Raw genomic sequence first — 57,186 nt, forward strand, 5'->3', positions numbered from 1 at the left:
CCGTCGTGCTGCTTCCGCCGCGTCCATCTGTCCGCGGATCGGCGGCACCCGGCGGCTGGCGATGGGAGCATCGGCGATGACGATGCTGGTCCCGGTCTGGCGCGCAATCGCAATCGCCGCGCGGCCCGCCGTACCCGCCGCGCTGTCGACCATCACCGGGTGCGCCAGCAGCGGTCCGGCCATCGCCAGCGCCATCACGGCAACACTTGTGGTGAGCAGCCGCATGCCTAGCGCGCCTCGATCAACCAACCGTCGCCCTGCGGACGCACGCTCAGCCCCAGCAGCGGCCCGAGCGAAGCCGGGTCGGCGCGGATCGGCGCGATCAGCACGCTGCCCGAAACCTCATCGCCCGCACTCGCCGCAGCGGCGCGGAAGGTCAGGCCCGACATGCTGGTCAGCTCATCCGCCAGTTCGGCGATAGAGATGCGCTCGAAGGTGATCCGTCCCTCGCGCCATTCGCCGACCTGTTCGAGCGCAATGGAGTGGACGCTGACCTCGCTGGAGCCGAGCGGACTTTCGAGCAATTGTCCCGGCTCGACCCGCACGTTCTGCCCCGCCGGATTGAAGATCACCAGCCCTTCCGAAACGCCGACGGCAAGCGCCTTGCGGCCAAGCCGCACCTCGAACACCGTGCCCGCATCGACCACCCGATCCGCGCCCACATCGAGCACGAACGGGTTGCTGTCGTCATGCACGATCGTGAACAGCGCCCGCCCCTTTTCGAGCGTGGCAAGGCGCGGCCTATCAGGATCGAGCGCGATGCGGCTGTCAGCGGCAAGGTCGATCGTGCTGCCATCGTCGAGCGCGATCAGGCGGGTTTCGCCCGGCGCGGTCTCGTAGGTCTGCACGCCCTGATCGCCCCACCACAGCCCGACCGCCACCACCATGAGCACCGCCGCCGCCACCGCCGCCGACATCCAGCGGCGCATAACCGGCTGCGCGGCGGGCGCTTCGTCGTTGGCGGGCAGCACGACATCGCGCTGCGCCTCAGCTTCGGCTGCATCGGCCACCGCAGCGGCAACCCGGTCATAGGCCTCGGCGTGAGCCGGATCCTGTTCGAGCCAGTCGGTGAAGGCGTCCCAGTCGGCAAAGCCGGGGTCGCCCACGCGCACCGCCCATTCGGCAGCCTGGTCAAGGATCGGATCGTCATGCTGCATGGTGCAGTCCTCCTGATCCCAAGACGGAATCGATTGCCTCAGACCTCATCGAGCTGCTCCCGCAAGCTGGCCAGCGCCTTGTAGGCCCGGCGCAGATCGCTCTCCACCGTGCTGAGGCTGACGCCGAATTCCTCGGCGATCTGGCGCTGGGTCAGCCCGTCGATCCGGTGGCGACGGAACACTTCGCCCACGCGCGGCGGCTCCAGATCGTCGAGCAGCTTCTGCACCAGCAAGGCCAGCTGGCGTGAGGCGAGCTGACGGTCGGCCGAAGGCGCATCGGAGACGCCGGGGGTCGCGCCCGAATGCACATCGCTCCAGGCCCGGTCGCGCCGGTCTGCCTGCCTGCGGGCGCGGTAGCGGTCGATCAGCAGCAGGTCGGCGGTGCGAAACAGATAGGACAGCGGCGAGGCGACCGGCCCGGTGCGCCGCGCGGTAATCTTCAGCCAGATCTCCTGCAACACGTCTTCCGCATCCTCCCCCGCCCCGCGTGCGGCAAGGAATCGCAGCAGGCGCTCCCGATTCTCCAGGAACGCCGCTTCAAGTCCGGTGGGGGAGGCCTGTGCTGTCATGACCCTGTGAGCGATACCGTGCGCGGTGGTGTAGGTGCATTCGGCCCGGTTGGCGAGAGGCCTTGGGCGTGCTTCATGGTTCGGTCGAGGCCGCCATCAGGTCCATCAGGTTGCGCGCCGCCTCGCGGTCGGCCTCGTCCTCGAAGGCGACATCGAGATCGGGCGCCGCGCCCAGCATGAAGAGCATCGACCACAAGGCGAACCGCCTGCCCCGGTCCTGTTCGAGGCCGAAATCGACCAGCATCCGGTCCACCCCCGCATCAATCGAGCGCGGGTCGACCTCGGCCAGATCGAAGGTGCCGAAATAGCGGTGCAGCAGGTCGTTCATGTCCATGCGCGGTGTTTAGCGCGCTTCGCGCATTCTGACCATTGGGCCGCGCCCACTGTGCTGCTATGGGCCCCGCCATGCTTACCATCGACGGCATCACCGTCCGGCTTGGCGGCCGGCCCATTCTCGAGCGCGCCAGCGCGACGATTCCGCAGGGCGCACGCGTCGGCCTGATCGGCCGCAACGGCGCGGGCAAGTCCACGCTGATGAAGGCGCTGATCGGCCAGATCGAGCCCGACGAAGGCCAGATCGGCAAGCCCTCGCGCGCGCGCCTCGGCTATATCGCACAGGAAGCGCCCAGCGGGTTGACCACGCCGGAAGAGGCCGTGCTCGCCGCCGATGTCGAACGCGCCAACCTGCTCGAAGAGGCCGAGACCTGCACCGATGTCGACCGGCTCGGCGAGGTCCACGAACGCCTGCTCGCCATCGACGCCTATAGCGCGCCTGCTCGCGCGGCGAAGATCCTCGTCGGGCTCGGCTTCGACGAGGAGATGCAGCGCCGCCCGCTCGACAGTTTTTCGGGCGGCTGGAAGATGCGCGTGGCGCTGGGCGCGCTGCTGTTTTCCGAGCCCGACGTGCTGCTGCTCGACGAGCCGTCGAACCACCTCGACCTCGAAGCGACCCTGTGGCTGGAGAACTTCCTCAAGTCCTATCCGGCCACGCTGCTGGTGATCAGCCACGAGCGCGACCTCCTGAACAACGTGGTCGACCATATCCTGCACCTGCAGGGTGGCAAGCTCGCGCTCTATTCGGGCGGCTACGACGCCTTCGAGAAGCAGCGCGCCGAACGGGCTGCGCAGCTCGCCTCGGCCAAGGCGGCGCAGGATGCGCAACGCGCGCGGTTGCAGGACTACGTCGCGCGCAACAGCGCCCGCGCCTCGACCGCCAAGCAGGCGCAGGCCCGCGCCAAGATGCTCGCCAAGATGCAGCCCATTGCCGCCTTGATGGAAGATCCGTCGCTGAGCTTCGAGTTCCCCTCGCCCGAGGAGCTGCGCTCGCCGATGATCACGCTCGATGGGGCGGCGGTCGGCTATGGCGAGGCCCCGCCGATCCTCCAGCGGCTGAACCTGCGGATCGATGCCGACGACCGGCTCGCGCTGCTGGGTCGCAACGGCAACGGCAAGACCACGCTCGCCCGCCTGCTCGCCGCGCAGCTTCAGCCCGCCGAGGGCGACATGGCCGCGCCGGGCAAGCTCAAGGTCGGCTATTTCACGCAGTATCAGGTCGAGGAACTGGCGAGCGATGCCACCCCGGTCGAGCTGATGACGCGGGCGATGGACGGCAAGACCCCCGGCGCGGTGCGGGCGCAACTGGGCCGGTTCGGCTTTTCCGGCCCGCGCGCGACCACCAATGTCGAGCAGCTTTCGGGCGGCGAACGCGCGCGGCTGGCCCTGGCGCTGATCACGCGCGATGCCCCGCACCTCCTCATCCTCGACGAGCCGACCAACCACCTCGACGTCGACGCGCGCGAGGCGCTGGTGCAGGCGCTCAACGACTATGCGGGCGCGGTGATCCTGATCAGCCACGACCGCCACATGGTCGAGCTGACGGCGGACCGGCTGGTGCTGGTCGATGGCGGCACGGCGAAGGACTATGCCGGTTCGATGGACGACTACATCGACTTCGTGCTGGGCCGCAACCAGCCGAAGAAGGAGGCCAAGCCCGGACAGGCCAAGACCTCCTCAGGCAACTCTGCCAAGTCGCGCGCCAAGGCCCGCTTCATCAAGTCCGAGCTGGCGACTGCCGAAAAGGCCATGGCCAAGCTGCAAGCGAGCCTCAGCGAAATCGATCAGGCGATGTACGAGCCGGCCAACGCCGTGCCCCATCTCGCCGACCGCACGATGAGCGATCTGCTCACCCAGCGCGCCAAGGTCAGCGACAAGCTGGAAAAGGCCGAGGCCGAATGGCTGGCACTGGGCGAACAGCTCGAAGCGCTGGAGCAGGCATAGAGGTTCGGATGGATAGGCACGGCGTGCAGATCCGCCCCTTCGACGCGGCGGAGGATCTGGCGAAGCTCTCGGCCATCTGGTTCGCCGCTTCGCTCAAGGCGCATTCGTTCATTGGCGAAGCGAGGCTGATTGAACAGCGTCGGCTGATCGAAGAGGAATACCTGCCGAAGGCGGTGACTTTCGTGGCTTGCCTCGACGGCCAACCGGTGGGTTTCATCAGCCTCCTCGGCAGCTTTGTCGGCGGGATCTTCGTCGCACCGGACCGGCAGGGCGCGGGCATCGGGCGCAAGCTCATCGCCCATGCGCTCGATCAGACCGGCGAGCTGACGCTTGAGGTCTATATCGCAAACACACAGGCCATGGCCTTCTACCGCAAGCTGGGCTTCCGCGAGCTTTCGCGGCGCGACATCGACGACTCCGGTCTCCCCTTCCCCAACGCCACGCTCCGCCTCGATCAGCCGATCTTCGCGCTCACACCGAGGCTCACGGTGCGGGGCACCGAGTAGCTGTCCTTGAGCCATGTCTGAGCGGGTCCGGTCACGCTTTCCAGCCGCTCTTCGGTGAGGTTCGCCACTTCCAGCACCAGGCTGACACCATCGGCCAGCCGGTAACGCGCCTGCATGTCAATCTGGCGCCGCGGAGCCCAGTACACGTCCTCCATCGGATTATCCACTTGCAGGCGGCGCAAGGCGCGGCCGGTCCAGTTCATCGCCGCGCGCAGTTCCAGCCTCGCGCGTGTGTAATAGACCGAAAGGTTGCGGATCTGCGAAGGCTGCCCCACCAGCCGATCCAGCTCGCGCACCGGCCCACCGGGCACCGGCACCTCCAGCGCCCCGCGCAGCAAGGTCCAGTTGGCGCTCAGCCCGAACGGCTCCAGCGGCGCGGCGAGCAATTCGAGCGAGGCAACGCTCACCCCCAGCTCCAGGCCGGAGACACTGGCCTTGCTGGCATTTTCGGGCCGCGTAACCGTGGCCTTGCGATAGAACACCCCGCCAAAGGCATATCCGCTCGTCACCGCATCGAAAATCTCGTCGGCGATGTTCTTGCGGAAGAGCGCCAGTGACACGAGCCCGCCCGCCGCACGCGGCAATTCCCATTCCAGCGACAGATCGAAGTTGTCGGAAATGCGCGGCCTGATCTCGGGATTGCCAAGCATCACGGTGACACCCAGCGCATCGGGATCGCCTTCGTCATCGCCGACCGCAAACCTCACCGACTGACGCGGCGCATAGGCTTCGAACCCGGGGCGGCCCATCGTCCGGCTATAGGCGGCGCGCAGCTTGAGCGCCTCGGCAAGTTGCACATTCGCCAGCAGCGAGGGCAGCAGTTCGAGATAGTCCGAGCGCGTATCCAGCGGCTCCCACCGGGACAGCAGCTTGCGATTGGCAAGCGTCTGCGCCCAGGTCTGCTCGGCGCGCACACCTCCAATCAGTTCCAGACCCTCGTGCTGGTAACGCGCCATGGCATAGCCTGCGAGCGTACGCTCTCGATGGCTGAAATTGTCCCTCACGCGATCGTCGGTCGGGTCCGTGCGGATGGCGCTGGCGAAGTTGTCTTCGAGCATCTGCCAGGCGGCAGCCGGGTCGATCACGATCAGCGGCAGAGCGCTCCGGTTCCAGCGCCGCAGCACGTCGCGTACAGCGCCCGCAGTGCCCAGCGATGCAGAGGTTCCCGGCAGGCGATACTCGTCGTTCTCAAAGGCATAGGTGTAGCGGGTCGCCTTCCAGGCAAGCCCTGCGGCAAACCCAAGCGAACCTTCCATATTGTGCTGCCAGTCGGCACGGGCCGCATCGGCGCGCGAGCGCGCCATGCGCGAGCGGTTGCGCCAATAGGTCGGCGCATAGGCCGCAAGGTCGCTGTAGGCTTCAGGCGCGACCGCAAAGCTGTGGTGAAAACCGCTGGTATCGTAGGCAAAGCCAAAGGCAGGCGAGCCGACCACCTCGCCCTCCCCGTCAGTTCCCGCGGTATATTTTGCCATCCGGTAAGGCTCATCGAGGCTGGCCTGCGAGAGGCTGCCCGACAGGCTGATCCGGTCGCGCGGCGATGGCTCCCACTCTGCGCTGACTTGCAGCAGGCGGACCGCACTGCGGGTGACGCCGTCGCGATAGCCGACCTGCACCGAACCGCGTTCGAACCGGCCCGAGGTCGCGGTCTGTTCCGCCACCGCAGCATCGTTGGCGCTGATGACGATCTCGTTGCGGGTGAAGCCATCGTCGAAACGATAGAGCCCGGCCAACGCCGCAAGGCTGAGGCGGTCGCTCGGCCTTGCCTCGACAGCGGCGCGCAGCCCCCAGCGTCGGCGCGTGCTTTCGTTGTACCAGGACTTGTCCTCGCGCGGCACGAGGATACCGTTGGACCGCGCGAAATCGCTGACCCGCTGGCCGTCGGCAGTGTAGTAGGTGAAGAAATTGCCATCGGCATTGCCATGCACGTCGCTGCTGTTGTCGAGCTTCTGCACATCCGCGGCGAGAAGCACGCCGAACCTGCGGTCTGGCCCGAACACATGCCCGGCAGTGATCGAAGCGTTGCCGCCAAACGGCGATTGCGGGCTGATGGCGCTGCGCTGACTGGCCTCGGACAGCCGGGCCTCGGCGACAAGGAAGCTGTCACCGCTGCCGGAGAACGGCATCAGCGTCTCCATGTCGATGGCGCCGCCGATGGCATTGGCGTCAAGCTCGGGCGTAAAGGTCTTGATGACCGTGAGCCGCGAGATCGCCGAAGCGGGCAGAAGATCCATGCGCCCGCCGCGACTGGCGCTGTTCGAGATCGCGTCGGGCACCCCGATCGAGGCAATCGGCAGGCCGTTCAGCGTGATATTGTTATAAGCCTGGGTCAGCCCCCGCACCACCGGCGCGATGGGCACATCGCGCGGATGCTCGTCATCGGCAATGGCAACCACCGAAATACCCGGAATGCGGCGCAATGCGTCGACCACCGTGCTGTCGGGCAGCCGCCGCATGTCGTCACCGGTGACGGCATCGACGATCCCGACGGCAGACACCTTGGTCTCGACCGAGAACTGGTTGGCCATGCGCTGGCCGGTCACGATCAGCGGGCGGGTGTCCTGCACCGGCGCAATGCGTGCTGCGGGCGGCGGCGCAGGCGGCTGGCTCCGGCGAACGGGGGCAGTGCTCTCGACGATGAGGATGACCACCCCGCGCCGCTGGCTTTCGAGCCCGGTGCCGCGCAGCAGCAGTTGCAGCGCGCGCTCGACCGACATGCGCCCGCTGAGCCCGCGCGTCCGCTTGCCGCGCAGCACTTCGGGCCGGGCGATGATCTGCATGCCGCTGTCGCGCGAAAAGGCGGCAATCGCCCCGGATAATGGCCCGGCTGGCACTGCGAAGGAAACATCGCGCGCCTGTGCCGGCGCTGCCGCCGCCGCCGCCATCGCTCCGGCAACCAGCACCATGCCGGGCCGCGTGGCGGAAGAGCGGAGCTGCCCGAGCATCCGTCCCAGGGTCCGCTGTGACATGCGATCAGCGCGGCTTAGCCATGCCATCGCATAATTCCCGGATCAGATCCGCTCGATCACGAAAGCGCTGTCGGTCTCCCGAACCCGGAAGTCGTACATTGCGCCAAGGCCCGAAAGCACCGCCCCCGGCTCCGACAGCATGAAGCGCCCCGCCACGCGCTGTTCGAGCAGCGCCGGGTCTTTCAGCTCGATTGTCTTGGTGGTCCATCGTTCAAGCCGGGGGAGCAACTGCGCCAGGGGCATATCGGTCACTTCCACCCAGCCGCTGCGCCATTCAGGCTCGCTGGGCCCGGCGTAGGCCACCGGCATCGTCGGAGTGCCGCCCTGCAACGTGGAACGCTGCGCCTGCCGCACCAGCACCGCTTCGTCCTCATCGGCCCCGACAGCGCCAAACCGCACCAGCCCGCGCGAGACTTCCAGCTCGACCTGGTCGTCATTGAGAGCGAGATCGAAGCGGGTTCCCAGCACTGTGACCTCGCCCGCGCCAGCCTCCACGGTGAAAGGCCGGTCGGCATCGTGGGCGACATCGAACAGCGCCTCGCCTGCGTTGAGTGTCACATGGCGAACATCGCCATCGAGCTGCACCTTGATCGCGCTCGCCCCGTTGAGCAGCACACTGCTGCCATCCGCCAACGCCACTTCGCGTACTTCACCGGCAGCAGTTCGGTAGATTTCGCCATGCGCCTGCGCCTCGCTTCTCGGCAGCCAGACAAAGGTCCCGACAACCACCGCCACCGCCGCCGCCGCGGCACCCAGCGCCAGCAGGCCGCGGCACCCAGCGCCAGCAGGCCGCGGAAAGCGCGACGCTCAGGCTCGGTATCGTTCGCCGCCACAGGCGCGACACCCTGCGCTGCGCTGTACTCTTCCAGGGCCGTGGTTACGCTTTGATCCGCGCAGTTGACCCACATGGCATCGAACAGCTCGCGTCGTCCTGGCTTGTCGCCCATCCACTGCGCGAAGGCCATGACATCGACCGGGCCGCCCAAATGCCGAGCCACCCATAGGGCTGCATCCACTTCATCTTCTTCGGTAATGTCGTCGTTCATCGAGAATTCGTATGCTCTTCCGCTGCTGCAAAGCCCCGGTGCAGGGCCAGCACGGCACGGGCAACGTGGGTGTCGACAGCCGCCGGGCTGATCGACATGGCTGCCCCCACCTCTTTCGCCGACATGCCATGCAGACGGCGCATAATAAAGACTTTGCGCCGCAGAGGCGGCATTTCGTCGATTATCCTCGCGGCCCGGTCCATGCGTTCCCTGTCGATCAGCGCCTGTTCCTGCGAGGGCTCCCCGTTCGCCGGCGCGCCCCCCTCGTCATCGGGCAGGACCTCCTCGGCCCGGCGCCTGCGGCTTCGGGCGCGGTCGATGATGAGATTGCTGGCAATCCGGTGCAGCATCCCGCCGACGTTGCCCACCGCCTCCTTGCGGTATTGGGAAAGGCGCAGGAAACTGTCCTGCACGATATCTTCGCTGGCCGAATGATCGCCCAACTTGCGGTAGGCCAACCGATAGACGTCGCCGCGAAACAGGCGGTATGCCGCTTCGTCCAGTTCCATGCCGCGCCCCTCTTCTTTGCAAGCGGGGCGGGCCTAGGTGAGGTTAGTGACACCTTCATTGCTGTAAGCGCGAGAAATGGCAGTTTTCGGCAGGTTCGCGGTTACTGCACCTGCCCTTCGACCGCCCTTGCGCGGCAGGTGGCAATGCGCGCGCGAAGCAGACGCGGATAGTCGGTCTGGATCACCGAGACACCGCGTTTGGCCAGATCGTCCAGCGCCGAACAGGCCGCCCAGGCATCGGGCAGGAGTGTGTCGATATCGCCCAGCGCATTGGCCCAGATCCGCGCCGGGATTGCGGCGATGGCCTCGCTGGCATCGTGGTCGAGCGTCTCGGTATCGCCGTGCACGATAGCCACCGGAAACAGCCCCCGGTTCTTCTCCGCCAAGGTGGCGTCGGGGCGCAGGCGGGTCATCACCGCGATGGCCGGGAGCAGCCTGCGGGCTTCGCGCAAGGTCTCGCTGTCGCTGTCGAACACGATAACCTGATCGGCCATGCCCAGCCCCTCGACCACGGCCATCACCGGGGCGACCCGGTCGGTCTTCATATCGAGATCGACCAGAATGCGCCCGCAACTGCGCCGCAGCATCTCGACAAGGCTCGGCGGCGGGGTGTCGCCACCCTTCAGCCGCAGCGCGCGCAGTTCGGCATAGGTCATGTCTTCGGCCAGGCCCGTGCCATTGGTGGTGCGATCCACCGTGCTGTCGTGCATGATGAACGGCACCCCGTCGCGCGACACGCGCACGTCGATTTCGAGCACGTCGGCCCCGTTCGCCACCGCTTCGTCAACCGCCGCGAGCGCGTTTTCGGGCGCGTTGAGATGTCCGCCGCGATGCGATGCGATCAGCACCGGGCCGGTGGAGTCGTGCAAATCGGCCTGCAATTGCGCGATGCGTGCGGTGTCGCCGCAAACCGGGGTGGCCAGCACAGGCGTTGCGGTTACCGCCAGCAGCATCGTGACGGCGAAGGTCAGAGGGGTCTTGATCATGTCGATGTCCTTCCCAAACGGGCGAGGAGGCGGACGCACGCAGCACCCGCCTCCCGCCACCAGTGCCCGATCAGAAGCGGCCCGAAACGCCGAGCCAGAGCACCCGGCCCTTCTGGCTGCGTTCGGCCACCAGCTGGCCGGTCGGCATTTCGCGGTAGTATTCGATCTCGGACCTGGTGAGGTTCTGGCCTTCCGCGATCAGCGTGAAATTGTCGCTTACACTGTAGCGGACCTGCGCCGAGACCTCGCCGCGACGGCGGCTGAAGATGTCGAACACCTCGGCATCCTCGTTGATCGACTTCAGGTAGTTGCCGACATGGTTGTAGGCCACCGAGGCGCCGAAGCGGTCGGTCTCGTAGGACAGCGTCGCGTTGGCGAGGAACTTGGGCTGACCTTCGAGCCCGTTCACGTTGCGCAGCGTCTCATCTGCCTGCACCACGGTCTGCTCGCCGTCGATGAAGGTGGCATTGGCCGAAAGCACGAAGTTGCCGAGGAAGCTGTCAGTATAGTCCTGAAAGTCCTGCCGTGCCGACAGTTCAAGGCCCTTCAGCTTGGCCGCCTGCGAGTTCATCGGCGTGGTCACGCGTGCCGTGTAGGTTTCCCCTTCATAGACAAAGCCATCGAGCGTGATGTTCTGGGTGAATATCAGGTCCTTGATGTCCTTGTAGAAGGCCGCCACTGACAGCAGGCTGCCCCGCCCCGCATACCATTCCAGCGACAGATCGAAGTTGTTCGAGGTGCGCGGCTTCAGATCAGGATTGCCGCGCGTGATCGAGATGACGTTGTCTTCGCTATCCTCGGGCAGGCCGATGCTTTCGCCGATGGCATAGTAGTTGAAGTCGGGCCGGCCGATGGTCTTCGAGTACCCGGCGCGCAGCACGAACCCTTCACCGAACTGGTAGCTGGCGATCACCGAGGGCAGGAAATAGTCATAGGTCGCGCGGCGATGGCTACGCACATATTGCGCCGCATCGTTGGGCTCCTTCGGCAGGTTCTTGTCCTGCAACCACAGGTCAATGTTGTTGACCGTCTGGTCATAGCGCAGGCCCGCGCGCAGGTTGAAGGCGTCGGTGCGGTAGTTGGCCTCGACATAGGCGGCGAAGATCTGCTCGTTGATGTCGTAGTCGCTGGAAATGTCGGTGTCGCTGTCGTCCGAGGTGATCGGCGTGCCCGCCGCCTGCCATGCGGCGCGATAGGCATTGTCGTCGATGAACAGGAAGTCGACATCGCTGTCGGTGGTGGGCAGGCGCACGCCGCGCACGAAGTTCTCCATCGTCGCCCTATCGCTCGCGTTGAGCAGGCCGGAGAGACGGTTTTCGTCGAACAGCTGGTCGGTGCTGGAGTAGCTCACCCCGGCATTGAACCCGAGGCCGCGGTCGTCCCTGTCGAAGTTGTACGACAGGTCGGCCGAACCGAAAGTGAGGTTCTGCGCCGCGCGCTGGGTGATGTGCTGGATATAGCCTTCCTCGTAGTTCGCGGCATCGTTGACGTAGGCCGGGTCGTAGAAATCGAGCACCGGGAAGCCCGCGCCGAGATCGTAGGAGAAGGCGCTCTCGGGAAGGTTGTTGGCGGTGCTGAACTTCGAGCGGTCGCGGATGGTGTTGAGGCGTGCGCGCGAGTGGCTGCCACGCAGCTCAAGGCTCAGGGCATCGTTCAGCGTCTGGTCGACGAGGCCCGAGACCACGAAGGTCTCGCGCTTTTGCGGCTGGTGCGAATAGCCGAGCGAGGTGCGACCCTGCGCCCATTCGCCATAGGTCTCCGTCTGGTTCGCAGGCGCGATCTTGTCGTTGGCCGTGGCGAGATACTCGTTCCGGATCTCGTCCTCTTCCTGATAGAAGTAGCCGGTGTAGATCGAGGCATAGGTGCTCTCGGACGGATCGTATTCGAGCTTCATCACGCCCGAGGCGCGCGTGACCTTGTCGTCATAAACGAAGATCTGGTTGCGCGAGGCCGCCGAATAGCCGTTGGTGTCGGTGATGTCGGCATAGTCGACCTGCTGGTTCGAGCCGGTGCGATAGATGCGATAGCTGCTGTCGACCGCGCCCGGTTTCTGGTCGTAGTTGCTCGAATAGTAACGCGCAAAGGAGCCGGAGACCACGAGGCCCCAGTCGCGGTTGGCGCCAAAGGGGGTGGAGAAAGTGGCGTCGGCGCGCACGTTCTGGCCCTGATCCATATCGGCGGCGCCAGCGGTGGAGTTGTCGCCAATCGAGGCGCGCACCGCGAGCGAGGTGCGGTTGCTGTCGAAGGCGCTGGCTGTGATGAGGTCGAGCTGGCCGCTCAACGCATGCGGGTCGAGGTTCGCGGTGATGGTCTTGATCGCGTCGATCCGGCTGACGAACGAGGGCGGCAACAGCTCGATGCGCGCACCCCGGCTGGAACTGGAAGTGGTGGCGAGCGGCATGCCGTCGATGGTCACCTGGTTGTAGGCCGAGCCGATGCCGCGGATCATCACGCTTTCGGCAAGGTCGGGCGAGCGGTCGTCGGCGGTGCCGAAGTCGGGCACCAGCGCGAGGCCGGGAATGCGCTGGGCGACCTGCGCGATGGTGAGGTCGGGCAGCAGCCCTGCCTGATCCTGGGCGATGGAATCGGTAATGCCGGTGGCGTCGCGCTTGGCCTCCACCGCCGCGACGTTCGAAAGGCGATAGCCCTGCACGACCAGAACGCTGCGGTCTTCGTCCTGATCCGGCTCGCTCTGGGCCATGGCGGCGCTGTGGCCGAGGGCAAGCGCGAGCACCGAGGTGGCGGCGGCGCAGGAAAGGCGGGAAATACGGGTCATGGGTAACAAGTCCTATTGCTTGAGGTCATTCGAAGTCGGTGATTGTTGTGAATTGGCGGCCACGGCAGGCCGCCGGCTCAGCCGCCCAAAGGGCAGCGGAAAGTGGTTGGCTGCACCTTGTCGAGGTAGGTGCGCAGGAGCAGCGGATAGTCGGTCTGGATGGCATCGACGCCCTCGGCGACCAGCGCGCCCCAAACGTGATCGGGATCGGTCAGCGCCTGTTCGTCGTCGTAGATGCGGCCCGAAAGGCTGTTCACCCAGAAGCGCGCACAGCGCGCGCGGATCAGCGGCGCGACCACCGGCGTGAAGGCGCGCGTCTTGACGTCGATCTCGTAGCTGACGGGCCGGATCGGATCGTAGGCCGCGATATAGCCTTGCGGATCGCTGGCGAGATAAGGCTCGCGCAGGATTGGCTGAAAGTTCACCTCACCCACCCACGGCGCATGTTGCAGCACCTCGGCCAGCGGGGCTTCGGCCTTGAACAGGATCTGATCCATATCGCCATGCTTCGCGATCAGAGCGAGCACCTGATCGGTCAGGTCGACCTTGGCGTCGAGATTGATCAGGATGCGCCCCCTGGCGGTGGCGAGCGCCTGCTCCAGCGTGGGCACACGGCGGTCGGTCAGCGGCGTGCCCCGCCCCTGCCCTTTGCGCAGATGAAGCTTGCGCACCTCGGCCCAGTCCATCTGGTCAAGCGGGCCCGAGCCATCGGTCGTGCGGTCGAGCGTTGCATCGTGCAACAGCACCAGTTGCCCGTCGCGCGTTGCCCGCACGTCGAGTTCGACCATGTCGACCCCGGCGGCGATACAGGCCTCGATCGCGTCGAGACTGTTTTCGGACGTTTCGCGCCAGCAGCCGCGATGCGCCACCACCATTACGGAGCCGTCGGGCCCGGCAAGGCGGCGTTCAAGCTCAGCCGTACGCGAAGAGACTGTCGCAAACGGCTGAGCAGGCTGAACGCAGGCAGCCAGCAACAGGCACGGCACAAGCGCCAGTAATGCAGGCGTGCGGGTGCATGCGCGCACCATGCGCGCGCAAAAGCGCTGGAGCTTTGTCATCGGTGTCCCTCATTGCGAAGGCCAAGATCCCTGCGGCCTCACCCCCTTGACGAGGGACACCCGGAAATCTGACAGAGCCAGCGATCTATTTTTTCTGGAATCCCATATATTACTGATATTCCGCAGAAATATCTCACACCGCGCGGTTGCAAGCTATGGAGGAAGGCCGTCCGCCACGCCCTGGCGACCACAAGCGCCTTGTCGGTGCTCCCTTCACCTGAACGTGCCTGCAATCGACGACGAACCGCGCTCCGGGTTGCTCACCCGGATCGCGGTCCTGCCCGTCTCGTGGTGCCGGAGACTATCCCAGCAGCGATGCCACCGGCACATAGTCGTAGCCAAGGTCATGGGCCACAGCCTCGTAGGTGACCTGGCCCTCGTGCACGTTGAGGCCCGCTGCCAGATCGGCATCGGCCTTCAGCGCCGCCTTCCAGCCCTTGTTCGCAATGCGCAAAGCATGCGGCAAGGTCACGTTGTTGAGCGCATAGGTGCTGGTCCGCGCGACAGCGCCCGGCATGTTGGCCACGCAGTAGTGGACGATGTCGTCGACCACATAGGTCGGTTCGGCGTGGGTCGTCGCCTTCGATGTTTCGAAGCAGCCGCCCTGATCGATCGCCACGTCGACCAGCACGGACCCCGACTGCATGGTGGAGAGCATTTCGCGGGTGACCAGTTTCGGCGCTGCGGCACCGGGGATCAGCACCGCGCCCACCACCAGATCGGCCTCGGCCACCTGCGCGGCCAGCGCGGCATGGCTGGAGAACAGCGTGTGCGCACGGCCTTCGAAGTGGTTGTCGAGCCGTTCGAGCACGGTCGGATCGCGGTCGAGGATGGTGACGTCGGCGCCCATGCCGACCGCCATCTGCGCGGCATTGATGCCGACCACGCCGCCGCCGATAACCACGACCTTGCCCGGCAGCACGCCAGGCACGCCGCCCAGCAACACGCCGCGCCCGCCTTGCGCCTTCTGCAAGGCTGTCGCGCCGGCCTGGATCGACATGCGACCGGCGACCTGACTCATCGGCTTGAGCAGCGGCAGCGAATTGCCCGGCCCGGTGACGGTCTCGTAGGCAATAGCCGTCACACCCGACTTGACCAGATCGGCGGTCTGCTCCGCGTCGGGCGCAAGGTGCAGGTAGGTGTAAAGGATTTGCCCCTTGCGCAGCTGCGCGCGTTCGACGGCTTGCGGCTCCTTGACCTTCACCACCATTTCGCACTCGGCGAAGATTTCGGCTGCGGTGGCCTTGATCGTCGCACCAGCGGCGACATAGTGTTCGTCACTCGATCCGATGCCGTCGCCCGCGCCTGTCTCCACCCAGACCTCGTGGCCGTTCAAGACCAGTTCCTCTGCGCTTTCCGGTGTCAGGCCGACCCGGTATTCATGGTTCTTGATCTCTCTTACCGTGCCGACACGCATCGCTTTGCTCCTTCAGATTTGGAGCGGCGAAGGTATCTCAAGCGCCCTGCCATTTCTTTTCGTTTTTTGTACAATCATTACGATAATTGGGATATAGTCTCGTTTCATAAACAATCATCGGGAGAAATTTGTGGACCCCATCGACCGGTCGCTGCTGCGCGCATTGCAAACGGATTCGTCACGCTCGATCGCCGAGCTCGCGGACAGCGTCGGGGCATCCTCATCGAGCTGTCATCGGCGGATCAAATCACTCGAAGCAGCGCACATCATCACCGGATATTCGGCGCTGCTCGATCCGGTCCGGCTGGGACTGAAGCTCCACGCTTTCGTGGAGATAACGCTCGAAAGCCAGAGCCGAACCGCAATGGAGCGGTTCGAGGCGGCCGTTGCTCAGTTCGACGACATCCTCGAATGCCACCTCACCTCGGGCAATGCCGACTACATCGTGCGCATCGCCGCGCGTGACCTCGAACATTTCGACAAGATCCACCGCGAGTGCCTGTCGCTGCTGCCCGGCGTCAGCTCGATGCGATCCAGCTTCGCGATCCGCACGATCAAGCGGTGGAAGGGCTACCCGACCGGATAGCCCTCGCGGCCCTCAGCCAAGGCCACCGAGCAAGCAGTATTTGATGGTCATATAGTCGGCGAGGCCATGGCTCGACCCTTCGCGGCCGAACCCCGATTCCTTCACCCCGCCGAACGGGGCAACCTCGGTGGAGATAAGGCCGTCGTTCACACCGACCATGCCGCATTCGAGTGCCTCCATCACCCGCCACTGGCGAGCGGCGTCGGCGGTGTAGAAGTAGGCTGCGAGACCATAGGGCGTGTCGTTGGCGATCCGCAGCGCTTCGGCTTCGTCCGAAAAGCGGATGACGGGCGCAACGGGACCGAAGATTTCCTCATGCGCAATGTCCATGTCAGTGGTGACGTCGGCCAGCACCATGGGGGCATGGAAGGCCCCGCCTTGCGGCACGTCCGCAAGCTCTCCAACCGGACGCGCGCCCTGCGCCTGCGCCTGCGCGACCAGACCTGCGACCCGGGCCGCTTCCCTGTGGCTCACCAGCGGGCCCATGGCGGAGGGATTGGCCACGCCGTCGCCCACCGTCATCGCACCGACCCGCGCGGCCAGCTTTTCGACGAAGGCGTCGTAGATGCCGTCCTGAACCAGAAAGCGGTTGGCACAAACACAGGTCTGCCCGGCATTGCGATAGCGCGACGCGATGGCCCCTTCGACGGCGCGATCGAGATCGGCATCGTCGAACACGATGAAGGGCGCGTTGCCGCCCAGCTCAAGGCTGAGGCGCTTCACCTGCCCCGCCGCCTTGGCCATGATCACCTTGCCCACCGCCGTCGAGCCGGTGAAACTGATCTTGCGGACCGCGCGGTGGGTGCAGAACAGGTCACCGGCATCGGAGGATTTGACCGCAGGCGCGACGCGGAACAGGTCGTGCGGGATACCCGCCTCCTGCGCCAGCGCCTCCAGTGCGAGTGCGGAAAGCGGCGTCATTTCGGCAGGCTTGACGATGATCGAGCAGCCCGCGGCGAGCGCCGGGCCCACCTTGCGGGTGATCATCGCCAGCGGAAAATTCCACGGGGTGATGGCCGCGCAAGTGCCGACCGGCTGGCGCAGGGTGACGATCCGCTTGCCCTCGGCATGGGTGGGGATCACCTCGCCATAGGCCCGGCGCGCCTCTTCCGCGAACCATTCGATGAAGGCCGCCCCGTATTTCACTTCGCCGCGTGCTTCATCGAGCGGCTTGCCGCTCTCCAGGGTCATCAGCCGCGCGAGGTCTTCGGTATGCGCAATGATGAGGTCGTACCACGCGCGCAGGATATCGCTGCGCTGCTTTGCCGTGCGGGCCGCCCAGCCGTGGCGCGCGGCCTCGGCAGCGTCGATTATCCGGGTCAGCGCATCGGTATCGTAGCGGCGCACGGTGGCGACCTGCGATCCGTTCGCCGGATTGGTCACGACAAGCCCGTTTGCGTCAAGCTGTTCGGGCCGCAGAAGCTGCAGGGAAGGTTCGGTCATCGTCAGGGTCTTTCCGGGGAAATGGATCGGCTAGAGCATCCGCGGCAGGACGTCGGTCTCGCCGCCCTTGTCGTGCAGGCGATGCTTCACCGCTCCGGCCGCATGCAGGACAACCAGCGCCAGAAGGATGTAAGCACCGTATTCGTGAAGTTCGTGATAGACGGCAAAGGCATCGTCATTCTTCGGCAGCAGTTCGGGCACTTCCAGGCCGAAGAACGGCACGCCGTCGCTCTGCGTGAAGCTCGACGACATCGCGTAGCCGAACATCGGCGTCACGATTGTCAGCACCATGATCGCGCGGTGGACGACATGCGACAGCGTCTTCTCCCACGGCTTCAGACTGTCCGGCGTGGACGGCAGGATACGCCGGTTGTTCCAGCGGATAAACAGATGCGTGAGCGCCAGCAGCCAAACGACAAGGCCGAACTGCTTGTGGTTGGGATAGAACAGGTCGAAGGTCGCCATGGGCGTGGTTTCCGGCAGGCTGGTCATATACCAGCCGGACCAGATCAGCCCGAGGATCAACACGGCCCGCGTCCAGTGCAACAGCCGCATCGACAACGGGTACTTCGCTCTCGCCTCTTCAGTGTTTGCGTGCATGCTCATCCCCTCCCCCTCACAGGTAGACGCCGCGCGAATAGCCGCCGTCCACCGTCAACGACTGGCCGGTTATGGCGACATCGGGCGCGTCTGCCAGATGGGCGACAGTCCGGCCAACCTGTGCCACGGTCAGAAACTGTCCGGTGGGGATATCCTTGCGGAATTCGTCTTCCACCACATTCACCAAGGTGCCGCGTTCCTTGGCTATTTCGGCAAAAAGCTCTTCCAGATGCGGGGTCAGGACAATGCCCGGATGAACCGCATTGACCGTGATCCCGAACGGGCCGAGCTGGTCGGACAGCACCTTCGTAAGGTGCGAGACAGCGGCATTGCGCAGGCCGCTCAGCGTATCGCTCGACCGGCCGGTCAACCCGCCGATGTTGACGATATGGCCGCGCCCCGCGCTCTTCATCGCCGGTACGACCGCCCGGGTGTAGCGCAGATAGCCGCCGACCTTGACGTCGGCATCGGCGATCAGTGCATCGACATCGACCTCCTCGATCGCACCGCCGATGGGGGTGGAGCTTGCCGCAGCATTGACCAGCACATCGATCCGCCCGAAGCGCGTCATTACATCGCTGGCCAGCGCGTCGACCGATGCCTGGCTCCGCGCATCCGAGGCGATACCGGTGACGGGAACGGCAACCTTGTCCGCGAGGCGCTCGGCAGCCTGCGCAAGGCGCTCCTCGCCCCGCGCTGTCAGCACGATGGCGAAGCCGGCATCGGCCAGCGCCTCGGCGATACCCGGCACCAGTCCACCGCTGCCGCCGGTGAGGATGGCAAGGCGCTGCTCGCCGGTCATGGCAGCTCGGCCTGGATCAGCAGCGGGCCATCGAGCGACAGCCCCTCCCGCAGCGCCTCGGCCATCTCGCCATTGGTGCGCGCGTGCCGCGCTTCGACGCCATAACCGCGCGCCAAGGCAACCCAGTCCACCCGGGGATGATCGAGGTCGGTCAGCTTGGAGACCACCGGATCGTCGAGCGGAATATCGGCGCGCTTCAGCTCGGTCTGGAGGATCGCATAGCGGTGATTGGCCGCGATGATCACCGTGACCTTCAGCCCCTCGCGCGCCATGGTCCACAGCGATTGCAGCGTATATTGCGCGCTGCCGTCGGATTGCAGCGCAATCACGCGCGCTTCTGGAGCCGCAATGGCCGCCCCGACAGCGCAAGGCAGGCCCTGCCCGATCGCACCGCCGGTGTTGGTGATGACGCGGTGCTTCTTCGCCCGGTGCGCCTGCTTCAACCACGGCCCGCCCATGGTCGAGCCCTCCAGCGAGATCACTGCATCTTCGGGCAATTGCACCAGCAGTTCCTCGACCACCGACGCGGGAGAGAGGTTTTCGTCCGCAGCGGGGGAGGCAACCGGCTGGCGCGGGGCGACAACCGGAGCATCCTTGCCGGCCTGTCCAAGGCGGCTTGCGACGGCCTCGAGCGCAGCGACAGCGTCCTCCCCCGGTGCGGCGAGACGGACAAGCCGCTCTTCCGGCACGAGCTGGCTCGGCCAGTCTTCATAGCCGAAATAGCTGACCGGCATCCGCGCCCCGGCCAGCACCACCAGCGCCTCGCCCATCTGCGCGATCACGTCGTCAGGAAAATAGGCCTGCCGCTCCACCATCGGCAGATCGCCGCCAAGCGAGACGATGGCCGGATAGGGCTCCATCAGCAGCCTGCCGCCCAGCGCCTCGGCCAGCGCGCTGCCAGCGCGCACGCCAGCCTCGCTCAGCGCCGTGCCGCCGATCAGCACGATGACCTGCGCCGCATCGCGCAGCCGTTCCGCCGCCGTGTCCAGCGCGGCTTCCGCCACCGGGCTGGGCTGATAGGCCTGCTCCTCCACCAAGTCTCCGCCAGCCGCAGCGGGCGCATCGACCACATCGGTGGGGAAGATGATGGTTGCAGCGCCGCCTTCCTCCCGGTTGGTCGCCGCGAAGGCCGCCTTCACGCCGTCGGTGATGGTATCGGTCTTGTCGAGATAGACGACCTCGCGCGAAACCGGCCTGGCGAGCGAGTGAATATCCGAGGTGAGCGGCGCATCGTATTCCAGATGCCAGGTCGCATGATCGCCGATCAGGTTGACGATCCGCGATCCGGCCCGGCGGGCGTTGTGCAGGTTGGCGATGCCGTTGGCAAAGCCCGGCCCCAGATGCAGCAGCGTCATCGGCACCTTGCCCGACACGCGCGCATAGCCGTCGGCCGCGCCGGTGCAGACGCCTTCGAACAGGCTTAGCACGCAGCGGATCCGCCCGTCGCGCGCCAGCGAACTGACCATGCTGAGTTCCGTGGTGCCCGGATTGGCAAAGCAGATCCGCGCGCCGCCGCTGTAAAGATCGTCAAGCAGCCGGTCTGCGCCGAGGCGTGCCGGGGGCTGCCCGTTGGTGCTGGTCGTGTCGGTCATGATCAAGTGTCCTGTCGTGACGCCGCGCCGCGGCAGGTGCGGATGCCGGCCAGAAAGCCTTCCACCAGGCGGCGGTAGCTGTCCGGCGCATCGTCGTGAACGTAGTGCGATGCCCCATCGACGCTGGCATGCGAAAGGGCAGGATTGGCCGCTTCGAGTTCCTCGACTTTGGCGAGGTTGCAGAAATCGGACTTGCCGCCGCGGATCACCAGGGTCGGCGTGCGGATCGCGGCGATCACCGGATGCAGATCAACCACTCGCTCCGGATCCGGCTTGACCCGCGTGGCGGCAATGCCATCCGCGTCGTAGCGCCACATCACGCCGCCCTCGCCGTTCTCGCGCATGGATTCGAACAAGCGCTCCTCGATCGCCGCATCGGCCACGTTGGGCCGCAACTTGCGCCAATAGGCCCGCGCATGCGCCCAGCTTTCGAACAGCGTCGGCAGTGCGGCCATTTCGGCCACGATGCGTTCGAACCCCGCTCCGGCAACCGAAGACCCGGCGGTAATATCCTCGACGATCAGGGCATCGAGCCGGTCAGGGTGCCTGGCCGCATAGCAATAGGAGGTCGTTCCTCCCATCGAATGGCCGAGCAGGACGAAGCGCTTCAAACCAAGGCCATCGACCACCGCCTCAAGATCGGCGAGATAGGCGTCGGTGTAGTAGTTGCGCTCGAAGTCCCAGTCGCTGCTGCCCCGCCCCCGCGCATCGAAAGCGATCAGACGCCAGCGATCCTGCAAGGCGGCGGCCAGAGCGCGCCATGTGCCCGAATAGCCGCGCAGGCCATGCAGCAGCACGATGGCGGGCGCATCGGCATCCCCCCATTCGCGCACATGAATGCCGATGCCGCCGCTGTCGATGCGGCGGCACCGCTCGCCATCGAGCTCAGCAACCGGAACCGGCGCCCCGCCATGCGCGGTGTCGCTAGCCTCGGTCACCGTCAGGTCAGCCCGTTGCCTTCGGCTTCTTCGGCCCTGAGACCGCCAAGCCGCGCATTGAGCCTGCCCCGCGTGGCGAAGACCCAGCACACGATCACTTCGTCACGGTTGGGCGCATCGTCGAACGAGACGCTCATGGTGTCATAGTGCGAGCGGACATAGAGCGCGTCCTTGTGGCCGAAGGGGATGTCGAGGATCGTCCCGGGCACGCCGCGCTTGCCGGTCGAAGGCACCCACGAGGCACCGCCGCCGAGCGCATCGCGAATGGGGTTGGCAGCCGGGTTTGTCAGCAGGGCATTGCCGTGCTCGTATTCGCCGTCGATGCCGACCAGGATCGCCTTGCCGTAGCTCTCCATCCTGGCGCCGCCGGTCAGCGCGTTCAGCCGGCGGCCGATCTCGATGCCCAGTTCGGGCGACCCGTCGATCCAGGCGGACAGGTCCTCGACGAACTGGCCGGAATAGGGGTTCTTGATGCAGGCGCCGATCATGTACTTGAACAGCGGTTCGCCGTCAGCCGGAGCGCCGGTTTCGCCCGCCCAGATCTCCTCGACCTGGCTGAACCACTTCCTGATGTGAAAAACGCCGAAATTGGGTGCGTGAGTAGTCATGTACTGATCCTGCAGAATGTGTCGAAAGCGGGCGTCAGAGACGCTCGGGGCTGACCGGGTTGGCCTGGCCCTCGTTGCGGTTAAGCTCGGCCTGCGAGGCCCCGTCGTCGGTGCCGATGCGCTGGCAGAAGACTTCGAGCATGTGGCCGTCCGGGTCGTAGAAATAGATCCCGATCGACACGCCATGGTCGAGGATTTCGGCTATCTCCACGCCGCGCTCTTGAAAGAAAGCGTAGTTGCGGCGCAGATCGTCCATGTTCGTGCCCGCCATCATCAGGCCGATATGTTCGAACTCCTTGCCACGGCTGGCATCGGGCTCGCCCGGAAACAGCGCGATGTCGTGGTCGGAGACGCCGAAGCTCAGGAACACGCCGCCCTTGTAGGGACCGTCGCCCGCGCGGGCGACGATCTTCATGTTCAGCACGTCGCTGTACCATTTCGCCGACGCTTCGGGGTCCTTCACGAAGAGGACGATATGCGCGATGCGATCGACGCGGATCGGAGAGATATCAGTTTGTGACATGCGGTAGCCCCAAGTCTTCAGGTACGCCGGGAATCCAGGTGACATCGGTCACCTCGTTGAATTCCCGCCATTCCTTTTTCCAGGTCTTGCCAGCGTCGTCCGAGCGATAAAGATAGCCGAACTTGCTGGCGGCGAGCATGAGGTCGGGATCAGCAGGGTTGCCGCCGAATGCCCACATGCAAGAATTGGACGGCTTATCGAGTTCCGATTTCGTCCATGTCTCGCCCGCGTCGGACGAGGTCAGGATGGCAGCTTCGGTTCCCGGCGTTCCATCGCCGATGCCCACGGCAATATCGGTGTTGCTGCCCGGCTTGCGCATCAGCAGGCGCGAGTAGCGCAGGCCCCAGGTTTCCTTGGCCGGCTGGCGGGTCCAGGTCTTGCCATCGTCGGTCGAACGATAAAGCGCGATAACGGTCAGCGCCAGATGCACCTTCGACCCGTCCGCCTGCTTCAGAACCATGACATCGTGGATATCGGAGTTGCCGCCGAAGGCTGACCAGGTGGTGTCGATCCGCTCCCAGTTGTCGCCGCCATCACGGCTGCGATAAAGGCCACCTTCCTCGACACCTGCCCAGACATCGTTGGCATCGTCGGGATCGACGGCCAGCGCCAGCATCCGCGGACGGTTCACCCCGCCGCAGAACTCGGGCCGCTCAAGCGAGGTGCGCTCCCAGGTCTTGCCGCCATCGCGCGAGCGAAACAGGACGGCGCGCGTCGGCGCGCCCGTGCCAGCATACATCACCTTGGGATCGCTTTCGCTCACCACGAGCTTCCACACCGAATAGCCATTCAGCGCGCAGTCGACCCGCTTCCAGTGGACGCCGTGATCCTCGCTGTAGAACAGCCCCTTCTCGGCACCTGCGAACAGGGCTTTCGGGTCTGCCGGATCGACCAGCAGGCAGCGCACCCGGTCGTCGTACTCCAGGTCCTGCCGGATATCGATCCGATACCAGTTTTCCCCGTCGTCATGCGACCGGATGAGCGCCTGCCCGTCGGTCGCGACTATCATCGTCCTGCTCATACAAACTCCTGCATTTTCTTTATTTTATTTGGCGTGGTGTCAGCTCAGGTTGACCCAGACGCTCTTGATTTCGCTGTAGAGTTCCATCGCCTGCCGGCCGTGCTCGCGGCCCCAGCCCGACTGCTTGAAGCCGCCGAACGGCGTGGCGTTGTCGACGAGGTTGAAGCAGTTGACCCAGACCGTGCCCGCCTTGACCTTGCCGGCCAGCCGGTGCCCCTGCTTGATGTCGTTGGTCCAGATTCCGGCGGAGAGGCCGAAGTCGGAATCGTTGGCCTGCGCCACCAGATCGTCGGCATCGTTCCAGCTCAGCGCGCTCAGCACCGGGCCAAAGATTTCCTCACGCACGATGCGCATGTCGCGGCCGGCGTTGGTCATGATGGTCGGCTGGAAGAAGAAGCCGTCAGCAAGGTCGCCCGGACGCCCGCCGCCGATCATCACCTCGGCACCTTCGTTCTGGCCGATCTCGACATAGGAATTCACCTGATCCCACTGCTCCTGCGACACCAGCGGGCCGAAATTGACCGAGGGATCGAGGCCGTTGCCGATGGTGAGCTGCGCCGCCTGATCGGCAATGCGCGCCAGCAGATCGTCGTGGATCGAGGCATGCGCATAGAGGCGCGAGCCTGCGGTGCAGGTCTGCCCCTGATTGAAGAAAATGCCCGCAGCGATCGAAGCGGCGGCGGCATCGAGATCGGCATCGGGCAGCACGATCTGCGGCGACTTGCCGCCCAGCTCGAGACTGACCTTCTTGAGGTTGCCGGTCGAGCCGCGCACGATCGCCTTGCCCACCGCCGTCGAGCCGGTGAAGGCGACCTTGTCGACACCGTGATGATCGACCAGCGCCGCGCCCGCTTCGCCAAAGCCGGTGATGACGTTGAACACGCCCTCAGGGATACCTGCTTCAAGGGCAAGCTCGGCCAGTCGCAGCGCGGTCAGCGGGGTCTGCTCGGCAGGCTTGAGGATCACGGTGCACCCGGCAGCCAGCGCCGGTGCGACCTTCCACGCCGCCATCGACATCGGATAGTTCCACGGCACGATCAGGCCGCACACACCCACCGGCTCGCGCACGGTGTAGTTGAGGATCTTGGCCCCGCTGCGCGGCGATACCGGCAGCGTCTCACCGCCGAACTTGGTCGGCCAGCCGGCGAAATAGCGGAAGGTCTTGATCGACCCTTCGATCTCGACCGCCTGCGTGAGGGTCGCGGGCTTGCCGTTGTCCATGCATTCGAGCACGGCAAGCTCTGCCGCATCGCGCTCGATGAGATCGGCCAGACGGTTGAGCAGCAGCGAGCGATCGACCGCGCTCATGTCGCGCCACGCCGGGTTTTCCAGCGCCTTGCGCGCCGCGCGCACGGCCAGATCGACATCCTCCACGCCGCCTTCGGCCACCTGGCAGATTTCCTGCCCGGTAGCCGGATTGACCGTGGCGAAGGTCTTGCCGGAAATGGCCGGAACGGACTTCCCGTCGATAATGAGCCCGCGCGGCGCCTTGGCCAGGCCTGCTGCCAGCGCTTCGGCCTTGGCAAATGATGTGGTCATCTCGTTCATGGCGATCCTCGGTCAGCTTTTGGGTTTCTGCGCCACGGCCACTCTTGACCGCTGGCGATTCCCCATACAGGTAGCTCAACCACGAAATGTAAACAATACTAGATTTGAAATCTTATTTGTTTCATATAAGGGACAATTGATGAGAGGAGTTCCGCTGGTGCCAGGCAATCAGGGCGATCTTGTGCGTGAGCTGTCCGCGTTGAAGGGCAGCCAGGCCATCGCACTTCCCGAGGGGCAGATATCGCTGGAAGAGGCCTACGCGGTTCAGCGGCAGGTGGCCGCGCGCAGCGACATGCCGGTCATGGTCTGGAAGCTCGGCCTCACGAGCGATGGCGCGCGCAAGGCATTCGGCACGAAAGACCCTGTGGTCGGCCGCCTGCCTGCCAGCGCGATCTACATGCGCGACAGCGACATCGCCTATTTCGGCCCCGAGATGTATGCCGAGGCCGAACTGGTGGTCGAGCTTGGCAGCGATCTTCCCGAAAAGGACGGGCCCTACACCCGAGACGACATTTGCAAGGCCATTGGCGGGATCTATGCCGGCATCGAGATCGTGCGCAGCCGCTTCGTCACGACGGACCTGCCGCTGCCGCTGCTGGTGGCTGACAATGTGATGGCCCATGGGCTGGTCTGGGGTCGCAAACTTGCCGAGCAGTGGGAAGACCGTTTCGCCGACATGCCCGTGACGCTGACCCGCAATGCCGAAGCGCCGGTCTCCGGATCGACCGCGCTGGTGCTCGGCAATCCGCTCGACGCGGTGGTCTGGCTCGCAAACTGGCTACGCGACACCGAAGGCCAGCGGCTGCGCGCCGACCAGCTAATCGCGACCGGATCATGCACCGGCGCGACACTCTTTCATGCAGACGATACCATCAGCGTGGACTTCGACGGTGCCGACGGGGCGCGCGTTTCGGTCGTGCGCCAGGACTAACAGGAGACAATATCATGAGCCTCGATCTCGGACTGGAGGGCAAGGTTGCCATCATCACCGGCGGCGGTGTCGGCATCGGCAAGGAAACGGCCCGCAAGCTGATGCTGGCCGGCGTTAAGGTCGCCATCGCCGCGCGTACGGCCAGCAAGCTGGAAACCGCTGCCGAGGAACTGCGCAAGGCAACCGGAGGCGAGGTCATCGTGGTTCCGACCGACACCACCTCGAAGGAATCGGTGGAAGCGCTGGTGGCCAAAACCGTCGAGGCCTTCGGCGGCGTCCATATCCTCGTCAATTGCGCGGCGGCCCCCGGCGGGCTGGTGCGCAACGCGATCGAGGAAGCGGACGAGGATATGCTGCTGCTCGATCTCAACACCAAGCTCTTCGGCTATTTCCGTACAGCCAAGGCCTGTGTCCCGCACATGCGCAAGGCCGGTTGGGGGCGCATCGTCAATGTCGGCGGCCTGACTGCCCGCTGCACCGAAGCGCTTTCGGGCATGCGCAACACCGCGCTGGTGCACTTCACCAAGACGCTCTCGGACGAGGTCGGGAAGGACGGCATCACCGTCAACATCATCCATCCCGGCGTGACCCGCACCGAGCATATCGAGGAGTGGTTCGCCGAAATGGCCGAGGAGGAAGGCACCACCGTGGAGGCGATCACCGCGCGCGAAGCGGGCGATCCGGCTGCGCTGAAGCGGATGCTGGAGGTCGAGGAAGTGGCCGACCCGATCGTGTTCCTGTGCTCCAAGCTGGGCAGCGGCATCACCGGCGAATCCATCGCGGTCGATGGCGGCCTGTCGCGAGCCGTGTTCCTCTAAGCAACAGGCGCAAAAAGGGGGCGCTGGATGATCGATCCAGCGCCCCTCTTTGCATCCGAGTTCCGGGTCGGCCGGGTCAGACCGGCTGGCGGCCCCGCACAATCGTCAGAACGGTGATCGCGGTGCTCGCAATCAAGGCGACGCAGGCACCATAGATCATCAGGTCGAACGATCCGGTGACAAGGGTCGCTGCTGCCACTGCCGGGCCGAGGCCTGAGCCGAAGGTCTGGATCGACCCCATGGCGCAAACCACCCGTCCCCGCGTGCAGGCCTCGGAACACAGCCCCGACAACAAAGGCTGGCTGAAATTCCAGCTCAGCATGGTGAGCACCGTGGCGGCAGTAAAGGCGGTGTCGCTCACCTGGCCGCGATAGAGCAGGAAGCCGATCAGGCAGGCCGTCCCGCTCAGCGTGATGGGCACCGCACGCCCCCATCGGCGCGGCATCAGGCCCGCCAGCCCCGCCCCGACCACGCCCGCCATCGTTCCGATCGACAGGCCGGTGGCGATGACATCGGGCGAAAGCTGGCTCGCCGCCCCGATCCGCTCGCTATAGGACCAGACCCCGACCACCGCGAAGAACAGCAGGAACACGCCGACAAGCGCGCCGGTCGAATAGGGAAGGTCGATCTTGCCCCCGCCGGCGAAGATATCGAGTTCGTCCCGATTGCCTTCCGGCAGGGCCCGCAAGGAAAGCATGACGAGGGCCGTAAGCCCGGCAAAGATCAGCAGTTCGGCCTGCGGCGACAGGGCGGACTGAATAGCCGGCTGGGCATAGAGGTACAGCGACGACAGGACATAGCCGACAACGAGGTAGACCGAAAAGGCGCGGTCGGGATTGGGTGCCCGGCCAAGTGCGGCAAAGGCGAAGCCGATCGATATCCCGGCCCCCGTTCCCGACACGATGCGGGCCGCGGCGACTGCTGCAAAACCATCGACCAGAACAGTCAGCACGTTGCCCAGAACGATAAGCGCAAGGCCGAGTGCAACGGCCTTGCGCCACGACACGCGCGACAGCGCGAAGGTGCTGGCACCAATGGCCACCCCCATCGCATTGATGTCGAACGCGGCGATGTAGCCGAGCTGGCCGTCATCAAAGCCGGTCATCTGCGCGATGACCGCGAGAAAGCCCGGCGTCACGAAGATCACCATGGCGCCGACCAGCCCGACCAGAATGGCGCTGATCGTGCCCGCCCGTGTCAAACGTGGCGGGACACAATCAGCGGCGGCGGAGGAGGAAGCGGAAGCGACGTCCATGGCAAGTCCTTCCTGTCTTACAGCGATCAGCTGCCCACCACGTCTTCAACAGCGAGGGCGAACTTGTCGACGATCTCGTCGGCCTCGCCGCGGCTCAGCACCAAGGGCGGCGCAAACACCAGGGTATCGCCCAGCGCACGGGTGATCAGACCGCGCTCCGCCGCAGCCTTGAGCACCTGACGCCCGGTGCGGTTCTGCATCGGGAAGGTTTCCTTCTTGCCGCGGTCCTGCACCAGTTCGATGCCGAGCATCAGGCCCTTGCCGCGAATGTCGCCGACATGGGGATGCTGGCCGAGGCGATCCTTGAGCGCCTGCATCATGTACGGGCCAACGTCGGCTACGTTCTTCACGACTTCCAGTTCATCGATCAGCTTCAGCGCCGCCAGAGCCGCCGCCGCGCCCACCGGGTGCCCGGAATAGGTGTAGCCATGGCCGAACACGCCGATCTGATCCGCGCCTGCTTCCAGCACGTCCCAAACCTTGGGCGAGATGAAGACCGCCGACATCGGGAAATAGCCCGAGGTTACGCCCTTGGCCGAGGTGATGAGATCGGGCTCGTAGCCGTACGACTGGCAGCCCCAATAGGTGCCGAGCCGACCGTATCCGGAGACCACTTCGTCCGCCACCAGCAGGATGTCGTGCTTCTTGAGGATCGGCATGATCTCGTCGAAATAGCCCTCGGGCGGCGGGATCAGACCGCCTGCGCCCATCACGGTCTCGGCGAAGAAGGCTGCGATCGTATCGCCCCCCTCGCGCTCGATCGTCTCTTCCAGTTCCTTCGCCAGCTGACGCGAGAAGTCGCGCTCGGACATGCCCTCAGGCGCGTTGCGATAGTAATAGGGCGCGCTGACATGGATGATCGGCCCCTTGGGAAGGTCGAACAGCTTGTGCATGCCCGGCAGGCCGGTGAGGCTGGCGGTGGCCACGCTCGAGCCATGATAGGCGTTCCAGCGGGCGATGATCTTCTTCTTCTCGGGCTTGCCGCGCAGGTTGTTGTAAACCCAGATCAGCTTCAGCTGCGTCTCGTTGGCGTCACTGCCCGAGGTGCCGAAGAACACGCGCGACATCGGCACCGGCGCACGCTGCAACAGCGCCTCGGCACATTCGCCCACCACATCGACGCTCATGTTGTTGAAAGTGTGGAAGAACGACAGGCGCTCGCTCTGCTGGGCGATGGCGTCGGTGATTTCCTTGCGGCCATAGCCCAGGTTGACGCACCACAGGCCGGCCATGCCGTCCAGATATTCCTTGCCGGCCAGATCGCGGACCCGGACGCCGGAACCGGATTCGATCATCATCGGCCCTTCGGCCTTCATGTCGTTGATCGAGGTAAAGGGATGCAACTGGCTCCGCTCGTCACGCAGAGCGGGTTCGGAACGCTGGGTGGCCATGACTTCTCTCCTTGGTCGCCGCGATCTGACTCGCGGTGCTAGATACGTGTGCGACCTTGGTTGCGCAAAGCACTCAAATTGGCAACAGTAAATTAGAAATTTGATGTATTTTTGCTGTTACGCAACAATCAGTCAGTCTTGGCGGAAGGCCATGTGTTGACTTCGGCAAATCGGTGGAACAGGGACCGAGCATGGAAGACAGGGCAGATCTGGGCAATGTAATGGCGATGATCTCGTTCGCCGCCGTTGTCAGCACTGGCGGGTTCTCGAGCGCGGCAAAACTGCTGGGCTATTCGAAAGCTGCGGTCAGCAGGCAAATCGCAAAACTCGAACAGAGCGCGGGTGTCCGCCTGCTCGACCGCACGACGCGTTCCATCGCGCTCACGCCTGCCGGACGCGAGATGTATGCCCGCTGCGCGCGCATCGTCGACGAGGTCAACGAGGCCAACCAGATCATCACCGGCATGGTGTCCAAGCCACGCGGCGAATTGAAGGTGAACGCGCCGGTCGTCTCCTCGCTGTTCGACCTCACTTCGATTATCCCGCGATTTCTCGAGAAGTATTCCGAAGTCCGCCTGTTCCTCAATCTGTCCGACAGCAAGGTGGACATGCTCAAGGGGCGCTTCGACGTCGCCTTCTGGATGGGCGACACCTTCGATGCGGGGCTCGAGGCGGTTCGCCTGCGCGACTACCCGATGGCCCTTGTCGCTTCGCCTTCCTATCTGAACAGGGCTGGCAGGCCGACGGCGCCGGGCGACCTGAAGGAACACACCTGCATCGTCGAAACGCATCTGTCCAAGGTTGGCGAGTGGCGCCTGGCAGACGATATTGCCGTGGCGGTCAATCGTGGACCGCTGACCAGCAATTCGGTGCGGATGGCGCGCGAGGCAACGCTCGGAGGCCTCGGCATCAGCTACCTGCCGCGTTTTCTGGTGGAAGAGGATATCGCCGCCGGACGGCTTGAGGCGATCCTTGAGGACACGGTGAAGCAGAGCTTTCCCCTGCACATCATCTTTCCGCGCGGGAACTATGCGCTTTCCAAGGTCCGGGCATTCGTCGACTTCGTGCGCGACGAGATGCAGGTCGAAGGCGAGGCAGATCAGGGCGGCGCCCTCGGGCTGGCCTCGGCGATCTAGCGGGGTCTGTTCGCCTGCGCCGCCACTCTTGCCGCTGCGCATGGAGTGAGCAAGCGGTGCCGGATCGACCGCAACACCCCGGCCAGCCCCGCTTCCCGCGCGCGGCTGGTGTCCGCCCGGACTTAGTATCAGAGGTCCATGCACTCGTTATCCATGCCAAAGGCGATGCCACCGACGTTGCGGGCATAGGGGAACGGATTGTTGGCGACATGCGCACGGGCGCAATGGATATCGAGAAACGCCTGCTGGATGACGTTGCCCGAATAGATCGCCTTGCCACCCGAAAACAGCATCAGCGCATCGATCGCCTCGACGCAGCGCGAAACCATGGCTGTGGTGTGATGGCCCAGCTGTGCGCGCCGCTCGATCGGCCAGTCACCGCTTTTCGCGCGCGCGTCGAGCTCGGCTAGGTCGCTTGCCAGACGCAGCTCCAGATCGTTGATCGTCAGCATGACGTCGGCAACGGCTTTCTGGATGGTCGTATCGTTGGCCAGCTTCTGCCCGGTGTAGGTAGTGCGCTTGCCGCGCGTGGTCTCGATGAACACCTCCAGCGCCCGGCGTAGCGCGCCAAGCGAGGTGGTCGATACCGTCCGGTTGAACACCTGCGCGAAGGGAATACGGTAAAGCGATCCCCGGTTCTGCGTGTGTCCGGGACAATCCAGCTCGAACATATCCCGCTCGCGCAGGACGCGGTGATCCGGCACGAACACGTCGTCTACCACGATATCGTTGCTGCCCGTGGGGCGCAGGCCCATCGTGTCCCAGGTATCGATGATCGCATAGTCGCTGCGCGGGAGCAGGAAGTTATAGGGCTCCGGCTTACCGTCGCCATCCTCGGCCACCATGTTCGCGCCAAGGATAACCCAGTCGCAATGCGCCGACCCGCTGGAGAAGGCCCAGCGACCGCTGAAGCGATAGCCGCCCTCCACCTTCGTCGGCTTGCCGCAGGGCATATACGACGAGCTGACGAGAGTTTCAGGGTCCTCGCCGAACACGTCTTCGGCAGCCTGGGGATGAAACAGCGCCAGCTGCCAGTTGTGCACGGCCACGACACCATAGACCCAGGCACTGCCCATGCAGCCTTCGGCCAGCGTCCTGGCGATCTCGCAATAGACGGCAGGTGACATCTCGTAGCCGCCATAACGCCTGGGCTGAAGCACCTTGAAGAAACCGGCCCGCTTGAAATCGGCGATGGTTACATCGGGCACGCGCCGGTCACGGATCGCCTGCCCCTCGCGCTCGCGCAGGGTGGGCACCATCTGGCGCGCTCGCTCAATCAGCACCGATGGATCCATCTCCATATCGGCGTGCCCGGCAGGCGAGGCTTTACCAACTGCAACCATCTGCATTCTCCCGTTCAGCGCCAGCGAATCACGTTCCTTGCGCCCACCATCTTATGTTTCAAAAAACATATGCAGTCACATAAACAATGTCTATTATTGCATAATTGCAACAGTCTAATCTTACCAAATCACAGATTTTTTCGTTTGTTTTCCGTGGAAAAATCCGCGCACTCAATGGATTGGCAAAAATGCACGAGACAATACGCTTAGGCTATCTTTGTTGTTCATTTTTTGCAACACTGCCCGGAATTATGAGGGATCTGTTAATACAGAGACGGGGAACGGCGCGTTGGGAGAGAGCCTCGCGCGCGCAACATGGAGGGACCGGGAATGAGAATGCACAATGTGAAGCGAGCCCTATTGCTCAGCGCCTGCGCCGCTGCTGCCTTGCCCCTATGCGCACATGCGCAAGACGAGCAGGCTAGCCAAAACACGACAGGCACTGGCGGCATCGCCAATGCGATTGTCGTCACCGCCAACAAACGCAGCGAGAACCTCCAGAAAGTTCCGATCTCGGTCAGCGCATTCTCGGGTGAACAGATCGACCGCCTCGGCATTACCGACACCACGCAGGTGACACAGCAGATCCCGTCGCTGCGGGTGAATTCGTGGTCGCCGAACCTGACCATATTCAGCCTTCGCGGCATTTCGCAAAGCAACTTCACCGACAATCTGGAAGCGCCCGTCGCGGTCTATCAGGACAACGCATACATCGGCTCGATGAACGCGATCTCCGGTCAGCTGTTCGATATCAAGCGGGTGGAAGTTCTGCGCGGGCCGCAAGGGACGCTGTTCGGCCGCAACGCCACCGGCGGCCTGATCCACTATCTGAGCGAAGACGCCAGCCAGTCCGAATTCAACGGCTATGTCCAGGGCGAGTACGGCCGGTTCAACGACTGGTCGGTCGAAGGGGCCGTGGGCGGCGGGCTTGCCGAAAACGTCCGCATCCGCGTGGCAGCGCGCGTCCAGCAGGCGGACGGTTACATCAAGTCGCGCGACACCGATGCGACCGCGCTGGGCCTCGGCGTCCTCAAGGGCAGCGGACAGGACCTCGGCGGCAAGGACGGATGGGCCGCGCGGGTCAATTTGCAGTTCGACATCACGCCCGATGCAACGATCAGCCTCTGGTACAAGCACGCAGAGGACAATCACGTCGCAACGGGCGGCTATGTGTTCGAGAACTGTGTCTATCTCGATAACGGCTACTGCGATACCGACGCCGCCGGGCTGAGCGATGCGCAGAATGGCGTGATCAATGGCGTAACCGCAGAGCCCGCCTCACCGTGGGAGCATTTCGGCGAACGTCCCGGCCGCCTCGACCGGGTGATGAACAGCTATCAGGGCCAGCTCGAGTGGGACTTTGGCGGCGCCACGCTCACTACGATCACCAATTACCTGACGATGGACAAGCAGTATTCCGAGGATGGCGACGCGCTTCCCCTCGTCGTCGTCAATGTCGATACCGGCGTCGACTTCAAGCAGTTCTCGCAGGAAGTGCGGCTTTCGGGCGATACCGGCAGCTTCACCTGGCAGGCTGGCGCCTATTTCCTCGATATGAAATATGACGGCAATCACGCTGTCACCGGCGCCCCCATCCTCGACCTGGCGCTGGCCGGCAATGGCGGCTTCTCGCAGCCGACCGTGAACCAGCTGTACAAGGTCGACTCGCAGAACTGGTCGGTTTTCGCGCAGACCGATCTGCAACTGACCGAACAGCTGTCGCTGACCGTGGGCGGACGCTATTCGAAGGACGACAAGTCGATCGACTACGTCAACGTGCTCAGCGACCCGACCTATGCCCCGCAACCCGACCCGATCGTGTTGTTCACCGATCGTGACCTCGCCGCCGTTGTACCCGGCGTCAATCGTGACAAATATGGTGACTGGGCCGCGCGGGTCTCTCTGAACTATCAGGCCACGCCCGACACGCTGCTGTTCGCGTCGTGGAACCGCGGCATCAAGGGCGGCAACTGGTCGCTTTCATCGAATATCGCGGCGCAGGATTTCCGGCATCGCCCGGAAACGCTCAACAGCTTCGAAGCCGGTTTCAAGACCAGCCTGCTCGACCGCACGCTCAGGCTCAACGGAACGCTGTTCCATTATATCTACGACGACTACCAGGCTTTCTCGCTGGCGGCCGGCGTTCCGCACGTGTTCAACAGCGATGCCCATTCCACCGGCGCGGAACTGGAGGCCTTCTGGTCTCCGTCCAACCGCTTCGACGCTGTTCTTGGCGCAACCTGGCAGACCTCGTCGGTCGACAGCATTCCCGCCACCGACGTGCAGTTCGGACCGGAGCTCTTCCCCGGCGCGCCAGACTCGCAATATTGCACCAATCTGGGCGGCGTGTTCCGCTGCGACTTCCCGCAGAAGACCATCGAAGGCGCCGAACTGCCCAACGCGCCAAGGTTCAGCTTCAACTACCTGCTGCGCTACAACTTCGATACCGCAGGCGGCAATGTCGCGGCGCAGGTGGATGGCGTCTGGTATGACGACCAGTTCCTGGAAGTGACCAACGGACTGGGTTCGCTGCAGAAGGCCTACAACGTCACCAATGCCTCGCTGTCGTACCAGCATGCAGCATCGGGCATCACCGTGACGGCGTGGGGTCGCAACGTGTTCGACAAGGCCTATCGCGCCTATGCGCTGAACCTTGGCATTCTGGGTGTGACGTCGATCTACGCCCCGCCGGCCACCTACGGAGTGACGCTGAAGGTTCCGTTCGGCGGCTAATCCATCCCGACCACCGGGCCCCGGCATTCTCTCCTGCCGGGGCCGTTTTTGAGGGGAACCTCATGGAAGCTTTGGACACGGATCTGTTCAGGTCGGCGATGAGTAGGCTGGCAAGCGCTGTCACTCTGATCACGACCGATGGTCCCGCAGGCCGTCGCGGTATGGCGGCCACTGCCGTTACCAGTATCACCGATGCCCCGCCCAACCTGCTGGTCTGCGTCAACAAGTCGGCGCGCAGCAATGCCATGATCAAGCAGAACGGAGCCTTCGCCGTAAATGTGCTGAGCGAGCAGCAGGAGGAATTGCTGGGCGCCTTTTCCGGCAAGAGCGAGACCGACCCATTCTGCGAGCCCGACCTGTGGAGCAGCCTCGAAACCAGCGCGCCGATCCTCAGCGATACGCTCGCCAGCCTCGATTGCGCGCTCGATCAGATCATCAACATCGGCACGCACAGCCTGTTCGTGGGGCACGTGGTGGCAGTGCGGATCGGCGCCGCAGGACGCGGACTGGTGCACTTCGACCGCGCCTTCTGGGGCGTCGGAGGCCGATAATGCCGCGCTGCTGCCCATGAAACGAGCGATGAACCCCATGAAATTCTACCACGAAATTCGCGGCTGCTCGCTGGCGGTGGATATTGTCGCCCGCGAACTCGCCATTCCGCTCGACCTGCAATGGGTCGACATGGCCAGCAAAACGCTGGCTGACGGGACGGACTATCACGCGATCAACGCCAAGGGCACGGTGCCCACACTGCAATTGCCTGACGGGCAGTTCCTGAGCGAGGGAACGGTCATCATGCAATATCTGGCCGACAGCGAAGGCTCCGGCACCATGCTTCCGGCGTATGGAACGATAGAGCGCTTGCGGGTGCTCGAATGGAACAGCTTTATCGCTGCCGACCTGCACAAGGGCGGCTTCATGCCGCTGTTCAAGGCGCAAACGCCCCAAGCCTATCGCGATATCGCGGTTGAGCGGGTTTGCGCGATGCTATCATGGATCGACAGCCAGTTGCAGGGCCAAACCTATCTCGTCGCCGACCGCTTCACGATTGCCGATGCGCATTGTTACACGATCGCCATGTGGGGCTATGTCCACGGCATCCCCATGCACCGGTTCCCCTCTTTGGAGGCCTATCTGGAACGGATCGGCTCACGCCGCAGCGTTATCGCGACGCTGCAGGCGACCCGCGATCAGGCAAAGAAGGTCGGGCGGCAACCGTAGCTGTTTGACCGGTGGCGAAAGGGCTGGACGAAGCCGCCCAGCCCTCCCCCTGCGTCCGGGTCATTCGCTGCTGCGAAAGTCCTCCGGCGATGCGATCGGCTCCAGCTTTTCCGCGTCGGCGGGAAGCAGATAGCCCTGTTCCACGAAGTCGGCCTTGGCTTGCTCATACTGCCGCTCGTAATTGGCGTAGGTGCCGTACATGGCGCGCAGCCGTTCGGGCGAATAGGGCAGCTTGGTGTCCAGCACGATTCCGCAGCCGGCCTCCTCCGCGACCATGTAGACAGCCGAGGGGACCACGATCCACGGCGGACGCACCCCGCCGACCAGATTGCCGGTGACCTCGTCGCGGACAGCACTGTTTCCGTTCCTTTGCACCCGTTCGGCGCGCGGCATGGGGGTGCCGTTGCGGACCCATTTGTCCATCCCGTCGAGCAAGGCCGAAGCGACATATTCGACCGGCTCGTCGTAGAGCGTGGTGCACATCGGATCGTCACCGCGGCCAACGTCTTCGGCAGTCGGCTCGATCTCGCCGGTGCCGACATCGGCAAGCCGCAGGTGCGGCAGGCCGGTCACTTCGTAGAAGCGAAGCTGCGGATCGTCGCTGTCTTGCGGAGCGGGAATCGCGTTCACCACGTCGTGATTCAGCTCGGACTGGGTGAACACGGTCACAAAGGGTGTGTCGGCGGGCATCTGGCGCGGTATGCGCAGGACCTCGCCCCCGACCTCGCCATGGGCCATGCGGCCGGTCATATAGGCGTCGATCAGCGGGCTGCCGTCGGGCATGCGCCATTGCTGATGGCGGCCCTGATCGACATAATCCATCCACACCTGCGCCGTGACGGCCCAGCTGTTTACATAGACCCGCTCGACATCCAGCCCTGCCATGGGTCCGTCAGGATCGTTGCTCTTCAGCAGCAGCGCCAGCTGCGCGCCGACACCCTGCGATTGCGGCACAAACGGATCGACCGCCCCGCCGCGTTCGAACCGCGCAGGATCGAAGTAGAAGCCGAGCGGGGCATAGCGCGCATAGTCGTAGTCGCGCATGAATTCGAAATTGACGATGCCGAGATAGGGCGCGGCTTCTTCCGGCGCCCAGCCCGCAAACTTCGGATCGGGCTCGGGCCGGTTGATGTTCAGCGTGTAGCCGACATAGGCATAGCCCTGACGCACCAGATAGTCGCGCGTGAGGATCCATCCCGCGCCGCGCTCTCCGAACCAGGTGAACGGCTCGATGATGACCGTGCCGTTGAACCTCGCCGGGTCCGCAGGTTTGCGGATCAGGATGCGCGTTACATAAGGAGCGGCGAACAAGGTCTCCCCGGCGGCAGTGATTGCCGGAGCAAGGCCTGTGAGATAATACTCCTCCTCGACATAGCCGGCGCGATCGAGATCGATGTACTCGGTGCCCGGGCGCAGCGCAGAGCCAAGCGGTAATTGCGCGCTGTCGGGAACCTGCGACACCAGTGGCATGGGCGGCGTCTCAGCCAGAGCCTGCGCCATCGGCACGCCCGCGCTGATAGCTCCGGCGAGCATGAGGATCGTCGCAAACCGCACCGCGCCCTCCCCTATTCCCAGGTGCCGATGGTCGGCCCGCCCGAAATCCTCAGCGCGGTAAGGCTGCCAGCCTTGATCATCGGATTCCTGCCGGGGTGGATCAGGGCGCTGACCCTGTCGCCGACCTTCACGGTGTTCTTTCTCCAGCCCTGTCGCATCAGGATATTCGGACCTCCGGCCTCGATAGCCCAGGTTTCTACCTCGCCGCTGGCCAGACGCCGGTCGATGAACAGCCAGGCATGCGGATTGGCATACTGCACTTCACTGACCACGCCATTGATCACGACGCTTCGTGTCATGTCGAAGGCAGCATAGGAGTGATGAGCAATGGCAGCTCCCGCCGGCAGAGAGGCCAGGGCGGCAGCCAGCAAGATCGATTTGGTGTTCATTGATCGTCCTCTCGGGTCGGCATCGAGGTGCGCGCTGACGGGGCTGGTGGTGGCGCTAGTTTTCGAGGATGCCCGGCAATCGGCGTTCGGGGATGGTGGTCACTTCGGCACCGGTTTCCGGATCGACGGTATCGGTGTTGTTGTCCTCGCAGACATATTCCATGAACTCGGTGCCTGCCGGTGCCCGGCGGAAGGTCAGGGCCCATTCCCAGGGCCTCACCAGAGCGGCGGGATCACGCGCGACGCCGTCCACCTGCAACAGGCCTTCCGCATTGATGAACATGCGCTCAGTGAACGCGAGCTGCTCGCTATGACCCAGCGCATCTTCGGCATGGCCATATTCGCCGAGCGTGGTTTCCCCGCGGATATTGGAGGTCTCGACCACCAGCACAGCGCCTTCCCAATGCCCGGTCGAATAGCCTTCGAACGTGGCGGGCACTTCATCAGGATCGGGATGATCGCGCCCGTCGAGATAGATGCGCCGCGTCTCGCGCAGAAACTCCTGCGCCCAGTTGATCTGGTTCGCGGTCTGCAAAATCTCGACGGCATAGGGCCCGATCATGATGGTCGGCATGCCGAGGATTTTGCACGAGGTCTTGAACTCGATGCCCAGTTCGGCGTTGCGTGCGATGCGCTGGTTATAGCTTTCGAGATACTTGCCCTTGAGATCGGGCCGCACGCCGAAGGGAGGGCCTTCGGAACTCGGAACGTCGTCGGCACCGGTATAGGTCACTCCGCCCGGCCGGTCGACGGCGCTGCCGATCGGCATCCAGATCCCCGACAGGTCCGCACCAGCCACCTGTGGCGACGCGACCTCTTCCTGCGCCATTGCCGAAGCGGAAGGCACCATCGAGACTGCCAGACACAGCATCGCAAGGCTTTCGAAACGTGGCGTTTTCATTGGCGATCTTTCCCCTCTGCGCCCGATCATCCTCCCGGCAAACGGGCGTTACAGAAAAGCGTTACATGCGGAACGACGCGGTAACACCGGCGGTCCGCAGACCTGTCAGCGCGCGCTATTCTTCAGGATTATCTGCGGCTTGAGCTGACGCGGATACGGGAGCGATGCGGATAACGTGGGCCTCGGCTTCATCGGTCACGGCATAAAGCAGCCCGTCGGGCCCCTGCTGCACATCCTTGAAGCGCTGGTGCAATGCGTCGAGCAGGATTTCCTGCCGCATCTCCTGCAACTGGTCGTTGAAGACGACCCGGATCAGCGCGCCGGTGCCGTTGATCTGCCCCCGCCGAGCACTCGCCACGAACAGATTGTTCTCCCAACCGGGAAAGGCCGCGCCGGTGTAGAAAGCGATGCCATTGGGCGCGATGCCCGGCGACCATATCTGCAAGGGGGCCTGCGTGTCAGGCAGTATCGGATGGGCTGGCAGGGGCGAGCCCGCGTATTCAGTGCCGTAGGTCGAGGTGGGCCAGCCGTAGTTTCGCCCCGGCAATAGCTCGTTCAGTTCGTCTCCGCCTTGCGGGCCATGTTCGGACGCGACCAGCCGACCGGATCGCGGATCGAAGGACAGTCCGAGCGGGTCGCGGTGGCCATAGGTCCAGATCTCGGCCCGAGCGCCCTCCTTGCCGACGAACGGATTATCGTCGGGGATCGACCCGTCGGTCCGCACGCGCAGCACCTTGCCGTAGATGTTACTCAGCTGCTGGGCAGACTGGATATCGCCCTCGCTCAGCCCGCCAAAAGCGGCGAACAGCATCCCGCCGGGGCCGACAATCACGCGCGAACCGCCAATGGCGACTTCCGGCTCGCTCACCACCAGCTCGGTCAGATCGGTGAGACCAAGGCCGGACAGCCGCGCTTTGGCGAGAACATAGGAAGCGGTGATCCTGCTCCGCTCCTCGTCGAAGCCGACCGGTCGGTTGTAGGTCAGGTAGACGATGCCGTTGGAAGCGAAGTCCGGGTCGGGCTCAATGTCCTGAACGCCGAGGACGTCGAAGGGATCGATCCCGGGCATATCGCCATATTCAGGAACGCCCGAAAGCGCCTGCTCCTCGAGAACCGGCGTGGCCCCGGTCGCCCCTCGCAGCAGTCGCACGCGCTTGCCCCGCTCGACCAGCAGCGCGTCGCCCCCTGGAAGAAACGCGAGGGCATAGAGATTGGACAGCTCGCCAGCGATGACGGTTGCCGCAATCTCCGGCTGTTCAGCGGTGACGAAAACGTAAGGGCCCGGCCCCGGCAGATCGTTGGGCACGCCCACCTCCGGAACGTCCGAAGCCGAAACGCTGACCGGCACGATCACCGATGCCAGCGAACCGGCGAGAATTGCGCCCATTGCCCTGATACAGTTTGCCATTGGTACTACCCCCGAAAAGGCGTGCCCGGAGGCACGGAGCCTGTGTGCAGCCTAGCCGAAGCTGGCCGGGTGGTGATTGCAAGAGCGGCCCCGAGGTTGGCAAACCGGGCCAGCCGGTGGCGCGATAAGCCCACTCGCCAAAAGGCCCCGCAAGTGCCAGCACTTGCGGGGCCGATCGGATGTCACGCAGGACTGCGCGCGTGACGCTTCAGCGGTTGACCGTCAGCGTGATGCCCACCGTCCGCGGGCGGAATGTCCCGGCACGGTAGAAGTTCGAATCAGGCGTTTCGTGGAACAGCGCCAGCAGGGGCCGCTCATCCGTAACGTTGTTGATGAACACACTCGCATCGATCTCCGTCAGGCCGACAGAGAAGCGATGGCCAACGCGAATATCGAGCATCGAGGTTGACGGCGGACGCGGCAAGGTCGGATCGACCAGCGGCGAATCGACATCCACCGGCTTCTTGATCCGGCTCGAGTAGCTGAAGTCGGCGCGGGCATAGCCCTCACCTTCACCCAGCCTGTGCGCATATTCGGCATTTGCCTGCACGGTCCACGGCGCGACCAGCGGGAACGGCTCACCCGCGCGGCGCACGACGGTGTCGTTGGGGCCGGGGATGTCGGTGGTATAGCGTGCATTGATATAGGCAACCGAGGCCCCCAGCCGCAGACCCGAGAAGGGACGCGCGGAGACGGCCACGTCGAAGCCGTCGATCTTGGCTTCACCGAGGTTGAGCGCAGTCTGGATCGTACACTGCGGCAGGGCGAACAGCGTCTGCGCGTTCGACCATTCGATGCGGTAGGCCGACGCATCGACAGCAAGCTTGCCACCGAACAGACGATTCTTGCTGCCGATCTCATAGCTCCAGATCGAATCCGGCTCCACGTTGAGGGTAGCAAAGGGGTCGAACCCGATCGCCGCCGCATCCGCAATGCAATTCGCACCAACTGGGGGAGACACGCCCGGTCCGCGCACGCCCTTGCTGGCGCTGGCGTAGAACAGGTTGTTCGGGTCCGCCTGGTAGGACAGGCCGAACTTGGGCGTCAGCGTCCTGGACGTGGTGTCGGCAGTGTCGGTCCGCCCGTCGGTTGCCAGAACCGGGCCGGCGTTGAAGCCGGTGAACTGGTATTCGGCGATGGTATAGCGCAAACCGGCGGTGACCTTGAAACCGTCGAAGACTTCATAGTCAGCCTGACCATAGGCCGCATATTGCTGATCGCGGTGCTCGTTGCGCGTGACGACGGAATACTGGCCGTCGTACAGCTCTGTGCCGAAGACCTCGGTCAGGCTGTCGAACAGCGGCTCGCCTGCGGCAATCTGCGGCAGGTTGATGATGTCGAGCAGACGCTCATCGCGCCCGCGGAAGTCGTCGAGCACCTTGGATTTCTGGTAGAACAGGCCCACGATCCAGCTCAGGCGACTACTGTCGTTATTATCCTGCACACGCAATTCCTGCGTAAACAGTTCCTGCCTGGTGTTGCTGGTCGTGGTCGGAGCATAGTCCTCGAACCCGACCGGGAACGGCCGCCCCGTCAGTCCACCGGAGAAGACATAGCTGAGCGAGGTATCGTCGTTGATCGTGTGCGTACGGCGATCGAAGTAGGACGTATCCGAGACAATCGAAACGCCGCCCAGTTCAAGCTCGGCTTTCAGCGCGGGGAGCACGAAGCGGTCCTTGTGCTTCTCGTTCCCCTGGTTCAGCCCCTGGCGCAGGTCTCCCTCCTCCACGTCGGAGGCGTCCACTTCGAAGCGCGAATTGTCGTTGATGTACTGGCGCTGATAATAGACCGAGGGCGTCAGCGTGAGGGCGTTGCCAAGCCGGAACCCCAATGCCAGCCGGGCCGACATCGAATTGGTGTAGTCGCTATCCTCTTCCACCAGATCGTTGGTGTAAGGGTCGAGCCGGTCGATATAGCCACCATCATGGCGGCTCCAGAGGCTGTAGCGCAGGCCGATCTTGTCTTCCACCAGCGGCCCACCGACCGCAACGCCACCTTCGTAGCTGAGCGAACCGTTCTTGGTGCTTGCCAGCTCGGCGCGGCTGTAGACGCTGAGGTCGTTGTAATTTGGCTTCGGCGTAATGAAGCGGATTGCGCCGCCCACGGACCCGCTGCCGAACAAGGTACCCTGCGGGCCGCGCAGCACTTCCACGCGCTCCAGATCGAAGATCTGCGGGTAGGCATTGCCCAGCGAGGGGCTGACGCCGACACGGGTCTGGATTGGCGTATCGTCGATATAGACGCCGGTGGTCGGAATGCCCGACTGCGAATCGACGCCGCGGATCGAGATGATGGTCTGCCCGGTGCCGTAGATGATGGCGCTCTGGCCGAAGCTCACGCCGGGGGTGATGGAGGCGATGTCGGCGATCGAGCGTACGCCCTGTTCGTCGAGCTCCTCGCGTCCCTTGGCCGTTACCGCGATTGGAGTGCGGCTAAGCAGGGTCGTCTTGCGGGTGGCGGTGACGACGATCTCGTCGGAAGCGGTATCGCCGGCAGCGGTCCGGCGGCCATCCTGCGCGAGGGCAGGAAAGGCGGTGAACAGCACGGCTGCTCCTGCAAGAAGGGCGGCCCGGCCAAAAACGGGCGCACTTCGGGTATGATACGTTCGCAAAGCTAATCTCCCTCTGGTCAAAGGATCGACATATTCCTCCCAGAAGTTCACTCTGCCGCACCAGCCGCACCGCAGAACGCCGCTTCTCTCTTTATTGCGCCGATCTATGCAAATGGATATTTTAAGGTTAAAGCAAATGCAAGCCCACTAAGGCATTTCCGTGTCACTGTTGCAATATGGCAGCATAGGTGCATTCCTTGGAATATCGGCAGCATGCTGGCCGAAATTGCAATGATCCGGCGGCAAAATGTCGGATGCAAAAGGAGCGAGATATTTCCCGATGACAACCGGATCTGCGGAATCCTCGGCGCCAGCTGACTTCACATCCGAGACAGCACGCTTCCGCAAGGAGCTGGCGAAGGGCCGCTCGTCCAACCAGCTCGCCCTGTTCGATTTTCTGGTCGAGCGCTCGCTTGACGAACGCTCTCCCAAGGAAGTGGAGATAGCGCTCGAATTCTTCGGCTCCAATGCAACCAAGGACGCCTCTTCCGATACGGGCATCAGAGTCTACGTCCACCGGCTCCGCAAGAAGATGGACGAGTTCTATGCCGGAACTTACGGCCCGCAGCTGAATATCCCGAAAGGCGAATACCGCATCGTCCTGGTGGACGTGCCTGAGCCGGAGCCGGCCCCTTCCACGCTCGGCATGGCACGCAGGCTTTTGACCTCAAATCCATCGCTAAGCCTGGGCCTGCTGCTGATCGTCCTCGGCGGCTTTATGTTTGCAGCTTTTCAGTTCTGGCTCGTCGATACCACCCGCCCCAACGCAACTATGGCGGAGCGCCATACCCTGTTTGGCACCGGCGCGGCGCTCGTCGATCCGGTCATCACAGTTGGCGACAGTCTCTTCCTGGCAGAGACCGAAGACCAGACCAGGGTTGAACGGATGATCCTCGACCCGGCGATTGCCAGCCGGGAGGACTTGGGCGAGTACATAAAGGAACACCCCGAAGAATTTTACCGCTTGTACGATTTCGATCTGCACTTTGCACCTGAAGCCTCGGTATCTGCGGCGTGGGACGTTCAGGAGGCGATGATGGCCGATCGCGGGGTGCCCCAGATTGGCATGATGCCGGTTTCGAACATCGACGAGGAAGATCTGCGCCAGCACGACATCTTCTATGTCGGCCGGCTGTCGCAGCTCGGCCCGCTGCACTCGTCGATTTTCGCGCAGTCGCGGTTTGCCCTGCCGCGTTTCGACAGGTTGGCGGACCGGGAAAGCGGAAAGGTCTTTGCAGCGACGGTCTATCCCGAAGCAGCCGGCCGCGAAGTGAAGGACATCGGCTACATAGCGGTATGCAACGGCCCCGGCGGCAGGCGCGTGATCGTGCTGGCAGGACTGGGAGATGCCGGTACTGCCGCGATGGCCGACTTGCTGCGCGACCCGCTCGGCCTCTTAAACCTCAAGGAAGAACTCGGCGATGTGCGCATGTTCGAAGCGCTCTTTACGGTCGATTCTGCCCCCGGTCGCCCGGTCGCGCGGAACCTGATCGGCGTCTGGCCGCTCTCCACAATGTAGGCGACCTGGGGAAAGGCCTCTTGGAGAAGCCGGCATTTTCCTTTAAGTTTAAAGAAAGAGAGGATATGCGCCTTGCTGAATTGGATTGAGGGCTGGCGGAGCGTGACAGCGCCGTGTCGCTTGTATGCGCTTGCGCCGAAGCCTTTATACGTAGCCTATGAGTGAATGGACCATGAGTAACAACGGCAAGAGCCCGGCAGCACGGTCCGACGACAGACAAGACGTGCCGGCAGGTGCCGGATCAGCCGACCTGCGTCTGTGGGTGAGGCTGCTCGCCTGCGCCAAGATCGGCGAGAAGCATCTGCGCCGCAGGTTCGAGGACAATTTCGAAACCACCCTGCCCCGCTTCGACGTGCTGGCCGCACTCTATGCCGCGCCAGACGGATTGCGCATGAGCGAATTGTCGAAGGCGCTGCTGGTCTCCAACGGGAACGTCACCGTGGTGGTGCGCCAGTTGCAGGACCGCGGGCATGTCGAGGCGCAGGTCAATCCAGCCGACCGCAGATCGGCGATTGTAAGGCTCACGCCAACAGGAAAAGCGCGCTTTCTCGAATTGGCGGAGGCTCACTACGGATGGGTCGGCGATCTGCTCGATGGGGTGCCCGAAGACCAGAAGACCCTGCTCGTGACTGCGCTGGGCGAACTACGGGCCAAAATGGCCAGAAACGACCGACAATGACTTTCAAGACCACCACGCAAGTGCGCTTTGCCCATATCGATGCAGCGGGCATCGTGTTCTACCCTCGCTATTTCGAGATGCTCAATGCAGCCGTCGAAGACTGGTTTGCGCAGCAGGTGGGGTGCGATTTCCGTTCCATGCACCGCGACCGCGGCATCGGTGTGCCGACCGTCACGCTGGAGGCCGAGTTCCTCGCTCCCTCTTTCCTTGGCGACGTGTTGACGGTGCGGATCGATCCTGTGGCGATAGGCCGCAGCAGTTGTACCTATGAAGCGGTCTTCAGCGGCGAGGGGACGGACCGCATGAAGGTCGTGGGCAAACTCGTGTGCATGGACCTTGCCGCGCACAAATCGGTGCCCTGGCCCGACGACATCCGTGAACGCATCTCGCCAGACCCGGTCTGCGCGTTAGGCTTATAACGGTTCGGCCAGATCTCCGATCGGCACGATTTCCAGCGAGGTGATCTTGCCGTCCGCGCCGAGCCCCATCCGGATCTCGGTCAGGCCCTCTGCATGGCTCGTGCGATACCGGTAATGTGTCTCGGCGCAGCCTTCGCGCTTCTCGTAAAGCGCGAAGGATTGCAGCGGACCGAGCGCTGCCAGCATGGCGCCGTACATCTGCGTCAACTCGCGAAAATCGAGATCGGCGAAGTCCGCATAGTCCTCGCGCCGCGCCGCACCGGCCTCTATGTCTTCAACAAGTTTCCGGGCGCGCAAGGTCGTCGCGGAAGGAGCATTCTCGACCATCCGCGCCGCGACGACGGGTAGCGAAGGATCTACTGCCGCCGCGACCCGGCGCGCGATATCCTTGGCGTTCGCCGCTTCTCCGTTCGCCAGCACGAAGACGGACAGGTCGCGCTGCGGATAGCTATAGGCATAGGTCTGAAAGCCCTGCCAGGTGCCAGCTTGCCATCGCACCGCGTCCCGGCCCGCGCCTTCGGCAAACCAGCCGGGCACGGCAGCGCAGGCGGCGCCGCCCTCAATGGTGATCGCCCTGCCCATCTGATCCCACGAAGAATCCCGCAACAGCGAGCGGCGGGAAAGGGCCTGCCCCCAGGCAGCGAAATCAAGTGCCGAGAGATAGAGCGAGCCATCGGCCGTCGAATTGGCGGCGGCTGAAATCCATTCTGCGTTCCGCAGTTCGCCGCCGCGCACCTCGTATCCGGCGGCACGATTGGGAATGATCGCCCGTTCGTCGATACCGCGCGCCGTCGCCATCCCCAGTGGCCCGAACAGCCGCTGACGTGCGAACTCGCTCCAGGGCTCTCCGGTCAGTTCCTCGATCACCATCCCCAGCACCACGTAATTCGCATAGCTGAAGCGATAGCGGGTGCCGGGCGCGAAATTGATCTCCTGTTCGGCAAGGATGGCAAGCATCTCCTGCCGCGTATATTCGGCGAGGAAATCTCCGTTCGGCGTGGCGGGCAGGCCAGATGTGTTCTCCAGCAAGTGCCGGATCGTGACGCCAGCCCACTTGTCCGGTGTCCCCGGCAGGTATTCACGCAAAGGTCTGTCGAGTGCGATCCGCCCATCCTCGACCAGCAGCATGATCAGGGCGGCGGTGAACGGCATCCCGGTCGCGCCGGTCTTGAACAGCGTATCGGGATGAACCCGCACGCCGTGCTCGATATTCGCCTCTCCGAAAGCTTCGACCCGCACAACCCGGCCATCCTGAACCACCGCCAGCGCCATGCCCGGCGCCCCGCTGCGGTGCAGCTCCGCCTCAGCGATGTCCTCAATGGCGTCGGCCTGCGCCTGCGCCGATCCGAAAGCCAGCGCCGCGCCTATCGCGAGAGAATGTAAGAGAAGGTGTTTCATCACGCAGGAATGCAGCACACCGAGGCTGCGCGCGGCCATTGCCTAACCGGACAATCTGGGCGCATCACCGGACACTGCCGCCCTCACTTGCGCGATGGTGGAGCGATCGGGCGGTATTCCGGAACATCGCCCGAAATGTCCCAGACATCATCGGCCTTGAGCGACCGCGACAGAAGCAGAGATGCGCCGACATTCACATTTTTCACCGTCCGGACGCGAAACAGCGCCTCGAACGCACTCTGTGTTTCGCCGTCTTCCGCAGACAACCGATCAAGCTGCGCCCGATCGGATACGAGCTCGGCCGCCTGCTTGACGCCCGCATCGCCGATCCCGGCAACGATCATCAGCCTGTTCCCGGCCGGTCCGGGAAGGCTGGCGATATAGGCAAAGTCTCGCCGCGGTGTCCGCTCGTCGGTGAGGACCATATTGTCGGCTACGAAGACCTTGTCGTCCTCGCTATCGACCAGCCCGTCGAAGTCCGGTCCGAACCGGAAGCCCGACGCCTGCAGCAAGGGATCGCGGATCTGCGTGCCGATCCCGCTGAACTGCCCGACGAACACGATATCCTCGGACACCAGCTGTTCCGGCGTGAGCTGGGAAATGGAAACGAGCCGGACCGGACGACGCGCAGCCCCCGGCAGACGGGATAGCGCCATACGCACGGTGGACACCGCCTCGATCGTTCCGCCAGTCACGAAGTGCTGGTCGTAGTCCATCAACGTGTCCGCCCCGTCGGGCTCCAGCATCTGCAGAATCGCGAGGTCTTCGCGTGTTGGCACCGCCCGGTCCCACACCAGCCGCGGCCCCTCGTCCGGATCGGTCTCCGATTGGCTCAGCCGGCTGAAGGCATAGTAATCCCCCATCACCACCGTGACCGGGTGCCCGTTCGCGACAACAGGCTGCCAAAACGCGCTGTCGGCCAAGGGCGCGCGCTCCCTCAGCAGCACAGCCGCGCCAAGGAACAGGATAACCCCGATCAGGGCTGCGGCGGGCAAAAACCGCTTGAGGGCATTCAATCTGGGAAAGGACAAGGTCTCCACGCGCTCCGGTTCGGCCTGCTCCACTTCATCGACCACACCATCTTCCACGTGCAGCCGGTACTCGCCAACCGGAATCGTCAGGCGCGGCTGGGCAGGCTCGTCGAAAACCCTGTCGAGCAGCTTGCGCAGCCGATGAACATAGACCCGGACCTTCGTGTCCTTTTCCGAAGAAGCGACATCACCGCCGAAAGCCTCCTTGCCGATTTGCTGCTCGCTCGGAATCTTCCCCGCCACGCTCTGGTCGAGCAGATATTCAAACAGGCGTTCCAGCTTGTCGGAATGACTTCCCGCGAGCGCTTGCCTCACGCGCTCGGCGCATTCGCGAAGCGATCGCTCGTGGCGCGATGAGAGCCTCTTGGCAGGTGTATCGGAGGCAGAATCCATTGATCGAAAATTGCAACAATATGGCAATGTTGCAACCATTCCGGCACGAGAGATGAATAATTTTGCGGTCGAAGAGAGTTTCGCGAACTGAGGGTAACAGCGCGCATCACTCAACGTTATATCTTATTTTCAGTATCTTGCATTGCGTAGCGTAACCGTTTCACAACCGGTATCGGCTTCGGATGGTGGCATTCGTCGAGTAAAAGCAGGTCATCAAGGCGGTGCATCTCAGGAAAGTCTGGATCGCCCTACCTCAAAGATGAGGAGGAGACCGCCTTCAACCCAAATTATGGAGTCGGATGAATGAACACGTTCCAGAAAATCGTATCGGGTCTCGCGCTGACCGCTGCCTCCGGTTTCATGGTGGCCCAGCCCGCCTTTGCCCACCACTCCTTCGCCATGTTCGACCAGACCCAGGTCTCCCAGAAGAGGCAGGCGACGGTTGCCGAGTTCCGCTTCACCAATCCCCACTCCTTCGTGGTGGTCAATGTCAGCGAAGGCGGCAGGTCGACCCGTTACGTGCTGGAATGCAGCAGCGTCAACATGATGACCCACGCCGGCTGGCGGCACAACACGCTCAAGGCGGGCGACAAGGTCGACATCGAATTCTACCCGCTGCGCAACGGCCGTCCGGGCGGCATGCTCAAGACCATCAAGATCCCCGACGGGCGCACGCTGAGCGGCTGGTGAGCCCATCCGAGCAATCCTGAAAAACTGACAATGGGCCCGGCGGCACCGTCCGCCGGGTGGGAGAACCGACCATGCACCTGACCAAATGCGCCCTCATCGCAGCAACAGCCCTGACCTTCGGCGGATGCGCCTCTGTCATGGCGCAGACCTCCGACCCGGCATCGACCGCGGCTCCGGCCACGCAAGCCGCCGAGGCTGCCCACCCCAACATCACCGGTATCTGGGAAATCTGGCCCGATCCCTTCGCGGGCGACGAGAACACTTTCCTCGAACTGCCCGTTCCAGGCGATGGTCCGAAGCTGCGCGAGCCATACGCCACGGAATGGAAGACGCTGCGCGAAGAGCGTGATGCGCTGCTGCGCGCCGGCACCCCGCGCGTCGATCCCAGCACCCAGTGCACACCTGAAGGGATGCCATCGATCATGGGCGCGATCTTCCCGCTCGAAATCCTGCAGACCCCCGGCCGGGTGACCGTGCTTGGCGAGTTCCTCACCCAGACCCGGCGCATCTATCTCGACAAGCCGATGCCCCCGGCCGAGGAACTCAATCCCAACTTCTACGGCTTCTCGACCGGCCACTGGGAAGGTGACACGCTTGTCGTCACCACCAAGGGCGTGAAGGAAGATACCGAATTCTTCGAAATCCCGCACACGACAAACATGGTCATAACCGAACGGATCCGCCTGACCGGGCCCGACCTGCTGGAAAACGAGATCACCATCGAGGATCCGGAACGCCTGCTGGAACCCTACACCTTCACCTACGGCTACCGCCGCAATCCGGACTACGTGATCCAGGAGTATTTCTGCGAGCCGGAAGATCCCCTGTTGAAGTTCAACGAGGACGGCACGGTCGAAATGAAGACCGGGGAAGACTTCTAGCCACCAGCTTGGTCCGCGCAGTGAACAGCTCTTTCCTCCCGCGCTGCGCGGGCCATCCATCAGGATATATCGCAATGCACAGACGCGCCTTTTTGATCGGGAGCGCGGCATGCGCTCTTGCGACTTCTTTCGCTGTCGGCGGTTGCACGACAGTCTCACCGACCTCACCGCTCGCGCTTGCTGCGAGGCCCGATCCCGCCACCCTCACCCGCCTCGGCGGCCTCGGCGACGGGTACAAGATGACCCAGATGGCCAACGGCACGCAGCTTGTCGTCGTCAACGATGGGACCGGCTGGGCCCAGCCGCCCGCCACGCTTTTCAGCACCCGGATCTGGACGATGACAGGCCAGCCGCCTGCACCCGCATTTGCGCAGCTTGGCGGCTATCCGGTGGTCGATCACGGCAGCAGACCCGAAACCGCACCGAGCTACTACGGACACAGCGTTCTCGCCGTCGGCGACACGATCTACCAGTTTCTCTCGACGCTCGATCAGGCGGAAGATCGGCCCCGGCACTGGACCGGCGCCAAGCTGATCGTGTCACCCGATGGCGGCGCCACATGGCAGAACAGCGACGGGTCGGCCCCGGTCGTGTGGGAGGATTTTGCTGATCAATCGCGCGAGACGCTGGCCTTCTTTAACGAGCCGGGTGGTGCCTTCTCGCTGGTTTCGTTCCTCCAGATGGGGCCCGGCTATCGCGAGAACCGCGACGGTTTCGTCTATATCTATGGCCTGAACGGCAGTGTCGACGGGCTGATGAACCAGCTGATGCTGGCCCGCGTGCCGAAAGACCGGGTCGCCCAGCGCGCAGACTATGAATACTTCTCCGGTCTCTCGGCAGATGGCACCGCGCGCTGGTCTGCCGATATCGCCGCACGCCAACCCGTGCACGAGTTCCCCCTCGGCTGGGTAAACTACACGAACCTGTTTCCGGGCGACCTCGTGGTCGAATCCTGGCTGCCCAGTGTGGTGTGGAACGAAGCCCTCGGACAATACATGATGGCCGCCGCCGGCATCGGCAACGCGCCCGACGGCACCGAATTCGGCAAGCCAAGCTACCTCGGCATTTATCTCTCCGATCACCCATGGGGCCCGTGGAAGCAGGTGCATGAGGACAAGGCCTGGACGCCGGGCGGCGTCTCGACAGCCCGGGCCTACTCGCCGCAGATCGCACCGGGCTGGCTCGCACCGGATGGCAAGTCGTTCTGGCTCATCTGGGCCGATCTCGCCGGCCTTCGCAAGTACGGCGAGGACGGCGATCTGATCGAAGCCGAGATGGGCGCAGCTGCCACCCCGCAGGAACGCAGCGAAATCGAGGCAGACATCCTCAGGCGCTACCTTCCCGGCTTTTCCATGAACGCACAGCGAATTGATCTGACCACCGACTGACCGGCATTTGACTCTATTTACCCCTCAATATATGCATGTGCATATAAATAGGAGTATTCGATGGCCGAGAGATCGTTTGCCAGGGAAGTCGAGCATCTGCGGCTCGGCGAGGGCGAGGAATTCAAGGGTGAGGCGATCCTGGCGATCACCAAGGGCCTGCTGCAGTCGGGGGTGTCCTACGTCGGCGGCTATCAGGGTTCGCCCATCTCCCACCTGATGGACGTGCTGTCCGATGCGCAGGACATCCTCGGCGAGCTTGGCGTCAACTATCAAAGCTCCGCCAGCGAGGCGACGGCAGCGGCCATGCTCTCGGCATCGGTCATGTATCCGTTGCGCGGGGCTGTCGCGTGGAAATCCACGGTGGGCACCAATGTCGCGTCCGATGCACTGGCCAATCTTTCCTCCGGCGGTGTGACCGGCGGCGCGATGGTGATCATCGGGGAGGACTACGGCGAAGGCTCCTCCATCATGCAGGAGCGCACCCACGCCTTCGCGATGAAGTCGCAAATGTGGCTGCTCGACCCGAGGCCCGATCACACCCGCATCGTCGACCTGATCGAAAAGGGCTTCGAGCTGTCGGAAGCCTCGAACACTCCGGTGATGCTGGAGGTGCGCGTGCGGACCTGCCACATGCACGGCAGCTTCATTGCCAAGGACAATGTCCGCCCCGCCTTCACGCTCGACGATGCCCTCAACGAGCCGCGCCGCGATCTCGACCGGATCGTGCTGCCCCCAGCCGCCTACGAGCACGAGCAGGAGAAGATCCACAAGCGCCTGCCCGCCGCGATCGCGTTCATAAAAGAGCACAGGCTCAACGAGTTCCTTGGCCCCGAAGAAGGCAAGACCGGCATCATCCTGCAGGGCGGGATGTACAACAACGTGATCCGCGCGCTGCAATATCTCGGCCTGTCGGATGCTTACGGCAACACGCAGGTGCCGCTCTATGTGATGAACGTGACCTACCCCGTCATCGACAGCGAACTGACGGCTTTCGCGCGCGGCAAGGATGCCGTGCTGATGGTGGAGGAAGGCCAGCCCGAATATCTCGAACAGTCGCTCAGCACCGTGCTGCGCCGCGCCGGGATCGACACGCGCATCCACGGCAAGGACGTGCTGCCGATGGGCGGCGACTATTCGGTCGAAGCCTTGCTCGAAGGGTTCGAGGCCTTCTTCGAACAGGAGGACAGCCACGCGCTGGGCAACCGGCCGCCCCGGCCCGATGCCCGCCCTGTTCTGGCGCAACCCGCGGTGCAAAACCTCAAGAACGTCGTGCCTTCGCGCCCGCCGGGCCTGTGTACCGGATGCCCGGAGCGGCCGATCTTCGCGGCGATGAAGATGGTCAATCAGGAACTGGGCGACCACCACGTCGCCGCCGATATCGGCTGCCACCTGTTCTCGATCCTGCCGCCGTTCAATCTGGGCACCACCACCATGGGCTTTGGCCTTGGCGCCGCATCTGCCTCGGCGTTCAGCAAGTCGACCGGCAAGCGCTCCATCGCGGTGATGGGCGATGGCGGGTTCTGGCACAATGGCCTCACCAGCGGCATCGGCAACGCGGTGTACAACAAGCACGACGGCGTCTTCGTCATCGTCGACAACTTCTATTCCTCGGCCACCGGCGGCCAGGACATCCTGTCCTCTCGCGCGAACAACAAGACGCGCAACACCGGGAACCCCATCGACAGGGCGGTGAAGGGCATCGGCGCGAAATGGGTGCGCGAGGTCGATCGCACCTACGACGTCGGCAAGATGAAGCAGGTCCTGACCGAAGCCCTCACGACTGAGGAAGAAGGACCCAAGATCATCATCGCCTCGTCCGAATGCATGCTCAACAAGCAGCGCCGGGTAAGGCCGATCGAGGCCAGGGCGATCAAGGACGGCCAGCGCGTGGTGAAACAACGCTTCGGCGTGGACGAGGATGTGTGCACCGGCGATCATGCCTGCATCCGCCTGTCGGGCTGCCCCTCGCTTTCGGTAAAGTACCTCGACGATCCGCTGCGCGACGATCCGGTGGCGGCAATCGACAACAGCTGCGTGGGCTGCGGCAACTGCGGCGAGGTGTCGGAGGCGGCGATCCTGTGCCCCTCGTTCTACCGCGCCGACATCATCAACAATCCAAGCTGGTGGGACCGCCTAAAACACCGCGCTTCGATGGCGCTGATCGGGATGCTGCAGGCCCGCCGCGATCGCCGCCGGCTGCAGGTGGAGTTCGCCTGATGCGCGACGAAACAGTGAAACTGCGCCTCGACGCAGCAGGCGAAGCAACCGAGCGTCCGATCTCCATCGCCATTGTCGCCATGGGCGGACAGGGCGGCGGGGTGCTAACCGGGTGGATCGTGCAACTGGCCGAGAATGCCGGCTGGGTGGCGCAATCGACCTCGGTGCCGGGCGTTGCCCAGCGCACCGGCGCCACGATCTACTACGTCGAAATGATGCAGCCGCGCGAAGGCAAGCGCCCCATCCTCGCGCAGATGCCGACGCCGGGCGATGTCGACGTGGTCCTCGCCTCCGAGTTCGTGGAAGCGGGCCGCTCGATCCTGCGCGGCATCGTCACGCCAGAGCGCACGACCCTCATCGCGTCGAGCCACCGCACCTTCGCGATCTCCGAAAAGAGCGCACCGGGCGAAGGCATCGCCGATGCCGGTGCGATTGACGAAGCCGTCGGGGTCACCGCCCACCACAGCATCATCTTCGACATGAACGCGCTGGCCGTGGCCAATGGCAGTGTGATTTCCTCCGCCATGTTCGGCGCGCTGGCCGCATCCGGCCGGCTGCCGTTCGACCGCGCCGCCTACCACGACGTGATCAAGGGCTGCGGCAAAGGTGTCGACGCCAGCATTCGGGCCTTCGATGCGGCTTTCGCGCGCGCGGAGGATGGTCCGGCCGATGGAGTTGCGGAGAAGCCAGCCAGCCCAACCATCGCGCCGACCGCTCTCGCCCCCGGCGCACAGCCCGAAGAGGAGAGGAAGGTACCCTCCGGTGCAGGCCTGCCACGACGCGGTTCGCCGGAAATTGCAAAGCTGCTGGAGCGGATCGAGACGACGCTTTCGGTTCAGGCCTGGCCCCTCGCTCGTTCCGGTCTGGCGAAGGTCGTGGACTTTCAGGATCTGGATTACGGCGCGGAATATCTGAGCGAGCTGGAGGCGATCCAGGCGGTCGATCTGAAGGCTGGCGGCGAAGCGCGCGGGTTCGAACTAACCGTGCAAGCGGCCAAGTATATCGCCAATGCCATGGTATACGACGATATCGTGCGCGTGGCCGATCTCAAGACCCGCACCGCCCGGCATGGCCGCATCGGCAAGGAAATCGGCCTGCGCGAAGGCCAGATGTTCGGCACGACCGAGTATATGCACCCGCGCATGGAGGAGATCGCCGGGCTGCTTCCGGCAGGCCTGGCGGATTGGCTCATGGCTCGCCCGCGACTGTTCGGCTGGCTCGACCGGAGGGTCAGCAAGGGCCGCCGGGTGCGCACCTATTCGCCAGGCTGGTTCATCGCGCTCTACGTGACGGGCGGCCTGCGCTGGCTGCGTCGCTCGTCGCTGCGCCACCGCGAAGAATCCGCACACCGGCACGAGTGGCTGACACTCGCAACCGAACTGGCGCTGCGTGATTATGACCTCGGCGTCGAAGTCGTGCGCTGCCAGCGGCTCATCAAGGGCTATTCCGACACCCATGCGCGCGGCCTTTCCAAGTTTGCCATGGTCACCGGCGAGATCCGCCGTATTGCCGACCGCGACGACGCGGCCGACTGGGCCCGGCGGCTGCGCGAAACGGCAATCAAGGAAGGTGAGGGCGGCGACTTGGAGGGGCTCATCCGGACCATTCGCAGCTTTGCCTGACCGGCAATAGCAGCGTGAGATCCCGGTGGGACATGACAAATGCACCAAGATCGATACGGGTGGATTGCATGACCGCCCATGAAGACAACTCGGCCCGACATTCCGGCCCGTCACCATCGCGCAACTTGCAAAGCCGGGCGTGGAATGCGGTGCTTGACCTGCACGGCACCCTTTTCGCGCGCCTGAACGGCATGATGGTCAGGGATTTCGGGATTTCGCTCGCCAAGTACGATGTGCTGGCGCAACTCCAGACGGCCCCCGATGGGATGACGCAGGGCGAACTGTCACGGCGGCTGAAAGTGACCGGCGGGAATGTCAGCGGCCTTGTACGCCGTATGGCCGCCGAAAACCTGATCGCACGGGAGGCAGCACCGACCGATCGCCGGGCCGTGATCGTTCGGCTGACGGCCAATGGCCGCGATACCTTCCTTGCCGCGCAGGCGCATCACGATGCCTTGCTGGGCGAATGGCTGGGGGATGTTCCCGATGCGAGCCTGCAGGAGGTTTGCCAACAGCTGGCCGCGCTCAAGGCCTGCGTCGACAAGGCCGATAAGGTGCACGAAAAATGACTGCTTCCCCTCCCCTCCCCGGCTCGCAGGAAGAGCTTGAGACCTATCTGCCCTATCTGGTGAATCGGCTGGCCAATCTCGGGCAACCCGTGCAAAATCGGCTGTTGGCGCAAAGCGGCGCCAACCTCGTCAGCCTGCGCGCGCTGTCGATCCTGCACATCGAGGATGGGCTCACCATCAACGAGATCGCGGCGCGTACATTCATGGAGCAATCCACCACCAGCCGCGCCATCGACGCGATGGTTGCGCAGGGTCTGGTGGAACGGCGGATGCCCGACCACGACCAGCGGCGACGCGAGATTATGCTGCTTCCCGCCGGTCGCGAGCGATTGCAGCAGGGCTGGCCTTCCATGGCAGCATATTTCGAGGCCCTGTGCGATGGCATGGACGCAAAAGAGCGAACCCTGGTGCGCAAGGCACTGATCAAGATGCTGGCGAACCTCGACAGGATGCGCAGCGCACCGGTCTAGCGCTCACATTAGCTGCCCTCGCACGATTGACTCACAATACTATATATATAAACATCTGCACATGCATATAAACCGTACGGACCGATGATGAGCGAGCAGACTGTATTCGAGCGCTTCAGCGCGTCGGCGGAGAAATGGTCCGACAAGCCGTTCCTCAACGTTCTTCCTGAAACCGCAGAGATCTACGCAATTGCGCCAGGTGAGATCAGCTATCGGGAGATGATGGACCGCGTTTTGGCGCGCAGGCAGGCTCTGCAGGCTGCCGGGGTGGGCCATGCAACACGCGTTGGCCTGTTGCTGCACAATCGCCCCGAGTTCATCGAGATCTGGTTCGCGGTCAATGCGCTCGGCGGATCGGTCGTGCCGATCAACCCGGACCTGCGCCGCAGCGAGCTCGAATATCTGATCGAGCATTCCGAAATGGCCGCCGCCTTCGTGACACCCGACCGGATCGACGACATTGCCGAAGCGGCGAGGTCCGTGGGGAGCCCGCTTCAGCCGGTCTCGCCCGACCAAACCCCGCCGCCGATTGACCAACAGCCGGCCAAGGACGCCGAGAATCCCGCTCGGCGGGAAGCCGCCCTGCTCTACACTTCCGGCACAACCGGCAAGCCGAAGGGTTGCATGCTCAGCAACAGCTATTTCCTGCATTCGGGCGACTGGTATCGCGATGTCGGCGGGCTGATATCGCTGCGCTACGGCACCGAGCGGATGCTCACCCCGCTGCCGCTGTTCCACATGAACGCCATGGCCGTGTCGGTGATAGGAATGCTCACCATGGGCGGATGTCTGACCGTTCTTGATCGCTTCCACCCCTCAACCTGGTGGGATTCGGTGCGGCGCAGCAAGGCGACCTGCCTGCATTATCTGGGCGTGATGCCGGCCATCCTCATGAAGGCACCGCCCTCACCGGCCGACCGTGACCACAATGTCCGCTTCGGCTTTGGCGCGGGCATACCATCAGAACTTCATGCCGCCTTCGAACAGCGTTACGGTTTTCCTTTGACCGAGGCATGGGCGATGACGGAAACCGGCAGTGGCGGTGTGATCTGCGCGCATCGTGAACCGCGCAAGATCGGCACCCATTGTTTCGGTCGCCCGACCAGCGAAGTGGAGATCAGGATCGTCGACGAGAACGATTGCGATGTCGTTGGCGATGCACCGGGCGAACTGCTCGTCCGGCGTGCAGGTGATGATCCGCGTTATGGCTTCTTTCGCGAATATCTGAAGAACCCGGAGGCGACGGCCGAAGCCTGGGCTGGCGGCTGGTTTCACACCGGCGACATCGTCT

Annotated in this window: 51 protein-coding genes (1 of these 51 only partly in view); 20 read left to right on the top strand and 31 right to left on the bottom strand. The window is 64.0% G+C overall.

Annotated features, from left to right (window positions below; genetic code table 11):
• From D2V17_RS14595 to D2V17_RS14610, 4 genes are all read right to left on the bottom strand, one after another.
• Nucleotides 1-225: hypothetical protein (locus D2V17_RS14595; protein ID WP_147367430.1), on the bottom strand; the 225-nt coding region annotated here is incomplete at its 3' end.
• Nucleotides 226-227: 2 nt separating this feature from the next.
• Entirely contained in the window at nt 228-1,157 is a 930-nt protein-coding gene (locus tag D2V17_RS14600) for a FecR family protein (protein WP_119593543.1), read from the bottom strand.
• A 38-nt stretch (nt 1,158-1,195) separates the two neighbouring features.
• On the bottom strand, nt 1,196-1,726 hold the full coding sequence (locus D2V17_RS14605) for an RNA polymerase sigma factor (RefSeq protein ID WP_119593544.1): 531 nt from the start codon (nt 1,724-1,726) through the stop codon (nt 1,196-1,198).
• Nucleotides 1,727-1,799: 73 nt separating this feature from the next.
• Nucleotides 1,800-2,060, bottom strand: a complete 261-nt coding sequence (locus tag D2V17_RS14610; protein ID WP_119593545.1) for a hypothetical protein — start codon at nt 2,058-2,060, stop codon at nt 1,800-1,802.
• 71 nt (nt 2,061-2,131) lie between these two features.
• Between D2V17_RS14610 and D2V17_RS14615 the strand changes: the two genes are divergently transcribed.
• Both D2V17_RS14615 and D2V17_RS14620 read left to right on the top strand, forming a co-directional pair.
• Entirely contained in the window at nt 2,132-4,003 is a 1,872-nt protein-coding gene (locus D2V17_RS14615) for an ABC-F family ATP-binding cassette domain-containing protein (protein WP_119593651.1), read from the top strand.
• Between the two features lie 8 nt (nt 4,004-4,011).
• A complete protein-coding gene (locus tag D2V17_RS14620) occupies nt 4,012-4,509 on the top strand; it encodes a GNAT family N-acetyltransferase (protein WP_119593546.1) in 498 nt (165 codons plus the stop codon).
• Here D2V17_RS14620 and D2V17_RS14625 read toward each other — a convergent pair.
• From D2V17_RS14625 to ald, 8 genes are all read right to left on the bottom strand, one after another.
• Nucleotides 4,458-7,475, bottom strand: a complete 3,018-nt coding sequence (locus D2V17_RS14625) for a TonB-dependent receptor (RefSeq protein WP_191229209.1) — start codon at nt 7,473-7,475, stop codon at nt 4,458-4,460. The genes D2V17_RS14620 and D2V17_RS14625 overlap by 52 nt on opposite strands.
• Nucleotides 7,476-7,517: 42 nt before the next feature.
• Nucleotides 7,518-8,114, bottom strand: coding sequence for a FecR family protein (locus D2V17_RS14630; RefSeq protein WP_191229210.1), 597 nt, complete (start codon nt 8,112-8,114; stop codon nt 7,518-7,520).
• Nucleotides 8,030-8,521, bottom strand: coding sequence for a hypothetical protein (locus D2V17_RS21410; protein ID WP_191229211.1), 492 nt, complete (start codon nt 8,519-8,521; stop codon nt 8,030-8,032). The genes D2V17_RS14630 and D2V17_RS21410 overlap by 85 nt, the downstream gene beginning before the upstream one ends.
• Nucleotides 8,518-9,030, bottom strand: a complete 513-nt coding sequence (locus D2V17_RS14635; RefSeq protein WP_119593549.1) for an RNA polymerase sigma factor — start codon at nt 9,028-9,030, stop codon at nt 8,518-8,520. Before D2V17_RS14635 ends, D2V17_RS21410 begins: the two co-directional genes overlap by 4 nt.
• Nucleotides 9,031-9,131: 101 nt before the next feature.
• Entirely contained in the window at nt 9,132-10,016 is an 885-nt protein-coding gene (locus D2V17_RS14640) for a glycerophosphodiester phosphodiesterase family protein (RefSeq protein WP_119593550.1), read from the bottom strand.
• A 70-nt stretch (nt 10,017-10,086) separates the two neighbouring features.
• Nucleotides 10,087-12,792, bottom strand: a complete 2,706-nt coding sequence (locus D2V17_RS14645; RefSeq protein ID WP_119593551.1) for a TonB-dependent receptor — start codon at nt 12,790-12,792, stop codon at nt 10,087-10,089.
• 77 nt (nt 12,793-12,869) lie between these two features.
• Entirely contained in the window at nt 12,870-13,850 is a 981-nt protein-coding gene (locus tag D2V17_RS14650; protein ID WP_119593552.1) for a glycerophosphodiester phosphodiesterase family protein, read from the bottom strand.
• 301 nt (nt 13,851-14,151) lie between these two features.
• On the bottom strand, nt 14,152-15,267 hold the full coding sequence (gene ald / locus D2V17_RS14655; RefSeq protein WP_119593553.1) for an alanine dehydrogenase: 1,116 nt from the start codon (nt 15,265-15,267) through the stop codon (nt 14,152-14,154).
• A gap of 130 nt (nt 15,268-15,397) precedes the next feature.
• Between ald and D2V17_RS14660 the strand changes: the two genes are divergently transcribed.
• The gene (locus D2V17_RS14660) at nt 15,398-15,853 is read left to right on the top strand and encodes an Lrp/AsnC family transcriptional regulator (protein WP_119593554.1); all 456 of its coding nucleotides are present in this window, start codon (nt 15,398-15,400) and stop codon (nt 15,851-15,853) included.
• Between the two features lie 12 nt (nt 15,854-15,865).
• Here D2V17_RS14660 and D2V17_RS14665 read toward each other — a convergent pair whose 3' ends face one another.
• From D2V17_RS14665 to D2V17_RS14705, 9 genes are read right to left on the bottom strand one after another with little or no spacing between them, the layout of a single operon-like run.
• Nucleotides 15,866-17,296 (bottom strand): NAD-dependent succinate-semialdehyde dehydrogenase, encoded by a 1,431-nt coding sequence (locus D2V17_RS14665; protein ID WP_119593555.1) that lies wholly within the window; start codon nt 17,294-17,296, stop codon nt 15,866-15,868.
• Between the two features lie 30 nt (nt 17,297-17,326).
• The gene (locus tag D2V17_RS14670) at nt 17,327-17,896 is read right to left on the bottom strand and encodes a cytochrome b (protein ID WP_119593652.1); all 570 of its coding nucleotides are present in this window, start codon (nt 17,894-17,896) and stop codon (nt 17,327-17,329) included.
• A 16-nt stretch (nt 17,897-17,912) separates the two neighbouring features.
• Complete coding sequence (locus tag D2V17_RS14675) at nt 17,913-18,698, bottom strand: SDR family NAD(P)-dependent oxidoreductase (RefSeq protein ID WP_119593556.1); 786 nt, start codon at nt 18,696-18,698, stop codon at nt 17,913-17,915.
• Nucleotides 18,695-20,290, bottom strand: coding sequence for an acetolactate synthase large subunit (locus D2V17_RS14680; RefSeq protein WP_119593557.1), 1,596 nt, complete (start codon nt 20,288-20,290; stop codon nt 18,695-18,697). Before D2V17_RS14680 ends, D2V17_RS14675 begins: the two co-directional genes overlap by 4 nt.
• A 2-nt stretch (nt 20,291-20,292) precedes the next feature.
• Nucleotides 20,293-21,228, bottom strand: coding sequence for an alpha/beta fold hydrolase (locus D2V17_RS14685; protein ID WP_119593558.1), 936 nt, complete (start codon nt 21,226-21,228; stop codon nt 20,293-20,295).
• A 2-nt stretch (nt 21,229-21,230) separates the two neighbouring features.
• Nucleotides 21,231-21,836, bottom strand: coding sequence for an amino acid synthesis family protein (locus tag D2V17_RS14690; protein WP_119593559.1), 606 nt, complete (start codon nt 21,834-21,836; stop codon nt 21,231-21,233).
• Between the two features lie 34 nt (nt 21,837-21,870).
• Nucleotides 21,871-22,359, bottom strand: coding sequence for a VOC family protein (locus D2V17_RS14695; protein WP_119593560.1), 489 nt, complete (start codon nt 22,357-22,359; stop codon nt 21,871-21,873).
• Nucleotides 22,346-23,380 carry a WD40/YVTN/BNR-like repeat-containing protein gene (locus D2V17_RS14700; protein ID WP_245978734.1) on the bottom strand — a complete coding sequence of 345 codons (1,035 nt, stop codon included), beginning with the start codon at nt 23,378-23,380 and terminating at the stop codon, nt 22,346-22,348. Before D2V17_RS14700 ends, D2V17_RS14695 begins: the two co-directional genes overlap by 14 nt.
• 39 nt (nt 23,381-23,419) lie before the next feature.
• On the bottom strand, nt 23,420-24,919 hold the full coding sequence (locus D2V17_RS14705; protein ID WP_245978735.1) for an aldehyde dehydrogenase family protein: 1,500 nt from the start codon (nt 24,917-24,919) through the stop codon (nt 23,420-23,422).
• Between the two features lie 148 nt (nt 24,920-25,067).
• Between D2V17_RS14705 and D2V17_RS14710 the strand changes: the two genes are divergently transcribed.
• Entirely contained in the window at nt 25,068-25,859 is a 792-nt protein-coding gene (locus tag D2V17_RS14710; protein WP_119593563.1) for a 2-keto-4-pentenoate hydratase, read from the top strand.
• Nucleotides 25,860-25,873: 14 nt separating this feature from the next.
• Nucleotides 25,874-26,677, top strand: coding sequence for an SDR family NAD(P)-dependent oxidoreductase (locus D2V17_RS14715; protein WP_119593564.1), 804 nt, complete (start codon nt 25,874-25,876; stop codon nt 26,675-26,677).
• A gap of 76 nt (nt 26,678-26,753) precedes the next feature.
• On the opposite strand, the gene D2V17_RS14720 is transcribed toward D2V17_RS14715, so the two are convergent.
• Together D2V17_RS14720 and D2V17_RS14725 are read right to left on the bottom strand one after the other, a co-directional pair.
• Nucleotides 26,754-27,932: an MFS transporter gene (locus D2V17_RS14720; RefSeq protein WP_147367432.1), complete on the bottom strand. Its 1,179-nt coding sequence runs from the start codon at nt 27,930-27,932 to the stop codon at nt 26,754-26,756.
• Between the two features lie 26 nt (nt 27,933-27,958).
• Entirely contained in the window at nt 27,959-29,323 is a 1,365-nt protein-coding gene (locus D2V17_RS14725; protein ID WP_119593566.1) for an aminotransferase, read from the bottom strand.
• Nucleotides 29,324-29,514: 191 nt separating this feature from the next.
• Here D2V17_RS14725 and D2V17_RS14730 point away from each other — a divergent pair, with 191 nt between their 5' ends.
• Entirely contained in the window at nt 29,515-30,459 is a 945-nt protein-coding gene (locus D2V17_RS14730; protein WP_245978736.1) for a LysR family transcriptional regulator, read from the top strand.
• 128 nt (nt 30,460-30,587) lie between these two features.
• Here the strand turns inward: D2V17_RS14730 and D2V17_RS14735 are convergent, their stop codons facing one another.
• On the bottom strand, nt 30,588-31,802 hold the full coding sequence (locus D2V17_RS14735; RefSeq protein ID WP_245978737.1) for an acyl-CoA dehydrogenase family protein: 1,215 nt from the start codon (nt 31,800-31,802) through the stop codon (nt 30,588-30,590).
• A 330-nt stretch (nt 31,803-32,132) separates the two neighbouring features.
• On the opposite strand from D2V17_RS14735, the gene D2V17_RS14740 reads away from it, so the two are divergent.
• From D2V17_RS14740 to D2V17_RS14750, 3 genes are all read left to right on the top strand, one after another.
• Entirely contained in the window at nt 32,133-34,535 is a 2,403-nt protein-coding gene (locus tag D2V17_RS14740) for a TonB-dependent receptor (RefSeq protein WP_245978738.1), read from the top strand.
• A 98-nt stretch (nt 34,536-34,633) separates the two neighbouring features.
• The gene (locus D2V17_RS14745) at nt 34,634-35,086 is read left to right on the top strand and encodes a flavin reductase family protein (protein WP_191229212.1); all 453 of its coding nucleotides are present in this window, start codon (nt 34,634-34,636) and stop codon (nt 35,084-35,086) included.
• 37 nt (nt 35,087-35,123) lie between these two features.
• The gene (locus tag D2V17_RS14750; RefSeq protein ID WP_119593655.1) at nt 35,124-35,756 is read left to right on the top strand and encodes a glutathione binding-like protein; all 633 of its coding nucleotides are present in this window, start codon (nt 35,124-35,126) and stop codon (nt 35,754-35,756) included.
• 60 nt (nt 35,757-35,816) lie between these two features.
• Here the strand turns inward: D2V17_RS14750 and D2V17_RS14755 are convergent, their stop codons facing one another.
• The 5 genes from D2V17_RS14755 to D2V17_RS14775 form a co-directional block, all read right to left on the bottom strand.
• The gene (locus tag D2V17_RS14755) at nt 35,817-37,310 is read right to left on the bottom strand and encodes an alpha/beta hydrolase domain-containing protein (protein ID WP_245978739.1); all 1,494 of its coding nucleotides are present in this window, start codon (nt 37,308-37,310) and stop codon (nt 35,817-35,819) included.
• Between the two features lie 11 nt (nt 37,311-37,321).
• Entirely contained in the window at nt 37,322-37,699 is a 378-nt protein-coding gene (locus D2V17_RS14760) for a DUF6152 family protein (protein ID WP_119593569.1), read from the bottom strand.
• A 55-nt stretch (nt 37,700-37,754) separates the two neighbouring features.
• The gene (locus tag D2V17_RS14765; RefSeq protein WP_119593570.1) at nt 37,755-38,600 is read right to left on the bottom strand and encodes a hypothetical protein; all 846 of its coding nucleotides are present in this window, start codon (nt 38,598-38,600) and stop codon (nt 37,755-37,757) included.
• 115 nt (nt 38,601-38,715) lie between these two features.
• Entirely contained in the window at nt 38,716-39,987 is a 1,272-nt protein-coding gene (locus D2V17_RS14770) for a PQQ-dependent sugar dehydrogenase (protein WP_220474125.1), read from the bottom strand.
• Nucleotides 39,988-40,216: 229 nt separating this feature from the next.
• Nucleotides 40,217-42,553, bottom strand: a complete 2,337-nt coding sequence (locus tag D2V17_RS14775) for a TonB-dependent receptor (protein ID WP_191229213.1) — start codon at nt 42,551-42,553, stop codon at nt 40,217-40,219.
• A gap of 346 nt (nt 42,554-42,899) precedes the next feature.
• Here D2V17_RS14775 and D2V17_RS14780 point away from each other — a divergent pair, with 346 nt between their 5' ends.
• The 3 genes from D2V17_RS14780 (at nt 42,900) to D2V17_RS14790 (ending at nt 45,236) form a co-directional block, all read left to right on the top strand.
• Nucleotides 42,900-44,138, top strand: coding sequence for a hypothetical protein (locus tag D2V17_RS14780; protein ID WP_119593573.1), 1,239 nt, complete (start codon nt 42,900-42,902; stop codon nt 44,136-44,138).
• A 157-nt stretch (nt 44,139-44,295) separates the two neighbouring features.
• Entirely contained in the window at nt 44,296-44,817 is a 522-nt protein-coding gene (locus D2V17_RS14785; protein WP_245978740.1) for a MarR family winged helix-turn-helix transcriptional regulator, read from the top strand.
• Nucleotides 44,814-45,236 (top strand): acyl-CoA thioesterase, encoded by a 423-nt coding sequence (locus D2V17_RS14790; protein WP_119593575.1) that lies wholly within the window; start codon nt 44,814-44,816, stop codon nt 45,234-45,236. The genes D2V17_RS14785 and D2V17_RS14790 overlap by 4 nt, the downstream gene beginning before the upstream one ends.
• On the opposite strand, the gene D2V17_RS14795 is transcribed toward D2V17_RS14790, so the two are convergent.
• A complete protein-coding gene (locus tag D2V17_RS14795; RefSeq protein WP_191229214.1) occupies nt 45,231-46,634 on the bottom strand; it encodes a serine hydrolase domain-containing protein in 1,404 nt (467 codons plus the stop codon). The genes D2V17_RS14790 and D2V17_RS14795 overlap by 6 nt on opposite strands.
• Nucleotides 46,635-46,717: 83 nt before the next feature.
• Nucleotides 46,718-48,172 (bottom strand): helix-turn-helix domain-containing protein, encoded by a 1,455-nt coding sequence (locus tag D2V17_RS14800; RefSeq protein WP_147367434.1) that lies wholly within the window; start codon nt 48,170-48,172, stop codon nt 46,718-46,720.
• A 189-nt stretch (nt 48,173-48,361) separates the two neighbouring features.
• On the opposite strand from D2V17_RS14800, the gene D2V17_RS14805 reads away from it, so the two are divergent.
• The 8 genes from D2V17_RS14805 to D2V17_RS14840 form a co-directional block, all read left to right on the top strand.
• Nucleotides 48,362-48,748 carry a DUF6152 family protein gene (locus D2V17_RS14805; RefSeq protein WP_119593578.1) on the top strand — a complete coding sequence of 129 codons (387 nt, stop codon included), beginning with the start codon at nt 48,362-48,364 and terminating at the stop codon, nt 48,746-48,748.
• Between the two features lie 71 nt (nt 48,749-48,819).
• Nucleotides 48,820-49,629, top strand: coding sequence for a hypothetical protein (locus tag D2V17_RS14810; RefSeq protein WP_119593579.1), 810 nt, complete (start codon nt 48,820-48,822; stop codon nt 49,627-49,629).
• A 239-nt stretch (nt 49,630-49,868) separates the two neighbouring features.
• Nucleotides 49,869-51,017: a DUF4185 domain-containing protein gene (locus tag D2V17_RS14815; protein WP_119593657.1), complete on the top strand. Its 1,149-nt coding sequence runs from the start codon at nt 49,869-49,871 to the stop codon at nt 51,015-51,017.
• A 60-nt stretch (nt 51,018-51,077) separates the two neighbouring features.
• Entirely contained in the window at nt 51,078-53,234 is a 2,157-nt protein-coding gene (locus D2V17_RS14820) for a thiamine pyrophosphate-dependent enzyme (RefSeq protein ID WP_119593580.1), read from the top strand.
• Nucleotides 53,234-54,856 (top strand): indolepyruvate oxidoreductase subunit beta family protein, encoded by a 1,623-nt coding sequence (locus D2V17_RS14825; RefSeq protein WP_119593581.1) that lies wholly within the window; start codon nt 53,234-53,236, stop codon nt 54,854-54,856. The genes D2V17_RS14820 and D2V17_RS14825 overlap by 1 nt, the downstream gene beginning before the upstream one ends.
• A gap of 68 nt (nt 54,857-54,924) precedes the next feature.
• Nucleotides 54,925-55,425 carry a MarR family winged helix-turn-helix transcriptional regulator gene (locus tag D2V17_RS14830; protein WP_119593582.1) on the top strand — a complete coding sequence of 167 codons (501 nt, stop codon included), beginning with the start codon at nt 54,925-54,927 and terminating at the stop codon, nt 55,423-55,425.
• Nucleotides 55,422-55,895, top strand: coding sequence for a MarR family winged helix-turn-helix transcriptional regulator (locus tag D2V17_RS14835; RefSeq protein ID WP_119593583.1), 474 nt, complete (start codon nt 55,422-55,424; stop codon nt 55,893-55,895). Before D2V17_RS14830 ends, D2V17_RS14835 begins: the two co-directional genes overlap by 4 nt.
• Before the next feature lie 87 nt (nt 55,896-55,982).
• Nucleotides 55,983-57,186, top strand: the 5' portion of a protein-coding gene (locus D2V17_RS14840) for an ATP-dependent acyl-CoA ligase (protein WP_119593658.1). Its footprint extends 410 nt past the window's final position; the window shows 1,204 of its 1,614 coding nt (coding positions 1-1,204); the start codon lies at nt 55,983-55,985; its stop codon lies off the right edge, out of view.

The sequence above is a fragment of the Aurantiacibacter xanthus genome (assembly GCF_003584015.1).
Lineage (GTDB): Bacteria > Pseudomonadota > Alphaproteobacteria > Sphingomonadales > Sphingomonadaceae > Alteraurantiacibacter > Alteraurantiacibacter xanthus.

Bases quoted from the DNA above. Each gene is read 5' to 3' on its own strand.
- D2V17_RS14780 (WP_119593573.1), top strand. From the start codon at position 42,900: ATGACAACCGGATCTGCGGAATCCTCGGCGCCAGCTGACTTCACATCC.
- D2V17_RS14640 (WP_119593550.1), bottom strand. From the start codon at position 10,016: ATGATCAAGACCCCTCTGACCTTCGCCGTCACGATGCTGCTGGCGGTA.
- D2V17_RS14760 (WP_119593569.1), bottom strand. From the start codon at position 37,699: ATGAACACCAAATCGATCTTGCTGGCTGCCGCCCTGGCCTCTCTGCCG.
- D2V17_RS14665 (WP_119593555.1), bottom strand. From the start codon at position 17,296: ATGACCGAACCTTCCCTGCAGCTTCTGCGGCCCGAACAGCTTGACGCA.
- D2V17_RS14695 (WP_119593560.1), bottom strand. From the start codon at position 22,359: ATGTCACAAACTGATATCTCTCCGATCCGCGTCGATCGCATCGCGCAT.
- D2V17_RS14675 (WP_119593556.1), bottom strand. From the start codon at position 18,698: ATGACCGGCGAGCAGCGCCTTGCCATCCTCACCGGCGGCAGCGGTGGA.
- D2V17_RS14700 (WP_245978734.1), bottom strand. From the start codon at position 23,380: ATGAGCAGGACGATGATAGTCGCGACCGACGGGCAGGCGCTCATCCGG.
- D2V17_RS14600 (WP_119593543.1), bottom strand. From the start codon at position 1,157: ATGCAGCATGACGATCCGATCCTTGACCAGGCTGCCGAATGGGCGGTG.
- D2V17_RS14825 (WP_119593581.1), top strand. From the start codon at position 53,234: ATGCGCGACGAAACAGTGAAACTGCGCCTCGACGCAGCAGGCGAAGCA.
- D2V17_RS14645 (WP_119593551.1), bottom strand. From the start codon at position 12,792: ATGACCCGTATTTCCCGCCTTTCCTGCGCCGCCGCCACCTCGGTGCTC.
- D2V17_RS14670 (WP_119593652.1), bottom strand. From the start codon at position 17,896: ATGCACGCAAACACTGAAGAGGCGAGAGCGAAGTACCCGTTGTCGATG.
- D2V17_RS14625 (WP_191229209.1), bottom strand. From the start codon at position 7,475: ATGTCACAGCGGACCCTGGGACGGATGCTCGGGCAGCTCCGCTCTTCC.
- D2V17_RS14745 (WP_191229212.1), top strand. From the start codon at position 34,634: ATGAGTAGGCTGGCAAGCGCTGTCACTCTGATCACGACCGATGGTCCC.
- D2V17_RS21410 (WP_191229211.1), bottom strand. From the start codon at position 8,521: ATGAACGACGACATTACCGAAGAAGATGAAGTGGATGCAGCCCTATGG.
- D2V17_RS14785 (WP_245978740.1), top strand. From the start codon at position 44,296: ATGAGTGAATGGACCATGAGTAACAACGGCAAGAGCCCGGCAGCACGG.
- D2V17_RS14830 (WP_119593582.1), top strand. From the start codon at position 54,925: ATGACCGCCCATGAAGACAACTCGGCCCGACATTCCGGCCCGTCACCA.
- D2V17_RS14615 (WP_119593651.1), top strand. From the start codon at position 2,132: ATGCTTACCATCGACGGCATCACCGTCCGGCTTGGCGGCCGGCCCATT.
- D2V17_RS14710 (WP_119593563.1), top strand. From the start codon at position 25,068: ATGAGAGGAGTTCCGCTGGTGCCAGGCAATCAGGGCGATCTTGTGCGT.
- D2V17_RS14690 (WP_119593559.1), bottom strand. From the start codon at position 21,836: ATGACTACTCACGCACCCAATTTCGGCGTTTTTCACATCAGGAAGTGG.
- D2V17_RS14715 (WP_119593564.1), top strand. From the start codon at position 25,874: ATGAGCCTCGATCTCGGACTGGAGGGCAAGGTTGCCATCATCACCGGC.
- D2V17_RS14720 (WP_147367432.1), bottom strand. From the start codon at position 27,932: ATGGACGTCGCTTCCGCTTCCTCCTCCGCCGCCGCTGATTGTGTCCCG.
- D2V17_RS14765 (WP_119593570.1), bottom strand. From the start codon at position 38,600: ATGAAAACGCCACGTTTCGAAAGCCTTGCGATGCTGTGTCTGGCAGTC.
- D2V17_RS14835 (WP_119593583.1), top strand. From the start codon at position 55,422: ATGACTGCTTCCCCTCCCCTCCCCGGCTCGCAGGAAGAGCTTGAGACC.
- D2V17_RS14620 (WP_119593546.1), top strand. From the start codon at position 4,012: ATGGATAGGCACGGCGTGCAGATCCGCCCCTTCGACGCGGCGGAGGAT.
- D2V17_RS14805 (WP_119593578.1), top strand. From the start codon at position 48,362: ATGAACACGTTCCAGAAAATCGTATCGGGTCTCGCGCTGACCGCTGCC.
- D2V17_RS14735 (WP_245978737.1), bottom strand. From the start codon at position 31,802: ATGGTTGCAGTTGGTAAAGCCTCGCCTGCCGGGCACGCCGATATGGAG.
- D2V17_RS14740 (WP_245978738.1), top strand. From the start codon at position 32,133: ATGAGAATGCACAATGTGAAGCGAGCCCTATTGCTCAGCGCCTGCGCC.
- D2V17_RS14820 (WP_119593580.1), top strand. From the start codon at position 51,078: ATGGCCGAGAGATCGTTTGCCAGGGAAGTCGAGCATCTGCGGCTCGGC.
- D2V17_RS14725 (WP_119593566.1), bottom strand. From the start codon at position 29,323: ATGGCCACCCAGCGTTCCGAACCCGCTCTGCGTGACGAGCGGAGCCAG.
- D2V17_RS14635 (WP_119593549.1), bottom strand. From the start codon at position 9,030: ATGGAACTGGACGAAGCGGCATACCGCCTGTTTCGCGGCGACGTCTAT.
- D2V17_RS14770 (WP_220474125.1), bottom strand. From the start codon at position 39,987: ATGGGCGCAATTCTCGCCGGTTCGCTGGCATCGGTGATCGTGCCGGTC.
- D2V17_RS14730 (WP_245978736.1), top strand. From the start codon at position 29,515: ATGGAAGACAGGGCAGATCTGGGCAATGTAATGGCGATGATCTCGTTC.
- D2V17_RS14795 (WP_191229214.1), bottom strand. From the start codon at position 46,634: ATGAAACACCTTCTCTTACATTCTCTCGCGATAGGCGCGGCGCTGGCT.
- D2V17_RS14815 (WP_119593657.1), top strand. From the start codon at position 49,869: ATGACCCAGATGGCCAACGGCACGCAGCTTGTCGTCGTCAACGATGGG.
- D2V17_RS14790 (WP_119593575.1), top strand. From the start codon at position 44,814: ATGACTTTCAAGACCACCACGCAAGTGCGCTTTGCCCATATCGATGCA.
- D2V17_RS14750 (WP_119593655.1), top strand. From the start codon at position 35,124: ATGAAATTCTACCACGAAATTCGCGGCTGCTCGCTGGCGGTGGATATT.
- D2V17_RS14705 (WP_245978735.1), bottom strand. From the start codon at position 24,919: ATGACCACATCATTTGCCAAGGCCGAAGCGCTGGCAGCAGGCCTGGCC.
- D2V17_RS14605 (WP_119593544.1), bottom strand. From the start codon at position 1,726: ATGACAGCACAGGCCTCCCCCACCGGACTTGAAGCGGCGTTCCTGGAG.
- D2V17_RS14680 (WP_119593557.1), bottom strand. From the start codon at position 20,290: ATGACCGACACGACCAGCACCAACGGGCAGCCCCCGGCACGCCTCGGC.
- D2V17_RS14610 (WP_119593545.1), bottom strand. From the start codon at position 2,060: ATGGACATGAACGACCTGCTGCACCGCTATTTCGGCACCTTCGATCTG.
- D2V17_RS14650 (WP_119593552.1), bottom strand. From the start codon at position 13,850: ATGACAAAGCTCCAGCGCTTTTGCGCGCGCATGGTGCGCGCATGCACC.
- D2V17_RS14810 (WP_119593579.1), top strand. From the start codon at position 48,820: ATGCACCTGACCAAATGCGCCCTCATCGCAGCAACAGCCCTGACCTTC.
- ald (WP_119593553.1), bottom strand. From the start codon at position 15,267: ATGCGTGTCGGCACGGTAAGAGAGATCAAGAACCATGAATACCGGGTC.